A 57,465-nucleotide genomic window follows, 5' to 3' on the forward strand; every position below is an offset into this window, starting at 1 on the left:
TTCGAAGTATCTGGCGCTTCGGCTGGCTGCCCTGGAATTCGGCTTGGTGAGCTGACAGTGAGGAGGTGAGACGACCATCTCCCGGGCCGGGCGCCGTGGACGGACCGACTCGTGTCTGGTTCGGGATCAGGCGGCTTTCCTCGGGAGGTGCTCGGCTGTATTCACCGGAACCAGCGTTGTCATCCATCGGGGCCGCGGCCAGAGGTCCTGCCTCTGTTCTTGGCCACTTGCCCGGCTCGAGCGGCTCGTACGGCAACCGAGCTGGCACGTGAGTGTGGGTCGTCGAGGTCGACCGGCCGCGCCGCCGGTACACCGTTCCAGACCAAGTTCTAGCCTTCGACGCCATCGTCGCGGTCAGTACCGCTGTGGCCGAAGACCGCACCTGCACACCTGAACGCCGTGACGGCCCCATCGAACCCGTCACCACCACTGACGATCTGCGCACGCAGGGCACCCAAATGCGCCCGGTGGGGCCATGTGACACGGATCCCACCGGGCGCTGGGCTTCATACCGTCACGCCGCGAATCGCCGGTCAGACGGCACTGGTCAGTGCACCGTCGACCACGATCGTCGTCCCCGACACGTAGCTGGCGTCGTCGCTCAACAACCACGCCGCGACCGCTGCGACTTCCTCGGGCCGCGCGAGGCGGCCCAGCGGTACCCGCGCCTCGATCCCCTTGCGGCGTTCCGCGCCACCACCGTCGAAGTCGAGGTCGTCGCGCAGTAGCTGAGTGTCGACGAAACCCGGGCAGAGGGCGTTGACCCTGATTCCTTGCCGGCCGTACTCGGCCGCGGCGGTCTTGGCGAGTCCGACCACACCGTGCTTAGCAGCCGTATATGGCGCGGCACCGACGCCGCCGTTTACCCCGGCGAGCGACGAGGTGAGTACGATCGCACCACCGCCACCCTGCGTGATGAACTGGCGAACCACCGCACGCAGGCCGAGAAAGTTGCCGCGGAGCGAGATACCGAGCACTCGGTCGTAGTCGGCCACATCGATGTCACCGGTGAAGCCGGGACTGTTCCCCACACCGACGTTGAGGTGGGCCAGGTCGATCCGCCCGAATCGGTCCAGGGCGACCTGGATGTAGTTCTCGACGCCTTCGGGGGTAGTCGCATCGGCGACCACCGCGACCCCTTCGCCGGGCAGGTCGCCGACGGTTTTGGCGGCCGCGTCGGCATTGATGTCGACGACGACCACCTTCGCCCCCGCGTCGCTGAGGCGCCGGGCGGTGGCGCCGCCGATGCCGGTGCCCCCGGCGGTCACGATGGCGATCTTGGTGTTCAAGCTGGACAGCATGTGTCTGTTTTCCTCTCCGTGAACCGAATGAGATGTCGGAGTGTCGGGATTGGAGCCCGGATGCGCCGATAGACAGGGCTCTCGGTCGGACGCGGGTAGGTCGCAGCGGTGGGATTCGAGTCGAGGCGTTCTCCTGGCAGGACATCGCCGGTGTCAGAACCTGCAGTCCTGCATCCGTCGCACAATGAAGTGGCCGGTGCCGCGACGGCTGTTCGCTTGATCGTGGCGCGATGCGAACGATTCATGGTGTCTCCGATCCGATTTCGGCGACGATCGCTCCAGCGCCGCACGCCCGCAAAGTCGCATCGTTGACCCGGGCTCCGCAAGGAGGCTAGGGCAGCGGGTTCACGGCGGGGACCGTGTCTTCTGACGCGCTTGTTGGCGCCTCCAAGAACGCCGGCGGCAAATCGGGCGGCTGAACGTGTTCGACGATTCGGAGCGCCCGGAGATTTGGCGGTTCGGGTAAGTGGTGACGCCCGGCGTGGGATTCACCGATACCGGTCGGCGGCGTCGCTCCGAGGATCTACCCGCCGGGGCTCAGGTTGGAGATTCTCCCAAGCCAGAGGCTCGAGGGTGATGTCCGCTGCTACGGCGTGATGTTGGCTCAAGTGCGATCAGCGTACTCGGCAATGTGACCGGCTGTGGCCGGAGAAGGAGTCTGTATGTCCATCGAAAAGTCATTTGCCGACACTGCCGCTTTCGTGACCGGGGCAGCATCCGGGCTCGGCCGAGCCTGCGCTGTTGCGTTCGCCGCGGCGGGCGCCTCGGTGAAGGTAGCGGACATCGATGCCGACGGCGGCCGGATCACGGTTGACCAGATCGCCGAGGCCGGTGGCGTAGCCTCGTTCGTGCGATGCGACGTCAGCTGTGAAGAGGATGTCGCGGCTGCCGTGGCCTCATGCGTCGCGGACTACGGCCGTATAGACGCAGCCGTGAACAGCGCCGGGATCGTCGACCCCGAACCCGCTCCTATGGCTGAATCCATAGTCGCCGGGTTCGACCGGGTCATCGCGATCAACTTGAGAGGTGTCTATCTGAGTCTCCGTTATCAACTGGCGGCCATGGTCGCACAAGGGGGCGGAGCGATCGTCAATATCTCCTCCGGCGCGGGTCTGGTGGGCGTTTATGACATGGCGGGTTACTCCGCGTCCAAACATGGAGTCATCGGCCTGACGAAGGCTGCGGCACTGGACTACGCCCAGAAGGGAATTCGGATCAATGCGATATGTCCCGGGGTGATCGAGACACCGATAAACCGGGAATTGAGCCCCGAGCTGATGGAACCGGTCATCGCCGGTCATCCCATGGGCCGGATCGGCCATCCGCACGAGATCGCCGCCGCCGCGCTGTGGCTGTGCTCGTCGGAGGCATCATTCGCTACCGGAGTGTCGCTGCCGATCGATGGTGGCTATGTCGTCCGGTAATTCTCTGGTGTCCTTCACGAGTTAGCGACAGCTGCCGGTTCCGTCAGGTGTTTTCGTCGCGCTTGTGCTCGACTACCCAGGCCGGATCTGTGCCCGCGAGGTGAACCCGAGTTCGGCGCTCTCGGCCATCGACTACTTTCTGTGCACGGCAGGCATCAGCCATGATATCGCCTGCCCGCCAGATCAGGGCTGGTGTGCTTGCCCAGGCGAGCTCCGGGAGGTCGCGAAGGCGCTGGTGCGCCTGGCCGATCAGCCCGACTGGGCCAAGGGACGCTGTCAGTCCCGGCAATCGTCGACGCGTCGGGACGCGGACACCGGGATGACCAGCCGCACCTTTCGTCGGCCCCTTCGACAGTGGCGATTGAAGTTAATTGTAGATATACCTATAGAATTCAGGATTCAGCCCTCGAGGCGCAGCGGCATGGACTCATCGCCGCGGCGTACAGTGCCGAAACCTTCGCCGCCGAGTTCGACGCGATTGTCGCCACCCTCCGCGATGGTTCGCTCGAGGCCTTTGTCCAGACGAAGCGCGCCGTCGATGCTTCCACGCTCGGTCATCTGGATTCGGCGTTGGCACGTGAACGCCAAGGACAGCTGATTCTCACGGGGGAACTGGACTTCCACGGGGCGCTGACAGCGTTCGCCGCGAAGCGACCGCCCGTGTTCAACCGTATACCATCGGCCGATGCGCCCGGGCAATCGGTGCGCGGCGTTGTCAACGGCGATCCTGCTGTGTGATAGCGGTTTTCGCTCGCATTGTCTGGGCGCCGAGGTCCGGTTGTTTCGGGCAGACGTTTGGGCGGGCAACCAACGCGAGCAACTCCTCACGCGACATCGCCTCCGGACCCGACACTCCGTTCAACTGGTTGGTGGCTGGTGACGGGGTTTGATCGACACGCGGATCGCCCGTCGATGAGATCCAGATCGAATGACACCGAGACCTCGATATCTCGGCAATTTAACCATTATTTCGTAGAGTTGCGCAAGGGTGCGCGCGAGGCGAGGCGTCATGGCTCAGGTGGTGATGGAACGACGTGTACGAATCGGTGCGAGCGCGACGAGCCTTGTGCCGTACGTGGAAAGCACTTTCGCGCGCCGGACGATCACCCGCTCGTGCGCAGCTCGAGGCTGAGACCGATTGCCCGAACGCGGCTGGTGTGACGTTGACCACTATGACGAAATCCCGTAATGTACCGCGGCAAGTCGAGACATGTGGAGACGCCGGTATGAGCGTGAAGATCAAGGTACTGCAAGCACTTCGGCTGAAGGGCCGCGTCGCCGCCGCGCACGTTGCGTCGGCGACGGGTCTCGAGGAGGCGTATGTCGCCCGGATGTTGACGGAGCTGCAAGATGCCGGCCACTGCGCGGAAGTGAACGGCCACTTCAAGATCACCAAGGACGGCAAGGGGGAACTTGAACGTCGAATCGCCAAAGAGCGCGCCACTCTGGATCAGGTTGCGCTGGGCGACGCGTACCGGGAGTTCGACGCTTTCAACTCCGAGTTAAAGCAGTTGATGACGGATTGGCAAATGAAGGACGGTTCGATGCCAAATGATCACTCCGACCCGGAATACGACCGCGAGATCGTCGCGCGGCTCAGTGAATTGCATGATCGGTTTGTCCGGCTGCTGGATCGCATCGTCGGCATCGTGCCGAGGCTCGGTCATTATCCGCGCCGGTTTGCGGCGGCGCTGGATCGCATCAAGGCAGGCGATCACGGTTGGGTGGCTCACCCCTTGGTCGACAGCTACCACACGGTGTGGTTCGAGTTGCATGAGGATCTGATAGGAACCGCAGGTTTGTCCCGGATTGAAGAAGCGGCTGCGGGGCGGGCGTAATGACTGTTGTTGGCGAGCCGTCGGTGCTGCAACTCGACGGCACAACCGGGATGGGCAGCGAGAAGCTGGGTGGCAAGGCGTGGAGTATCGAGCGGATGCGCGCGCTCGGTATTCCGGTGCCGCCGGCCTTTGCGTTGACAACCGACGTATGCCGGAGATTCTACCGGGCCGACGACGGCGCAGGGCAGATCCCGGGCGACGTATGGTCCCAGATTCCGGGTGCGCTCGAAGAATTGGAGCGTGCCACCGGGAGACGTTTCGGTGGGGGTGATCGGCCCCTGCTGGTGTCGGTACGATCGGGTGCGGCCACCAGTATGCCGGGAATGATGGACACCGTGCTGAACCTCGGCATGACCAACGGGGCGGAATACGCTCTCGCAGAAGTTGTCGGCGACCCGATTTTCGCGGCCGACATCAGGCGTCGTTTCCTCGAGCAGTTCACGAAGATTGTCGGCCGGTCGGCTCCGGATGATCCGTGGGAGCAGTTGAGGCTGGCCATTGTCGCTGTGTTCAATTCCTGGCAGTCGAAGCGGGCGATCGGCTACCGGCGTGATCACGGTATTCCGGACGACCTGGGGACCGCCGTCACTGTGCAGGCGATGGTTTTCGGCAATCTCGATGAGCGTTCTGGAACCGGCGTGCTGTTCACCCGCAATCCGCTCACCGGCAGCTCGGAACCCTATGGCGAATGGTTGCCGCGCGGGCAGGGCGAGGACGTCGTCTCGGGACGGTCGGACGCCCTGCCGCTCGATGAGCTCGCCCGGAGCATGCCGGAAGCGCACCGTGCCTTGATGGCGGCGGCAGCCCGGCTGGAGAAGCACGCACACGACGTGCAGGACATCGAGTTCACCGTGGAAGGCGGAACGCTGTGGCTGCTTCAGACCCGATCGGCCAAGCGCTCGCCTGAGGCGGCGGTGCGGCACGCGGTCGCGTTGTACCGCGAAGGACTGATCACGGCCACTGAGGTACTGGATCGGGTGACCGCTGAACATGTGCAGGCGATGCTGCTACCACGTGTCCACAGGGAGGTCCTCGCCCGGGCCCCGGTCCTCGCGACCGGGAAACCCGCTTGCCCTGGCGTAGCGACGGGCATCGTCGTCACCGACCCGCAGGAGGCGGAGGATTGTGGGGACGGGACCGACATCGTCCTGGTGCGGCCGACCACGGATCCGGAGGATGTCGGCGCGATGGCGGTTTCGCGTGCGGTGGTGACGGAACTCGGAGGGGCGACCTCGCACGCCGCTGTCGTCTGCCGGGAGATGGGCGTTCCCTGCGTAGTGGGTTGTGGCGAGGAGACGCTGGTCCTACTGGCCGGCCGTACCGTGACCGTGGACGGTTTCACCGGGACCGTGTACGAAGGTGCGCTTGATGCCGTTGAACCGTCCACAAAGGATGATCCTGATCTTGCCGCACTGGCTTCTCTGGCGCATGAGGAGGCCGGCCGCCCGGGGGATCTGCTGGAACTGCTACGTACCCGGCGCAACGACGACCAGGCGCGAAGCCGGTGACGAGCGTGATGGCAAATCGGGTCGACCATCAGGATTGCGACCCGAAAGTCGCGTGGACGTCGGAAAATGTCGCGGAGGCATTTCCCGGTGTGATTCCCCACCCGGTTGCTCGTTCATATGGATGAGTGCGGGGTACTCGCCGGTCTCACTCCCGGTATTTCGGCGGCGTCCGTCGGACAGCAGTTGTTCGGCTATGTGCGTGCGGACGGTCGACAACAACTGACGCGTTACCCTGCCATTATGTTCAAGGCTATCCAGTTTGCGCTGCGACTGGCCGGAGACCGCGGCCGCTATTTCATCGAACGCTGCAACGGCGTTCGCATTTGAGTGGCAGCGTGTCCCGGGTTTCCTCAATGGCGAACGTCGGACATCGTGCTAAATCTGCCAGACACCTCGAAACGGCGAAGTTGTAGATTTTTTTGTACGAGCCGTAAATTTTTAGGATTTGCCACGTACTTCTCGTTGGAGTGCTGGAGATTGGAGAGAACATCATGATGACTCGGGCAATGGAAACCTGGGGTCTACTCGCGACACCTATTCACAATGACGAAAAACCACACGACTTGAATGGAATGACCTGGCGCGATTACGCCCTCTTCTGCTGGTGGGACCCTGCAGCCGAGGTTTACGTGATGACGCATCACATGAGTTCTCCGGATCCGGATACCCCGGGCCGGACTCGTGTCTCAGCGACTGTTGGCGACCGTTCCTTTGAGGTCATAGAACAGAATCCGACCGGTGTGTATGACAGTGAGTCGATCACACTCGACCTTGGTGGTCACTTGACCGTCGACCATCCACAGCTGAGCCTGGACGTTGCGTTCTCGCCAATGTACCAGCCGGTTGACTATCACAAGACCGGAGGTCAGCCCACGTTGACCCCGGAAACGCCGCTGCACCATTACGAGCAGCCGCTGACCGCGCGTGGCTCCGTGACACTCAAAGGCGACACTCGCAAGTTCGATGGCGTAGGGCTTCGCGATCGCTCGTGGGGTTACCGTAGCGAGTCGGCGCAATGGACCGAGTACCAGTACCTCATGGTCGACCTCGAGGACTGCTTCCTCACCCTGGTAAAGATGAAGGGCAACGTCGATCCCCAGCTCGATCTCGGGGTAGTGCAAACGGACGGCAACCAGGAGAACGTCACCTTCAGCTGGGCGTTCAATGGCGCCGGGCTGTTCAACGACGTGACCGTGCAACTGCCCTCCGGTGAGTTGAAGCTCGAAATCGTCGAGCGTCCGGCTGGATTCTGGGTGCCGATGGGGTGGCGGCAGACAGGCAAAGTCTTGTCCGCCTTCGACGACTTCGTTCTCATGAAAACCTCGGACGGTCGCGATGTTGCCGGTCTGGCAACGTACGGCGTCCTGCGTCAGCTGGACTGAGGATTTGCCGAGCCAGCGGGGGCCTGGCAAGAAAAATTACAGCAACATTGCGGAGATGCCGTCGGTCAGCGAGACGATAATGTCCGGCATCTCGGTATCTCGAGCATTTTAAGGCCGTGCTCAGTACGGTCAACACGGACAAAAGGTGAACTAATCGCCGCATGGAGAAAGAATTCGACGCGAGGCTAATAACCGGACGGAACCTCGCCGGAGATTGCGCTAGCCCATTTGTGTGTCAGCGATATTAAATTAGGAATTGGAGCAATTATGACCACTTTGCGGCCGTCCGATGCGACGCGTCTGTCGGATCCAACGCATCTGTCGTACTCACCGCCTGCGTTGTGGACGACGATCAATAGCAGGGAAGGGCTCCCCGGTGTCAGCACTCCTCTTAATTGGACGTTCTATAAGAACGCAATCGAGACCGGCACACGTGGCACATGGGTAGATCTAGGGGCGCTCCCGCGCGGTCAAGAGGCCGTACCTGAGGATCCCGGTGGCTGGTTCAACGCGATGTTCTTCGGGCGTCCGGCTACGAACCTCGATCAGTGGCGCTATGTCGCGGACCGGATGCCGGGCATGAGCGGCGATGCGATTGAGCAACAGTTCTTCGGCACAGTGCGCCCGGGAGTCTCGAGCAAGCCGGTTCGTCGCCGGTATCCCATCGTGGCTGTGAAGGCGCCGGTGGCGGCGATTCGATTTATGCGAGATATTCGTCGTCTGCGTGCGGGCATCGACGAGTGGTGGCGCGGTTGCCTGACGCGCGTAGAGAGCGGCGAGGCGCGCGAGGTGTTGCTCGAGGCCGAGGCGATGCTGGTGCGGACAACCCGTCCTCATATCGGCGCGTCGATGCTCGCGTCCGGGTTCTACGAGCAGGTAGTCGCCGCCGCGGCGGATGCCGGACTGCCCGGGGCGGAGCTGTCGCTGATGACGGGCATGGGATCCTTCGAAGAGACCCGGATGATGTCGGATATCTGGGATGCGTCTCGCGGACGGCTCAGCCTGGACGAGCTTATCCGAGCGCACGGATTCCACGGCCCGGCCGAAGGTGTGATTTCGAGCCTCTCGTGGCGGGAGGATCCGGCGCCCGTCATCGCCTTGGTCGAGCGGTACCGCGATATGGCGGAAGACCGTGATCCGCGCGAGCGCGAGCGCGAGCAGATCGCCTCCCGCAAGGTCGCCGAGCAGGAGTTGATGGCGGCAACGCCTTGGTCACGCCGGGCTGGCCTGGCACTCGTTCTTCGCCTTGCGCGTGCGTATCTGCCGCTGCGTGAAGTGGGACGAGCGGTGCTCCTACGTACCACCGATGCCGGCCGTGCCGCGGCACGTCGACTCGGCCACGATCTCGCCGACGACGGCGTTGTTGCAGAACCCGGAGATGTTTTCTTCCTCACTATGGAGGAGCTCGCTCGCCCGGCTAGCAGCGACTTCCGTGAACTTGTCGCATTGCGTCGCGATCGGTACACGCACAACCTGACGATCACACTTCCGGATGCCTTCTCCGGTGTACCCGAACCAGTCGCCGTGACTGCGCCGGCCGCGAGCGGCGCCACATTGATCGAAGGGACCGGAGTCAGCCCGGGCGTCGTCGAGGCCACGGCTCGGGTGATCCAAGATCAGGCGGACGCCGCTGAGCTCGAGGACGGCGATGTCCTGGTCTGCCACACAACGGATCCGAGCTGGTCGAGCCTCTTCCTGTCTGCTGCGGCAGTCGTCATCGACATCGGGAGCGCAATGAGCCACGGCGCTATCGTCGCTCGCGAGCTCGGAGTCCCCTGCGTGATCAACACCACCGACGGGACGCGACGGATCCCATCTGGCGTCCGTGTCCGGGTCGACGGCAGTTCTGGAACCGTTTCGATCCTGGACGGCGAGTAGCCGTGAATCAGGAACGAATCGAACGCATCGGGCTCGTCAACTTCCGTGACCTCGGCGGCCTGCCGCTCGAGGGTGGGGGCCGGACGCGTTGCGATCAGGTCTTTCGCAGTGACGCCCCTTTCGACCGTTCCGACCTGCCAGCCGACGCGCAGGCGATGACCTGGGCAACAGTCGTCGACCTGCGCTCGGAACACGAGTTCGGCGCGAGGGTCGCCTGGGAGCACGGCGGCAGCTACCACCGGGTGGCGCTGATGGACCGAGCCGCACCGGAGTCGCTGGCCGGCAACTTGCCCGCCCTGTACGCCGACCTGGCCACGCGCGGCGGCCGCGGATTCGTCAGAGTCGTGGAGTTGGTAGCCAGGGCCGACGGCCCGACGCTGGTCCACTGCAGCCTAGGCAAAGATCGGACCGGCGTCGCCGTCGCGCTGCTGCTTCTCGTTGCGGGCGTCGAGCGGCAAGCTGTCGTCGCCGACTACATGCAGTCCGGCTCCAGCGCACGCCAGGTCCTGCGCCGGTTCAGGGCACGCGGCTTCCAACCACGTCAACCTGTGCCGGCGTACCTGTTCGACGCGAGGGCAGAAGCACTCGAAGCGGCACTCGCCGTGATCGAGCAATGGCCGGGCAGACTCCGCGGTTACCTGCTGGACCACGGCGCCACCGACTGCACGCTCGACGCCGTCGTACGACGACTCGCGTCGAAAAAACAGGACCGAAAACTGGTCTGTGACCGAGGAGGCGAAGTAGCGCCGTGTTGTGCAGAAAGCGTGTGATTGCGGCGTTGGCGGTGCTGCCCCTGGCGTTCGGTGCTGCGTGCTCGTCGGCCGATGCCAGGAGTCACCTCGTCGGCGTTACGGCTACCTCGGCGTCGAGGATGGTTGTCGCGTCGACGCCGAGACTCAGTTCGGTCGACAACTTTCGTGACCTCGCCGGCCCGGCGGGCGGTTACCAGACCGGCAGCGGTAGGCGTGTCCGGCTCGGTGTTGTTTACCGCTCGAACGCGTTGTCTCCCAACGCCTCCGATCTCGCTACGCTGAGCGCGCTCGGCATCCGTGCGGTGTACGACCTCAGAACGACCAAGGAGGTCGCGGCCAAGCCGGACACGGTTCCCTCGGGTGCGAAATACGTGAGGGTCGACATTCTCGGTGATGGCTCCTCGGCGGCTACGGTCGACCTGACCGCGATCACTCCCGATTCGGCACGAGCGATATTGATCGCCGCGAACCGGGACTTTGTCGCGGACGAGAGCCAGCGCCGCGAGTTCGCCGCGCTGCTCACCGGTATCGCCGAGGCCGACGGCCCGGTCGTGGTGCATTGCACGGCGGGTAAGGACCGCACGGGTTGGGCATCGGCGTTGTTGCTGACGGTGGCGGGTGCCTCGCAGAAGGACATCATGAGCGACTACCTGCTGACCAACCGATATTCTGCTGCATCGATCGACGCGGCGGCGCGCGCGGCCGCGGACAAGTACGGCACCGTGAACGGTGAAGGCGTGCGCATCGCGATGGGTGTCTTCCCGGAAGCCCTGCAGGCCGGATTCGATCAGGCGGCACGACAGTTCGGCGGCATGGACGGGTATCTGAAGGACGGGCTGGGCCTGAGTGGGCAGACGCTCGAGTTGCTCGAGCGCAAACTGACTTCGTGACATCTGGCGCCGGTTCGGCGTTGATGTTCCGCTCCACCCGTGCGTTCGGCGAGGCATATGCGCTCGATCATCGATAGCGGTGGCTTGGCATCGATGCCATCGAAACTGGTTGCGGCGGAATGTATCTGCCACGCCGCTCCTATCGATGGCCTGTCCGAGGCCAGCGATGATGGCTGTTATCGGGCGATGGCCCGGCTGCGCGAGTTAGCCGGTCATCCGGCGTCGTCGGTTGGGCGGAGGGTGCGGAGTTGTTCTTTGTGGAGGCGGTCTCCGCCGGGCGCCTCGGGGTCCATCCGCCAGCGACTCCGCAGTACCATCTGTACGAAATTTCGATGCCTATAGCGATGGGTCGTAGTTTGAGGTAGATTGCCAGGGAGCCCAACGCCCGTTCGACCGCTTACCGGTCGCGGGATTAGATCAAGTCGAGCGGCGAACGATGCGGCTGGCTGCTGCTGCTCCTGAAAGAGGTGTCTACGTGTCGGAGTCGACGTTCGACTACATCGTCGTGGGATTGGGGTCCGCTGGAGCCGTTCTGGGCGCAAAGCTTTCGGACAAGGGGCACCGCGTTCTTGCGATCGACGCCGGCGGTAGCGACATCCAGCCGCAGGTACTGCTTCCCGTGGGCATGATGAAGATGCCCAAGAAGAACTATTGGATGTACCAGACCGAGCCGGACCTTACCCGCAACGGCCGGCGCGATCTGTGGGCGTCCGGCAAGGTCTTGGGTGGCGGCAGCGCCGTCAACGCGATGTTGTGGGTTCGCGGACATCGCGACGACTTCGACGAATGGGCCAAGCTCGGCGCTGACGGCTGGGACTACGAGGCGCTGCTCCCGCTCATGCGTGAGATCGAGACGAGTCCGGACTTCCATGGGCCGCTGCGCGGAACGAACGGCCCCCAGTACGTTTCCCGGGTTCGACTCGACCATGCCGTGGCCGCGAAATTCGTCGCGGGTGCGCAACAGACGGGCTACCCGTACAACGACGATTACAACGCGGACGAATCGCTCGGCGTCGCGTGGTCGCAGCTCTCGCAGCGCAACGGACTGCGGCAGACCAGCGCGCGCGCCTTCCTTCACCCCGCCGCGCGGCGGAACAAGAATCTGACGATCCTCAAGAACGCCACCGTACTGAAGGTGATCACCGAGGGTGATCGCGCCACTGGCATCGAGTACCGCAGGCGCGGGGTGGTTGAACGCGCCCACGTCAAGCGGGAGGTGATCGTCTCGGCCGGGGCTGTCGGCACACCCGCACTGCTTCTCCGGTCGGGGATCGGTGCGCCCGAGGCAGTGCGGTCGCTCGGCGTGCCGCTGGTCGCCGACGTTCCCGGTGTGGGGCGAAACCTTCAGGAGCACACCAGTATTCGTCTCCAGTACCAGGTGACGCAGCGGACGCTCAACCAGGAGGCGACGCCACTCGGCATGGTGCGTGGTGCATACCAGTTCGTCGCGCATCGCCGAGGGCCAGCGGTCGCGCCGCTGGCCAACGCTGTGCTCTTCGGCCGTCTCGACGGTGCGACCCGTGGCCGGCCGGACTATCAGGTCATGTTCGCTCCGTTGTCGCTCGCGCTTCGGCCCGACGGGAGTACGGGCAAGCAGAACGTGCAGCTATCCAAGGCGTCCGTTGTTTCGGCGCTGCTGTCGTTGTTGCACCCACGGGCCCGTGGAACCGTCACTGTGACGTCGACCGACCCCGACGTGCTGCCGATCATCGACCTGCAGTACCTCTCTGTTCGGCAGGACGTCACCGACACCATCGAATCCTGTCGGCAGGTCCGTCGGATCTTCACCGACGGCGGCCCGATGAGCTCGATCGTCAAGGACGAGGACTATCCCGGGACCGAGGTGCAGACCGACGACGATTGGCGTGCCTTCCTGGCGGACAAGATTCAGAACTGTGCGCACTGGGCGGGCACCGCCCGGATGGGCAGCCTGGACGACGCTGAAGTCGTGGTCGACGCCGAACTCCGTGTGCGCGGCATGAAGGGAATGCGGGTGGCCGACGCGTCGGTCATGCCGACCCTGCCCTCGGGCAACACGAACGCTCCGGCGCTCCTGATCGGCGCGAAGGCGGCGGACCTCGTGCTGGGCGGACGCGACTGACGGCGCTCGTTGCCGCCGTAACGAGCGAGCAGTAAGGGCCGGCCCGGTGATGAGCTGGTTCGTGGGATCAAGGCGAGAGGTGATTGGATTGAGCGGCACCAGCGATATGGCGATGGATCGTTGGCCGGCAGCGGGCGGCGCCCCGCCGCCGGGAACAGTTGCATGGATCGTCGGAGTGGGTGCCGTAGAGGGCACAGGGGGTGCGCTCGCCCGAAGGTTCGCCCGGGAAGGGCTTCACGTTGTGGTGACGGGCCGCACGCAGGAGAAGCTGCAGGGGGTTGTCGAGCGGATCGAAGCCGATGGCGCAGTGGCGACCGCGGTCGTGGCCGACGCCTCGTCGGAGGCGAGCCTGCTCGAGTGTGTGAACCGCGTCGACAGCCTCGGAAGGCTCGGCGTCGCCGTCTACAACGCCGGCGGCGCCCAGTCGAAGAAGAGCATCCTGGATATGGATGCCGATTTTGTCGAGTCGGTGTGGCGGATCAACTGCCTCGGAGGCTTGGTCGTGGGGCGTGAGGCCGCGCGCAGGATGGCGGGCCGTGGGGGCGTCATCCTGCTGACAGGTAGCAAGTCCAGCGAGGTCGCTCGTCCGAAACAGACGGCCTACGCCGTTGCGAAGTTCGGGCTCATGGCGGTCACGCAAGCGCTCGCGCACGAATTCAGTTCCCAAGGGGTCCATGTGGCGACGGTTGTTCCCGATGGGCCGATCGGGGGAGAGCGGATGCGGCGGGCTTTTCCTGACGCGGAGGCTGCACGCGGGCCGGACAGCATGATCAGTATCGACGCGATCGCCGAGGCCTACTGGCAGCTGACCGTCCAGCCCCGCTCGGCATGGACGCATCGGATGGACCTGCGGCCGTGGAACGAGGCGTGGCAGTGACGACGTTCGCCGGCCAACATGAGCTGGATCGGCTCGTCGCCAGGGTGGCCATCCAGGAGCAGATCCAGAACTATTGCCGGGCGGCCGACCGCCAGGACGAAGCGGCCTTTCGTGCTGTGTTCCATCCCGACGCCCGATGTGTGCTCGGGCAATTCGAGGGCAGCATCGACGATTTCGTCGCGCGCGGATTTCGATTCCTGCGTGGGTGCGTGCTGACTGAGCACTTCGTCGTCAATCAGACGGTCGACGTCCGGGGGCATGAGGCTCGCGCGGTGAGCTATCTGCTCGCCTTCCATCGCATTGCCGCGCAGACCCCGGGCGACGGGCCGTGGAGCGGTCATACCCATGGCTGCGAGGAGGTCTTGTGGACCGGTGGGCGGTACCTGGACGACTTCGAGTTGCGTGACGGCAGCTGGCGGATCGTCCGCCGCGAGCTCGGCGTGGACTGGGAGCAATGGCAGCGTTCGGACGTGCGCTCGTTCGTGAACCGTGACGCGCCCGGACGCGGGCCGCGGTAACGACGGGTCCGGATGGCCCGGGCCGCAAAGTGGCTATTGTCACATCGCGACTTGTCGTTTAATATCACGAAATACCGTGATTTAGGAGTGTCATGCGACTCGAAGACTTGCCAGAGCTCGACATCATGAATCCCGAGCACTTCGACGAGCTACCGGGGTCGATCGACTGGAACCTCTACCCCGACGGTCTCGCCCGCAGCTCCCGTGGGCTCGAGATCTTGAGTTATCCACTGGTTGCCGAGGCCTTCCGCTCGAAGGACCTGCGGAATTCGACCGAGGCCAAGATGGCGGCGATCGGCTTCAGTGAGGGCCCGGTCTACGATGCCCTGGCCGGCATGACCACCTCGACCGAAGGGTCTGAGCACCGGCAGATGCGCCGGGCGTTTCAGCCGTGGTTCATCGCTGAGAACGTCGAGAAATTCCGTTCTGACATCCGTGCGTCCGTGGATCAGTGGCTCCGCGACAACTCCAGCGGTACAGTCGATTTCGCCAATGAGCTCGGAGCCGAGCTGCCGTCGGTGGTGTTCACGCAGCTCGTCGGCGCCGATCCGGAATACGCGCCGTTCATCTCGCGGATGTCCGGCGACATCCTCAAGTTCCCGTCGTACGACCCCACCGTCCACGACACCGTGGAAGGTGCGGTCCTGGAGACGCTGACGTGGCTCGAGGACCTCATCGACCGCAAGCTGAGCACCCCGGGGGCGGATGTCACCTCGGCGCTGTTGCAAGCGGAGCGTGAGGGAACGATCACGCGGAACCATACGGTCCGCATCCTGATGACGCTGATCATCGCCAGCGTGGACAGCACGCGTGCACAGATGGCGTGCAACCTGGTCGCCCTCGCTAAGAACAAGGACCAGTGGAGGCGGCTGCAGCAGCGCCCGGAAGCGGTCCCGATCGCTGTGCCCGAGCTGTATCGATACAACCCGGCCGTGCAGACGAGCAGCCGCTACTCGGAGCGGGATCTCGAGTTCCACGGCGTTCATGTCGACGCGTACGTGCCGGTATTCCTCGGGGTCTTCGCTGCGAACAACGACCCGGCCGTCTATGAGCGGCCACGAGAACTAGACGTCCTGGCGGAGCGCGCGCGCCCGTCGTTCTCCTTCGGTAACGGGCGTCATTCGTGCGTGGGACGAATGATCTCGACCATCGAGCAGGAAGAGTTGCTCAACGGAATCCTGGAGTTCTGGGACGACTTCGATATCGCGGAGTCCGAGTTCTACGGTGCGCCGTTCCAGCAAGCTCCGACGACGCTGAGGTTCGCGGTCGCCGGGCGCCTCTAGTTCTGTGTGGGCCTCTCCTACGAGGCCTGTTTTCCACGAGTCGACGTGTAATTCGAAATATCGGGGTTATTGGCTCGTGTCATGTACCTCCGAGTTGCGTGAGAGAGAGATGGTATGAGCACGACGACTTCCCCCTTGCAGGACAAGGTCGCCATCGTCACGGGCGGTGGCTCGGGAATGGGCGCGGCCAGCGTGCGCAGATTCGCCGAGGCCGGAGCACGCGTCTACGCCGTCGATTACAACGGGTCCGAGAAGGCGATCGCCGACGAGCTGGGCGAGAAGGTGATTCCGTTCCGCGCGGACGTCTCCAAGATCGAGGACCTCGAGGCCCTGTTCGCGGCGGTGAACAAGGGCTTCGGCAAGGTTGATGTGCTGTTCAACAATGCGGGTACGGCGGGACCGACGGATCAGCGGCACATCGAACTCGACCGGATGTCGGTGGAGCAGATGGACCTCATGTGGACGGTGAATCTGCGCGCGGTCATCGCTGCGACGAAACTTGCCGTGCCGCTGATGAAGAACGCGGGCGGCGGCTCGGTTATCAACACCGCATCGGTCGCGGCCATCCACGCTCACCCGGAGATGAGCGCCTATGCGGCGTCCAAGGCCGGCGTCGTGGGCTTCACTCGAAGCGCCGCGGCCGAACTCGGTGTCCATCACATTCGGGTCAATGCCATCCTGCCCGGCCCCATCGAGACCCCGTTGCTGGTGGAGCACGTCAGCGAAGAGAGCCTGAACCGGATCGCCACCGGCACCGCTCTGCGTCGTCGCGGCGCCGCCGACGAAATCGCCACAGTCGCGGTCTTTCTCGCCGGCGACGCGTCGTCTTACGTTACGGGCGTGGCTATTCCGGTCGACGGCGGCCTGAGCCTCTGAACCGGGCGGCAGAAACAGAAGGAGATACCCGACATGTCGACACAGATCGCCCCCGCGGTACGGATCGTCGCCCTCATCCGGCGCAAACCCGGCACCACACGCGAAGAATTCATCGAACACTACGAGAACCACCACGCCCGGCTGATTGCCGGCCACAAGTACAAGTGGCTGGCCGACTACACGCGCAACTACGTCATTCCGGGCACCGAGATCCAGAAGTTGGACGGGGACGACGGGTCGCTGCCCGACTGCGACGTCATCACGATTGCCTCGTTCAACACGGTCGAGGACTACGAGGCCTTTACGAGGGCATCGAGCGATCCTGAATTCCAGCGTGCCGTCGTCGCCGACGAGGAGTCCTTCATGGACCGGGACTCGATCAGGTTCTTCCGGGTGGACGCGCGTGTCACGGACCTCGACGAGTTCGGCGCGCCAGCCCTCGGATCGAACGGATAAGGGCAATGGGCGGCCTCGGTTCGGCCGAGTCCGCGCAGACGCGGTACCCGGCCGATGGCGGATGGACGAGAAGGGATTTACAGCGTATGAGCGCGAAGTTGGTCGCGGATAAGGCGCGCTGCATCGGTGCGGCCGCGTGTCTGGGCAGCAGCATCTTGGATCTCGACGACAACGGGAAGATCGAGGTGCTCAACGACGGTGTCGTGCCGGAGGAAGAACGATCGGACATCGAAGACGCCGTCGCATTCTGTCCGGTCACGGCGCTGCGCCTGGAGGAGCAGTAGTGCTCCCGGGATTCGAGTACACGCGCGAGGAAGTCCTCACGCTCGCCCGACAGTAATACGAGGAATACGATGCCGAATCAGGACATCAGCACGGTCGTCATCGTAGGCGCAGGCATGGCCGGCCTGCGGACGGCCGAAGGTCTGCGCGCGGAGGGGTACGGCGGTCGCATCGTTCTGCTGAGCGAGGAAACCCATCTCGCCTACGATCGCCCGCCCCTGTCGAAGGGCTTCATCAGGGGAGAGGTCGACCAGAGCGCGATCACCTTCGCCTCGCAGGCACAACTCGCCGCGCAGGACATCGTGTTCGAGACCGGTCGTGCGGTCTGCCTGCGTCCAGCGGATCACGAGATCGTGACCGGGGATGACGTGCTCACCTACGACCGTGCGGTGATCGCCACCGGGGCGACCGCTCGATGCGTGCCGGGAATCGATGCGCAGCGGCAGCCGCCGGTTCTCCGGACGATCGACGACGCCGTCGATCTGCGTGATCGCCTGGCGAACTCGCGCAGTGTCACCGTGATCGGCGGCGGATTGATCGGGTGTGAGATCGCAGCTACCAGCCGGTCTCTCGGGCTCGACGTGACGCTGATCGAAGCGGGCCCGACACTGATGCTGCGATCGCTCGGCGCTCACCTCGGCGGCCTGTCGGAAACACTGCATCGCGCGCAGGACGTTCGCGTCCTCACGGGTGTGAGCGCGGCCGACATCGTGCCGCCCGCAGCGGATCGGCAAGCGTGGCGGGTCGTCCTGAGTACCGGCGAGGTCCTGGTCTCCGACGTCGTGGTCGCCGGCATCGGCGCCTCCCCGGTCGTCGGCTGGCTGGACGGGTCCGGACTCGCCGTTGCGGACGGGGTTGTCTGCGACGAAACCCTGACCACCTCCGACCCGGACGTCATGGCCGCCGGAGACGTGGCGCGGTTCCGGCTCGCCGATGGCACGCTCGTGCGAAACGAGCAGTGGCTCAACGCTCTCGATCAGGCCCGGCACATCAGCCGGAACATCCTGCTTCCGCACGCGCACCGCGCACCGTTCGCGGCCTCCGACTACTTCTGGACCGACCAGTATGGGCTCAAGATCCAAGGCGTCGGAACTCACAGGGACGCCGAACTGGTTTTCGAGCACTCGGACCCCGCGGCGCACACATTCCTGGCGAAGGCCATGCGAGACGGCTCCGTCGTCGGCCTCTACGCGGCCGGCTTCGCGCGTGAATTCGGCCGGATGCGCCGGACCGTCGTGCCACTGGCCGGTTGAAACAGTGCGCGGGCCGCGGTCTCTCGCGGTTTCGCGTGCGTAGAGATATCGCGGAATCGGCAGCGGTTCGACTCTGCGGATGACGGACTTCCCGGCAGCGGGGCATGAACCCCGCGGCGGGCGAGCACGAACGGTGCTGTCGACCCTGGGCGCCTTGCCGAGGTCGACCGTCGCCGGCGCGACAAGCGCGGCGGACAACCAATGAAGACCGACGAGAAGGCTGGGCTGCAACTCTCATGACCATATACGAGACAATCGAATTCACGTCCAAGGGCCGTCTGGCGTATCTGAAGCTCAATCGTCCCGAGCATCACAACGCGCTGACCGACACCATGGAATCCGAGGTGCGCAACGCTCTGCTCGAGTTCGACCTGGACGACGAACTCTGGGTACTGATCATCCACGGAGCCGGACGGTCCTTCTGTGCGGGCATCGACGTGAAAGAGCACAGCTCACTCGGGTTCGGCATGGACGATCAGGCCCGGCGCAAGCACGCGCTCGAAGCGATGCGCCAAGGGCACGTGGGTGGTGCGCAGCACCTGCGGGGGACCGGTGGTGAGGGCTGGTTGGGCAGGACGGCCAACTACAAGCCGGTCATCGCCGCCGTGCACGGATACGCCCTGGGCGGCGGTGCGCACCTGGCCGCCGAATGCGACCTGCTCGTCGTCGCGGAGAGCACCCGCATGGCGATCACCGAGACGACGATCGGCATGTCGGGATCTCGCACGTGGGCGAAGATCAAGACCTTCATGCCGGGCAAACTCGCCTCCGAGATGCTCATCACCGGCCGGCGAATCGAGGGTGCGGAGCTGCACCGGCTCGGCCTGGCCAATCGCCTGGCCGCGGACGGTGAGCACCTCGAGGTCGCCGAGGCCCTCGCGGAGCAGGTGCTGGCCGCACCGCCGCTGGCGACCCGGGACGCGGTCCGCGTCACCCGCAAGCAGTGGGTGCCGATCGCGACGCAGCTCGACGAGCAGATGCAGTTGTCACGGCTCGATCTGACCGACGACTTCGCCGAGGCCGGGCGGGCCTTCGCGGAGAAGCGCCCGCCCGTCTTCAAGGCCCGCTGAGGCCTGGGCGGAACGGGCCGGCGCCGGGCGCCGCTGGGACTCCGTGAGCGCGTTGCCGCGAGGCGTGTCCCGTGCGCGGCCTATCATCAGCGACCCTTCGTGTTTAACAGCGAAACTGTGGAAGGAGTGATCCTCTTGGCGCGTTGGAAAAGCCCACTTCTCGAGGGGTCTACAACTGTCGAGGGCTGTGTGCACTGCCGGACCGTGACATGGGCCGGAAACGCCGCCTGTGGCTGCGTGTTTGGACAATTGGCCGTCGATGCCCCGGCGGTCGGCGCGCTGCTCGTGCGTGACCCGGAGGCCGCGCTGCTAGCGGTTGACAGAAAAACAGTATTTCGTAAGATTAATCGAAATATCGTGCATGGCACGTGATGGAGGAGTCAGCGTGACAGTCGATCTGAAGGCACTGGTGGACCCCGGGAGCATTGCGATCATCGGAGCCTCCGACCGCCCGGGCAGCCTGGGCGCTCGAAGCGTGGAGAACGTCTTGGTCCACTCGAAGTTCGACGGCGACACCCACCTGATCAGCAAGTCGAAGCCGGAGATCGCCGGTCGGACAACCTTCGGCTCGATCGCGGACGTCCCCGGAGAGATCGATGTCGCGATGCTCGTCGTACCGGCTGCCGCCACCCTCGGTGTCCTGCGCGAGTGTGCCGAGGCGCGCGTCAAGTTCGCGATCGTGTTCACCTCCGGCTTCGGCGAGATGGGAGCCGCGGGAAAGGCCGCCGAACGCGAGATGCTCGCCATCGGCCGCGACAGCGGTATGCGGATATATGGGCCGAACTCGCCCGGACTGTGCAATCTGAACAAGCCCCTGGGCATGATGTTCTCCCCGTCCTTCCAGGTCGACCAACATCCCGGGGCAATCGGGCTCGCGACACAGGGCGGCGGAATCGGCCGCTGCTTCCTGCAGGGCATGGAACGTGGCGTCGGCGTGGGACTGTGGGCCTCCACGGGTAACGAGGTCGATCTGACTGTCGCGGACTTCATCCGGTACATGGCGGACGCCGACGACCTCACGACGATCGCGACCGCGATGGAGGGGATCAAGAACGGGCCGGACTTCATGGACGCGGTGATGTACGCGGCCGAGCGGAACAAGCCCGTCATCGCACTCAAGGTCGGACGAAGCGAGTACGGTGCACGCGCGGTCGCGTCGCACACGGGCTCCTTGTCGGGCGCGGTCGAGGTCAACCGGGCAGCGCTGAAGCAGGCCGGGGTCGTCGAAGTCGACGACATCGACCAGCTGATCGACACCGCATCGCTCTTCGCTCGCCGCAGGCCGACCGGCACCGGATCGGTGGCGGTGTACGGCTTCTCCGGCGGTGGCTGCGCGATGACCGCGGACGCCGTCGGCGCCGCCGGTCTGGATCTGGCCGTCTTCGGCGAGCAGACGCTGGCGGCGCTTGGTGACGCGCTGCCCGAGTACGCGGCGATCAAAAATCCGGTCGATGCCACCTCCGACATTCTCACCCGGCCCGAGATCGGCGCGGCGAGCCTGCTCGCGACGGCCGAGGACTCGAACGTCGGCGTGGTCGTGTACCCGTTCCCGTGTGATTACGACCAGCTCACCGGCGGTATCGCGGCAGCAATCGTCGAGACGCAACAGCAGACGCGAACCCCGATCGTCCCGATCTGGATGAGTGATCGGCTGGGCCCCGGATTTCGCGAACTGGTCGCTGGGGGGATGACCCCGATCGGCAGCATCGAGCGAGGGATCGCGGCGGTGCGGCGCTGGGCGGACTGGCCCGGTTCACGTCCGGCCGAGGGGTGGCGCCCGATCGGACCGGGCCCCCGCAAGCACGCCCGCACCTCGACCGAGGTGCGGGGTAAGGAACTTCTTGCCGCACACGGCATCACGGTTCCCAGGGGACGGCTGGCCCGCACGCCCGAGGAAGCCGCCGATATCGCGCGTGACCTCGGCGGATCCGTGGTCCTCAAGGTGGTCAGCGCTCAGATCACACACAAGTCGGACGTCGGCGGCGTTGTCGTCGGGCTGACCCAGGACGCGGTCGCGCAGGGCTACAAGTCGATCATCACCGCCGTCGCCGAAGCCGCACCGTCCGCGGTCGTCGAAGGCGTCCTCGTGGAGGCGGTCGCCGACGACGGTGTGGACGTCCTGATCGGTGTCACGCAGGACCCCACCTTCGGCCCGGTTGTGACCTTCGGGCTCGGCGGGATCTACGTGGAGCTGTTCGCTGACATCTCCCGGCGCCTGCTTCCGCTGACCCGAGAGTCGGCGTTGCGGATGGTCGGCGAAACCAGATGCTCGGCGATCCTCGACGGTCTGCGCGGCGGAGCCCGCGCCGATGTGGAGGCGCTCGTCGACCTGCTGATCGCGATCTCCGACCTGGTGGTCGCCGATCACGATATTCAGGAGCTCGAAATGAACCCGGTGCGAGTCCATCCGGACGGACAAGGCGTCACCGTCCTGGACGTGGTGCTGGTCCGCGGAGAGGGCGAGGAGGTCGCCGCATGATTTCCACCGAGATCGGGACCACGACGGTCGACCGCATCACAGTACGCGGACACGATCTGGCCCATGAGCTGATCGGACAGATCGACTTCGTCGATATGATCCTTCTCGTCACACTCGGCCGGATGCCGGTCGGCAACGAGAAGGAAATGATCAACACCATTCTCGTGACCGTCACCGACCATGGGCTCACGCCCAGCGCGACCGCCGCCCGGCTGACGTACATGGGAGCGCCCGAGGCGCCGCAAGCAGCGGTCGCGGCCGGGTTGCTGGGCGCCGGGAGCGTATTCCTCGGCGCCATGCAGAACGCGGCCGAGATGCTGCAGGACGCGGCCGGGGGATTGACCGACGAGTCCAGCGAGGAGCAGATCGCACAGGCCGCACTGGCCTTCGCCCGCAAGCGGCGGGAGCAGCGACGTCCGATGTACGGGCTCGGCCACAACATCCACGTCCATGGGGATCCCCGCATCCCCGCACTGCGGGCGGTCAGTGAACGCAATGGGTATTTCGGCCTGTGGTGGCGGCTGCTGCTCGCTCTCGAGGCGGCAACCGACTCCGTCTACAGCAGGCGGCTGGTCGTGAACACTGCGGGCGCGGTCGGCGCGATGGTCCTGAGCATGGATCTGCCCACCCATATGGCCCGGGGACTCGCCCTGATCGGCCGCTGCGCCGGGCTGCTGGGCCACATCCTCGAGGAACAGGAGCATCCGACCGGGCAGGAGCTCTGGGACCTGATCCTTCGACAGGATCCCCGCAACGAAGTCCCCGGGAAGTTCGGCGCCTGAGTAGGCAACGGCACTGGTCAGGAGGCAAGGAAGATGCTGCGCGCTTCGGCGAATGAATCATTGTCACGGGTTGGACCGGGCTCCGCGATGGGTGAGCTGTTCCGGCGGTTCTGGCTGCCCGCAGTGACGTCGGCGGAACTGAGCGAGCCGGACGGCCCACCGGTTCGCTTGAAGATCCTCGGTGAGCACCTGGTAGCGTTCCGCGATTCCAGCGGCAAGGTCGGCATCGTCTCCGCGTACTGCTCGCACCGGCTGGCGCCGCTGTTCTTCGGCCGGAACGAGGAATGCGGACTCCGCTGCGCATACCACGGCTGGAAGTTCGACGTGGACGGCAACTGCCTCGAGACACCCAACGTCGAGGTCGGTGCGCCCGATATCCGCTCCCGCGTCGGCATCACGGCCTACCCCACAGAAGAGCGGGCCGGGGTGGTGTGGATCTATATGGGTCCGGCGGACAAGCGCCCGCCACTGCCGGGGATGGAGTACGCGAACCTGCCCGGTGAACAGGTCTACGCCGCGCGCTGGTTGCAGCGTACGAACTGGTCGCAGGGGCTGGAAGGCGAGATCGATTCGTCGCATATCAGCTGGCTGCACCGCGACTTCGACCGCGGGAACTCGCGGCAGAAGGCCGCCGGATCCCAGATGTCCGCCGACGCCGCTCCCTACATCGAACTCCGGGAGACCGAATACGGTCTGGTGTACGGCGCCCGGCGATCCCTGGACGACGGCACGTACCAGTGGCGGGTCACACAGTTCATCGCCCCGATGTTCAGCCTCATTCCGCGGGCGCCCGGCGAGTTCACCCAGGGTGGCGGTCGCGCATGGGTTCCGATCGACGACAACCTGACCACGGTGTTCACCTTCGGCTACCACGTCGACGGGCCCATTCCCGAGAGCGAGCATCGGGACTACTACGGAAGCGGCGCCCTCTTCCCGCCACGGATGATCAAGGGCGCCTTCGTCTGCCCCGACGACTACATCATCGATACTTTCGTGCCGCTGGCCACGAAGGAGAACGACTACCTCGTCGACCGCGAGATGCAGCGAACCCAGAACTTCACCGGGATCTGGGGCGTCCACGACCAGGACCGCGCGCTCGCCGAGAACTCGAGGGCGCTGGCCGGCAACCCCGGCATCGCCGACCGTACGCACGAGCACCTCGTCAGCTCGGATCGCGCGGTCGTCGCGGCGCGTAGGTTTCTGCTCAACATGGCGGACAAGCTCGCGGGGGGCGAGGAGCCCGAGATCATCCGCCGCGGAGACGAACTCTTCCGCGTCCGGGCCATCAGCAGGGTGACCTCGATCGACAACTTCGACGAGTTCGTGGACGCCTTCGGCGGCGAACTGACCCCCGGCCTGGCCGGGGCACAGGTCGGCCGATGAGCCGGCCGATCGGAATCGCGGTCGTCGGCCTGGGGCTGGCCGGCGGCGCGATGGTCCCTGTGATCAAGGCCCACCCAGGCTTCCGGTTGGTCGCGGCCGTCGACCCGGCGGCGGAGCTGCGCTCGTCCTTCGAGACCAATGAGGCTCTACCGGCCGTCGCCGACATCGCCGACCTGTGGAAGCTATCCGATATCGAGGCCGTCTACATTGCCTCTCCGCACCGATTTCATCGCGACCAGACCGTTGCCGCCGCCGCGACGGGCCGGCACGTGATCGTCGAGAAGCCGATGGCGCTGACACTCGCCGATTGCGACGACATGATCCGCGCGGCGGCATCCGCGGGCGTGACCCTGGTCGTCGGGCACACCCACGGCTTCGACCCGGCGATCTCGTGGATCGCTGATGCTGTGAGGTCCGGACGATACGGCGCGCTGGGGATGATCGGCTGCTGGACCTTCACCGACTTTCTCTATCGGCCGCGCCTGGCCGCGGAACTGGACGAGCAGCGCGGCGGCGGGATCTGGTTCAACCAGGTCCCGCACCAGGTGGACTGCCTGCGCACGATCGTCGATGCCCCCGTGCGGTCGGTGCGGGCCATCGCCAGCCGGCTCGATCCCAGGCGGGGCGCCGCCGGCTCCTGCGCGGCGCTCATCGAGTTCGACGGCGGTATCGCGGGCTCACTCGTGTACAGCGGCTACGACCAGTTCGACACCGACGAGTTGTACGGCTGGGTGGGCGAGGGCGGTAGCACCAAGGCCGCGTCGCACGGCGTCGCACGGCGCCGGCTGGCGGGACTGTCGACAGCGGAGGAACAGTCGGCCAGACGGCGCCAGTACGCCTACGGGCACCGCCGGGTACAGCAGCCGGCTCGGCACCCGCACTTCGGTGAGCTCGTGGTCACCTGCGCCGAAGCCGACCTTCGGCCGACGCCGGAAGGCGTCGTGGTGTACGGCGCCGTAGGCGCGCAGCCGGTGCGCGTACCGCTGGGCGTGTGGGCAGGCCGCGGAGACGTCCTCGACGAACTCTTCGGCGACGTGCGGCTGGGCCGTCCGGCATGCCATGACGGCGCATTCGCGAAGGAGACCGTGCGGGTATCCACGGCACTGCTTCGGTCGGCCCGCGAGGGCCATGAAGTGACTATGAACGAAAGTGGGTGTGGACGGACATGACTGCCGCGACGAACACTCGAAGGTTACGAGTTGACGCTGTCCGCTTCGAGGCGCACGGCATCCTGTCCTACGAGTTGGTCGATCCTGATCGAGGCGAGCTCCTGCCGTTCGACGCGGGCTCCCACGTGGATCTCGCGCTACCGAACGGGCTGATGCGTAGCTACTCCCTGGCCGGTTCCCCATCGGACCGTCGGCGCTACATCCTTGGCGTCCACCGCACCCCGGGCAGCCGGGGCGGGTCGTCGTGGATCCACGACAACCTCCGGCCGGGCATGCTGGTCGAGGTTTCCGAGCCGTCGAACAACTTCGAGCTGGACGAGTCCGCACAGACCTCGATCCTCGTCGCCGGCGGCATCGGGATCACGCCGATGCTGGCCATGGCGCACCGGCTGGAAGAACTACAGCGCAAGTGGCACCTCTACTACGCGGTCCGCGAGCGCTCCCTGATCGCGTTCGGCCGGGAGCTGGAGGGCCTGGCCACCGGGAGCTGCGGTGAGATCACGCTCCACGTCGACGCCGAGGACGGCGGGGTTCTGGACATCGACGCGATCGTTCGCAGCGCGGGGCCCGGTACACATGTCTACTGCTGTGGACCGGCGCCGATGCTCGCCGCGTTCGAGAACGCCACGTCCCACCTCGACGCGAAGTCGGTGCATGTCGAGTACTTCACCAGCGACGTCGAGGCGGACACGACTGGTGGATTCGAGATCGTTCTGAGCCGGTCCGACCTCGTTCTGGAGGTGCGGCCCGGGCAAACGATCCTGGAAACGATGCAGGACGCGGGGGTCGAGGTCCCCTTCTCGTGCACCGAGGGGATTTGCGGTACGTGCGAGACCGGCGTGCTCGAGGGGATCCCGGATCACCGTGACCTCGTCCTGACCGAGTCCGAGAAGGCAGCGAACGACGTCATCTTCGTCTGCTGTTCGGGCAGCAAGTCGCCGCGCTTGGTACTCGACGCTTGATCAACCCAGGAGATGGAGTAAGCCATGGCCGAGATCGTGCTCGGAATCGGCACGTCGCACAGCCCACTGCTGGCGATAGATGCCGCGATGTGGGCGGAACGAGCGCAAGACGACTTGCGCAAGACCGAGCTCCATCTGCGGGATGGGCGGGTCATCACCTACGACGAGCTGCTGACCGAGTCCGCCGGTCGGTACGCCGCCGAGGCGGCGCCCGGAAACTTCGAGAAGCAGGCGCAACAGGCACAGGAATCGCTCGACCGGCTCGCCGCGGCCGTCACGGAGGCTGAGCTGGACGCCCTGATCGTCATCGGTGACGACCAGGAGGAACTCTTCAGCAAGGCCCATATGCCGGCCATCGCGGTGTTCAACGGCCCGGAGGTCGTGACGCATCCGAAGAACGAGGTCAACCCGAACCTGCCCGGCTGGTACCGCCAGGCGAACCGGGGCTATCTCATGGACGCTGTGCACACGTACCCCGTGCGGCAGGATGTCGCCGACGCGGTGATCGGTGGGCTGATCGAGCAGGGCGTGGACGTTGCGGTCGCCTCCGACGTACTCGATCCGCACCGGGCAGGGTTCGGTCATGCCTACGGATTCGTCATCGACCGGCTCGTGCGAGACGTCGCGGTACCGCTCGTGCCGGTCATGCTGAACACCTACTTCCCGCCCAACGTTCCGCGTCCGTCGCGCTGTTACGACATCGGTCTGCAGATCAAGAGGGCGGTCGAGGCCATGCCGGCGCAACTGCGTGTCGGTGTCGTCGCGTCCGGCGGTCTCACCCACTTCGTCGTCGACGAGGGGCTGGATCGCGCGATTATCGACGGCCTGCGGGACAAGGACGAGCAGGCGTTGCGCACTGTGCCGCACTACTCCCTGACCTCGGGTAACTCCGAGATCCTCAACTGGATCATGACCGGCGCCGCCGTCAACCACCTCACCCTCGTCCAGGACGACTACATCCCGGTTCGCCGCACGCCGGCCGGTACCGGAATCGGTCTGGCCTTCCTGATCTGGCGATGACGGAAAGAAGAGAGCAGAGATAACCGATGATCATCGATGCCCACGGCCACCTCATCACACCGGCGTCCGTATTCGGGATCCGAACCGTGCTTCAAGCCTCCAACGGTCAGCACTCCAAGCAGTGGTACATCGACCGCTACGTCGACGACGACGAGCTCACAGCCTGCGCGGCCAAGGGCGTGAAGCTGATGGACCAGGTCGGCACCGACGTGCAGCTCATCTCGCCCAGGCCGTTCGTGCTCATGCACTCGCACCCCGTTGCCGAGGACGTCGCACTGTGGATCGGACTCCAGAACGACCTCATCCACCGGGCCGTGTCCCAGCACCCCACGCGGCTGCGTGGTGTCGCCGGGCTCCCGCAGGTCAGCGGAGAGCCGATCGAGATCGTGTTCGATGAGCTCGATCGAGCCGTGGGTGAGCTGGGTTTCGTCGGAGTCCTGCTCAATCCGGACCCGGACGAGGGAGGCGGGCGGTCCCCACGCCTTTCCGACCCCTACTGGTACCCGCTGTGGGACAAGCTGGTGGAGCTGAAGGTTCCCGCGCATATCCACAGCGCTGGTTGCCGGGGCCGGGAGACCTACGACGAGCACTTCTCCAGCGAGGAGAGCCTCGCGGTGACCTCGCTCGTGCATTCGGAGGTATTCGATCGTTTTCCCGATCTGAAGGTAATGGTCAGCCACGGTGGCGGTGCGATTCCGTACCAGATCGGCCGATGGCGTGCGCACTGGTGGCTCGACCTCGCCACGAAGAAGAAGCACATCAAAGAGTACTTCGTCGAGCTGGAGAAGGCGGGGACGGCCGGCCTGCCGCTGCCCGATGCGCCGGCTGATCTGACTTCTTTCGACGATGCGTTGCGTCAGCTGTACTTCGACACCGACGTTCACGCTGCGGAGTCGCTCGAGCTCCTGTTCAAGACGGTCGGGACCGATCGCACCCTGTTCGGCACGGAGCGGCCGGGCAGTGGGGGAGCGATCGATCCCCGAACGGGCCGGTCGTTCGAGGACTTCAAGTACACGATCGATCGCATCGACTTCCTTACCGATAAGGACCGCGAGCACATCTACGAAACCAACGCTCTGGAAGTGTTCCCGCGTCTGAAGGAGGCCTTCGGCGATGCCTGATCCGATTCCGGACGCCCTGCTGAAGGAGGCCGCGCGATTCCCGTCCGCAACCCTGCACGAGGCGGCGGGCCGGGCTGGGGCATTGCCCGGATACATCGGCCCGGTCCGACCCGGCATGTCGGTCGCGGGGCGGGCCTACCCGGTCTCGGGCCCCGGTGGCGACAACCTCTGGCTGCACCGTGCCATCTACGAGTGCGCGCCCGGTGACGTGATCGTGGCAAGCGTCGGGCCGGAGCGTGACTTCGGTTATTGGGGCGAGGTCATGGCGGTCGCGGCGATCGCACGCGGCATCGCGGGCCTGGTGATCGACGGCTGTGTCCGAGACGCCGTCCAGCTCGAGCAGCGGGGCTTTCCGGTGTTCTCGTCGGGACTGTGCATCCGCGGCACGGTCAAGAATCCGATCGGCTACGGCACCCTCGGCACACCGATCACCGTCGGTGAAGTCACCGTGCGCCGAGGCGACCTCGTCGTCGGCGATGCGGACGGTGTCGTCGTCCTTGCCGGGGACTCGGTTGCGGACGTGGTGGGGGCGAGCGCTCGGCGCGAGGAGAAGGAAACGCATGTCTTCGCTCGCCTCGGGGCCGGCGAACGTTCGCTCGACATCTACGACATGCCGAGGCTCACGCGGTGACTCGTCGAAGTTTTCAGGTCGCCGGTCTCGACCACGGGACGAACCCGACGCCGGTCGCAAGTCGCGTCGGACCTCTCGTGGCGACCGCGGCGATCCAGGGATGGGACCGCGAGACCAAGCAACTCCCGGCCGATCTGGGCGATGAAGTGAGGCTGGCCTTCGAGAACCTTCGTGTCGCGCTCGAAGCCGCAGGGGCCGGACTAGACGATGTAGTCCACATCAACGTCTTCGCCGCGTCCGGTGCGGTACGCCCCCACCTGAACGATGTGTGGTCCCGTCACTTCCCGGACGAGTCATCGCGCCCCGCGAGACATTTTGTGCAACTGGAGTTGCCGGCGGGCATGCGCGTACAGCTGGAAGCGACGGCTTACATATCGGAGGACACAGATGAGTAGTACGTCAACGGTGCTCGCACGACTCGAGGGGGTCGACGCGTGCGCGGTCTCCGACGCCCTGGATCTGCTCGGCGCGTCCGGCGTAGCGCTGGGCCTGCAGCGGCTCACCACTCTCGATGCCGTCCGCGGTCGCGTCATCACGGTGAAGCTGGTTCCGGCCCAGTTCGGGCAGAAGTCGGCCCGCCACCTGGGCGCAAGCGCGATCGAGGCGGCCCGGCCCGGCGACGTGATCGTGATCGACCACGGCGGCCGTGCCGATGTCTCTGGCTGGGGTGGCAATCTCTCGCTCGCGGCGGTTGCGGCGGGAGTTCGAGGGGTCATCATCGATGGCGCTTGTCGTGATGTGGACGAGAGTCGCGAGGTGGGCCTGCCCATTTTCGGGCTCAACGGAGTGCCGCTCACCGCGCGGGGGCGTGTGGTCGAGCAGGCGTGGAACGTTCCGGTGACGATCCGTGGCGTCCGCGTCGATCCCGGCGATTTCGTCGTGGCCGACGGGAGCGGCGTGGTGTTCATCGCCGCCGCCGATGCGGATCGGGTTCTCGGGGCAGCCGAACAGATCGTCGGCAAGGAAAAGCAGATGGCGGAGCGAATTCGCAACGGAGACCCCATCTCCGAGGTGATGGGCGCACAGTACGAAACGATGCTGGAGGCACGGGCATGACGATGTCGGTCGAGGACGTCTCGGCGGCGCTCGCGGACCTGAGTTGCACCGATCTGAGTGACGCCATGGACAAGCTGGCGATTCCGGGGCAGTGCCTGGGGATCATGCCACTGGATCGGAGTTTCCGGCTGGTCGGTCAGGCGTGGACGCTGCGATACGGCCCGGTCGGCGAGGATCCCGGAACGGTTGGCGACTACATCGACGACATCGGGCCGGGCAGGGTCGTCGTGCTCGACAACCAGGGTCGGCTCGACGCCACGGTGTGGGGGGATCTCCTCACTATGACGGCCAGTAAGCGCGGCGTCGAGGGAACGGTGATCGACGGGATCTGTCGCGATATCGACAGAGCACTCGAGCTGTCGTATCCGATCTTCTCCCGGGGAAACTGGATGCGGACGGGGAAGGATCGAGTCCAGGTGGAGGCCACGGGCGAACCGGTCACTATCGGGGGTGTGCGGGTCGAAGCGGGCGACTGGCTCGTCGGCGACGGGGACGGTGTGGTGAGCGTTCCGATGGCCCGGGTCGAGGAGGTCGTCGCCGTGGCGAACAACGTCCGTGATGCCGAGGAACGAATCCGCCGGGAGGTGGACTCCGGGTCGTCGCTGCGGGCTGCCAGGGGGGTGGTCGGCTACCATTCTCTGCAGACGCACGCGTCGGGCTGAGAGTGACGAGGAGAATTGGTGGCGAGAACTACGCAGCGGGTCAGCCCTACCGAGCAACGCCGACCCTCGCCTACCGTTCCCGCCGCGGCACGCGCCATGTCGCTTTTCGAAACCTTCGCCATCGAGCGGCGTGCCATGTCCAAGTCCGAGCTCGCTCGTCTGCTGGATCTACCCGAGAGCAGTACGTCCGATCTTCTCAATACCCTGCTCGAACTCGGTTACGTGACACGGACGGTCGCGACTCGCCGCTTCTATCCGACCGGCCGTCTGTTCACTGTCGCGCGGTCGATCGTCGAGAACGACCAGATCGGCGCGTTCGCGGAGGAGGCCGTCGGGCACCTCGCGGCCCGTACCTCCGAGACGGCGGTCTTCGCCGTCGTCGACGGGGACCGGATCCGGGTGGTGGGCGCCGCGCAGGGAAAACATCGACTGCGCTATATGGTGCACGTCGGCGACACCTTCTCGATCCACGGCACCGGGGTGGGCAAAGCGCTTCTCGCGACGATGGAACCCGCGGAGCGAGGCCGGCTCCTGCGCCTGAAGCCATTGGCGAAGCTGACTCCGAACACGTTGACCGATCCCAGGGAGATCGAGGCCGACATCCAGAAGGCGTCGCCGAGAGGCTGGTTCGGTACACGTGATGAGGGAACCGTCGGCGTGAGTTCGATCGCGGTGTGGGGTCGGATGGGCCTGGAGTTCGCTGCGCTGGGCATCATCGGTCCCACCGACCGGATCGTCGGCAGCGAACAAGCATTGATCGACCAGGTGCTGGAGACCCGGGCCACTGTGTTCGGCTCCGAGGAGTAAACCGGGCTGTCCGCTCGCTGTCGATCAGGTGCGGTCAGTGGAGTAATCGCGTTGACGACGCACTGATCGGGAAGGACCTGATGAGTGCGGCGGCGTCAGGACTCGGTCCCGTCCAGCCCGGCCAGGCGAACCGGGAAGCGCGCCACGGTGGTGTCGCCCCGCTCCTCGAACAGGCCACGCACGCGTGAGTTCTCGGCTGCGGCTACCGTCACCGGTGATTCGACGAGCGAGACCGGGACGTCCCGGTCGCGCAGTCGGCGCAGCACCTCCGCGGTCCCGAGAAGTGCGACCGCGGCGCCGATCATGTCGTTGATCTCGCTGCTCGCCGCAGTCCGCTCCGTGCGCGTCGCGGTCAGCAGGTCGGCGTCGAGACCGAGTTCGTCGGCGAGCGCGCGCCAGAACTTGTCCTCCAGCGCCGCGATGGCGATCCAGTCGCCCTCGGCGGTCTCGAAGGCGCCATAGGCCGGTTTGGCCAGCGTCAGCGCGCGGCTCTCGCTCACAGTGGCCCTGCCCCGCGCGCGCAGGTTCGGTGCCACCGTGTTCATCCAGTGCGTCAGGCAGTCGGCGATCGACACATCCAGGTGCTGGCCACGGCCAGTCGTCTGGCGCTGAACGTAGGCTGCGAGCGTCGCCGTCACCGCGTACATGGAACTGGCGAGATCACCGATCGGGGCTCCGACAGCATTAGCGGGTACCCGATCGCCGGAGATGGCGAGCAGACCCGATGCCGCGAGGTAGTTCAGGTCGTGGCCCGGTACGTGGGCGTACGGCCCTTCCTGCCCGAAGCCCGAGAGCGACACATAGATGAGGTCCGGCCGGCGGTCTGCGAGTTCGGCGTACCCGAGGCCGAGACGATCCATGACTCCGGGACGGAAGCCCTCCACCATCACGTCGGCCTCCTCGATCAGCTCGAGGGCTGTGTTCTTATCGTCTTCGTTCTTGAGGTCGAGGATGTGCACCGACTTGGCTCCGTTGAGCGCGTGCCATACGGCCGGCTGGAGGTTGAAGGTGACATCACGCAGCGGCCGCTCGACTTTGGTGACGTCGGCGCCGAGGTCGGCGAGGCAGTGGGTGAAGAAGGGGCCGGGCACCGCCTCGGAGAAGTCGACGACCCTGAGTCCTGCCAGCGGGGGCGTTGTCATACCGCATCCCTCCTCGCCTGTCCATCTGCTCATGGCCAAGTGGCGAGCAGTGCAATATCACGATATGACGTAAAGATACACGGATTTTCGTATACAAAAAGCCTTGTTTTTGGGTGATGCTTGCATTGTAATGCCGGTGAATCGTGCGTCCTCAATCTCGCAGAATCATAGATCAATGACGATGTTTCGGTGTATAGTTCGATATCTCGTGAGTATGGCGCAGGTCACCGGCTGCCACAGCGAGAGATCGACAATATTTCGCGCCGTACCCGGCGCTCGAATCGGTCAGAGGCCCGCAGTGGGCCGGCCGAGTGACGACAAGGAAGTCTTCATGCCGATCATTCAAGCCGCGGTTGCGGTGGCCAAGAACGCCCCGCTCGAACTCCGGGAACTCCGCCTGGACGATCCCAGGCCGGATGAGGTCCTGGTACGGATGCGGGCAGTGGGGGTTTGCCACACCGATGCCACGGTGCTCGAAAGCCCGGAGTTCCCGCCGCCCTTCCCTGCGGTTCTCGGCCACGAGGGCGCCGGCGTAGTCGAAGCCGTCGGAGCGGACGTCGACCACGTGAAGCCGGGTGACAAGGTTGTTCTCTCCTTCGGCTCCTGCGGTCGGTGCCGCAAGTGCGTGCAACGTCACCCCGCCTACTGCGACGACTTCAATTCGTACAACTTCTTCGGCGTCCGTCTCGATGGTTCACCCACCCTCTTCGACGGCGACGAGCCGCTCAGCGGGCACTACTTCGCGCAGTCGTCGTTCGCCACCCATGCGCTCGGTCACCGAAGCAACGTGGTGAAGGTGGACGACGATATGGACCTCGACATCGCGGGCCCGCTCGGCTGCGGACTGCTCACCGGAGCGAGCAGCGTGCGCAATATTCTGCGGCCCGACGAGGGTGACTCCTTTGTCGTCTACGGTGCCGGCGGGGTCGGATACGGGGCCCTCATGATGGCCAAGGTGATGGGCTGCGACCCGATCATCGCGGTGGACATCAATGATCAACGGCTGGCACTAGCCGAGGAACTCGGCGCCACCCACACCATCAACGGTAAGGACGCGGATCTGGCCGATCGGATCCGCGAAATCACCGAGGCGAACCAGGGTGTCGACTGTGCGATCGACACCACCGGGCTCAGCACGATATGCAAAGTGGGCGTCGAAACCCTGCGCCGCGGCGGCCGTCTCGGTCTCATCGCCTCCCACCGGCAGGACGGGGTGGGCCTCGACGTCGCGGCGATCCCATTGGGCGCGTACGTCTATGGCGCTGTGATGGGTGATGCGATCCCAGGCGAAATGGTGCCCTTGCTCGTCGATCTGCACAGGAAGGGGCAGTTCCCCGTGGACCGCCTCATCAAATTCTACGACCTCGAAGACATCAACCAGGCGTTCGCCGACTCCGCCGATGGTTCCACCATCAAGCCTGTCATCCGCTTCCCCCGATGATCTGCATCCCGTCACCAGAAAGACCGAAACGATGATCCGCCCCAGTTACACCCAGACGATCAACGGCAAGCCTGCTGACAACACCGCATTCTTCGACGTGATCAACCCGGCCACGGAGGATCTGGCCGGCCAGGCTCCCGAGTGCACGGACGCCCAGATCGAAGAGGCCATGGCGGCCGCCGTCGCCGCCCACCGAGGGACATGGCTCCGGGACAGGGCTCGAGTCGGCGAAGCGCTCGGCACGGCCGCGCAGATCCTATCGGCCAATGCGGAGGACCTCGCCGGAATCCTTGTCGCCGAGCAGGGCAAGCCCTTCGGAGCCGCGGTCGGCGAGGTGCTGGGCTCGGCGGCTTTCGTCCAATTCTATGCCGGGTTCGAACCGACGCAGGCCCAGCTCGGAGACGGTACGACGACCAGGGGGCGGGTGAGCACGCAGCCCATCGGCCCGACCCTGGGGATCACCGCCTGGAACATCCCACTGCTGCTGGCTTTCGCGAAGATCGCTCCTGCCATCGCGGCCGGCAACCCGATCATCGTCAAGCCCTCGCCGTACACGCCGCTGTCCACGCTGCGCGTCGGTGAACTGCTGCGGGAGGTGTTCCCTCCGGGCGTCCTGCAGATATTGACCGGCACCGATGCACTGGGGCCGAAGCTCACCACCCGTCCCGAGATCCGCAAGATCAGCATGACCGGATCGATGGCGACCGGAGCGAAGGTCTATGCGGCCGGTGCGAAAGACTTCAAGAGGATCACGCTGGAACTCGGCGGCAACGACGCCGCGATTCTGCTGGAGGACTTCGACACAGCGGCTATGAGCGAGCGACTGTTCGCAGCCACGTTCGACAATGCCGGGCAGTTGTGTATCTGCGCGAAGCGGATCTTCGTCCCGCGGGACCGGGTGGACGAGATCGCCGCGAGTTTCGCCGAGCTGGCGGCGAAAGTGGAGTTGGGGCCGGGCGCCCAGGCGAACGTCACCATGGGTCCACTCCAGAACAAGGCGCAGTACGACAAGGTCACCGGACTCATCGAGGACGCCGTCGCGCAGGGCGCCACCATCGTCAGCGGTGGCAGGCGGCTGTCCGGCCCAGGCTATTTCATCGAGCCGACCATTCTGAAGGGCTGCACGCCCGGCATGCGGGTAGTGGACGAGGAGCAGTTCGGCCCGGTCATGCCGTTGATCGCCTACAGCGATCTGGACGAGGCCCTGGCGCAGGCCAACGGGACCGAATTCGGTCTGGGCGGCTCGGTCTGGGGCGCCGATGTGCCGCGCGCCGAGGGGGTCGCCGCTCGCATGTACTCCGGCATGGTCTGGGTCAACTGCCACGGGGCCGGCCAGTACCCCGACCAGCCGTTCGTCGGTGTGAAGTCCTCCGGACTCGGGGCCGAACTCGGTTCGTGGGGGTACAGCGGGGCGAGTGACCTGCGAGTCGACTACACGACTCTCGGATAGGAGTGAAACCCGAAGGGGGATTCGGCGGCGGGATACCCTGGCAAATGCACGACATGGCGTCATTAGCTACGATATCGCGTGGAAGAGCTTCGCATGACGCACAGGTGACTGGGGAGGAATTATGGCGAGGGCGGCGTCCAACGGATCCTCGGGCCGGGCCATGCGTGCGGCGCGTGGCGCCACGCCCTCCAGCGGCATTCCGGTCCCGGCGGCCGCACGCACCATGGCGCTGTTCGAGATTTTCGCCAGGGAGCGCCGGGAATTGACGAAATCCGAGGTCGCCAGGCTGCTGGACCTGCCGGAGAGCAGCTCCTCCGATCTGCTCAACACCCTGCGCGACCTCGGCTATGTCAGCCGGACGGTCACGACGCGGCGGTTCTACCCGACCGGCCGGCTGCTGGCGATCGCGAATACGATCGGCGAGCAGGGCCTCTTCACGGCCTTCGGTGTCGAGGCGACGAGTCTGCTGGCCCAGCGGTCGGGTGAAACCGCCGTCTGCGCGGTGATCGACAGTGCGCGGATCAAGGTCGTCGCAGTTTCCGAGGGCAGGCACCGACTGCGGTACGTCATCGACATCGGCGACACCTTCACGATCCATGCCACGGCCATCGGAAAAGCGCTGCTCGGGGTGCTCGAGGACGACGATATGGCCCGCACCTTGCGGCTGCAGGCGCTGAGTCCCCGGACGCCGTACACCAAGGTCGATCCGCGAGAGGTCGAGGAACAGGTGCGGGCTCAGCGCGAGCTCGGATGGTACGGCGCGGTCGACGAGGGCACTGTCGGAGTCAGTTCGCTCGCGGTCTCGGGACGGGTGGGTGGTCATGCTGTCGGGTTAGGCATCATCGGCCCCAGTGAGCGGATCGCGGCCGAGATGGACGAACTTCGCGTGGGTCTTCTGGATGTGCACGCGAGCGTGTTCGGCGACGGCTGACACCGAATGATTCGTGGTGCCAAGCACTTGGTTATCTACGAAATGCTGTTTAGTATTCCGATGTAACGAGGCTTTGGGGTTGGCCGGGTCGGACAGCTGCCGCCGATTTGCGTGCGCGGTTGGACGCGGCGGCGGGAGCCGCATACGGAGATGAGGCCGGCGGGATGAACAGCATGACCAGTCCGCGGATCAGTCGCTTGCGCGCCGTGGACCTGGGTTCGGGGCTGCCGGCGGCCATCGTGGCCAAGGTCCTCGGCGAGCTCGGCGTCCGAGTGACCCGTGTGATGTGGCCGGGCGACAGTCTCGCGGCCCACGCCCCCGCGTTGCGCACGTCGACCGCCCCGTGGACCGCGTGCGGATCCGCCGACGTGGAATCGGTACTCGCGGAGTCGGATATCTGTGTCTGCGGTCCGTCCGGGGAGGCCGCGGCACGCGGCCTGACCGCCGAGATGCTGCGCGACCGATTCCCGAAACTCGTGGTACTGGACATCGTCGCCGAGGAGGTCCACGACGGGCCCGAGGTTCCGGCTGCGGAATTACTCGTCCAAGCCCGCAACGGGATGTGTTTCGAGCAGTTCGGCGACCGGCCCACCCAGCTCGCCTTTTCCCCCGGGACTTTCGGCGCGGCACTGTCCGGCCTGCTCGGGCTCTGGGCCGCTCTTCTCGAACGGACGGCCACCGGGCAGGGCTGCCTCGTGCGGACCTCCCTTCAGCGAGGGATGACGCTGATGTGGCCGCACCTGCTTCTCACGACGCAGCGGCCCGACCCGGTGTTCGATCGAGTCCCACCGAAAGACGTGCGGCACTTGATCTTCCGCTGCGCCGACGGCGGGTTCGTCCAGATCGTGCTCGGGGCGCCCGGTGCGCTGGCCGCGCTCTACCGACTGCTGGGCGTCCCCATCGAGGTGGACCCGGGCGATCCGGGTGCGCCCGATCCGTCGCGCGGCCCCGGCAACTTCTTCGCCGATCGCATGTTGCTGGAGCCATTCTTCGCCGCCATTCCGCACCGGGAACTTCTCGACCGGCTGGCTGCGGCCGGGCTGCCCGCGGCACCGGCACTCGAGCCGGGTGCGTGCTTCGACGACGAACAGGTCGCCGCCACCGGCTACCTGCGCGAAGATGGTTCAGGACGGCGTTTCGTCGGCAACGTACTCGAGTTGAAGGCACTCGAGACCGGTCGGCCCGCACCGACCCGGAACCTGGGTCCGGGCGAAGGCCCGCTGCGTGGGATACGAGTGGTGGACATCGGAAATTTCGTCGCCGGGCCCTTCGCTTCCCGGTTGCTGTCCGATCTGGGCGCCGACGTCATCCAAGTGGAGCCACCTACCGGGATAGCCAACTTGACCGGTGCGCGGAACGTGTGGGTCTGCACCCGTGGCAAGCGCAGCGTCCGGATCGACCTCAAGGCCGCCGAGGGGCGGGCCGTCCTCGGCGATCTGCTCAGCGACGCGGACGTTTTCCTGCACAATTTCCGGCCCGGTGTGGCGGAGCGGCTCGGTCTCGACGCCGCTACCTTACGCACCGACTACCCCGACCTCGTCCACCTGCACACGACGGCGTTCGGGGAGACCGGCCCGCGGGCCGGCCAGCCCGGGTTCGACATGGTCATGCAGGCGCTCGCCGGGCACGAAGTGCGCGCCGGCGGGGTCGGCAACGACCCGCTCTGGTACCGGTCGCCCTTCGTCGACTACGGCACAGGCGCACTCGGCGCGGTGGCGATATTGGCGGCGCTGTACGAGCGTGCCGCTGGCGGCGGCGCGGCGGAAGTGAAAAACAGCTTGCTAGGTACGGCCCTGTTCTTCGCCGCGGGGGCCGTTCGAGATTCGGACGGTACAGTCACCGGCGCCCCACTGCTGGCTGCGGACCGCACCGGCTTCCATCCGGCCGAGTCTCTCTACCAGACTCTCGACGGCTGGATCGCCGTATGGGCACCCGATGCCCCGGGGGCGCGGGCTCTTGCCGAAGTGCTGAACCTGACGGACCTGGGCCCCCGGGGAGCATGGAACCAGAGCAGTAGGGAAAGGATCGCCGGGCGGTTCCGCTCGATGAACACCGTCGAGGCTCTCGCGTCCCTGGCACGGCATCGAGTCCCGGCGGTGCGGTGTGAGCGGGATCCAGTTGTGCGGCTGTCCGGCATGCGTGCGGCCTGGGATGCCGGGCTCGTCGCCGAGACCTACGACCCCCGGTATGGCCGTGTGTGGGGTTGCTTCGGCCCGCCGGTCGTGTTCGAGGATCGGCAGCCGCGGCGTGACGGTTTCGCGCCGGCCCCGGTGAGCGGGTCGAACACGTGTGGGGTGCTGGCCGAACTCGGTTACGACCGGGTACGGATCGACGAGCTGGTCGCCGGCGGCGTGTGCCGCGTAGCGGACCCACGCGTGGAATCGCCCTCGCCTGAGCCCACTATCATCCGCTGAATCTTCGCGCCGGCTTCGGCCGACCACGGGATCGATCCCGAATATTGCATCCGTTGATCCTGTTGTATCAATCACTCGAATGTTCGATGATGTTTACGATATATCGCGGTTGCGCTTGTCCTTCCAGGTCGGCCGCAACACATCAGGCAGAGCGGAAGTGTGGTGGAAGAGATGAATGCGATCGAGATGGGCCTGGTTACCCCAACGGCATTCGAAGCGAATGGTGTCATCGAGGTGCGTAACCCCGCTCGCACCGATGAGGTCGTCGGCACACTGCCGCGTATCCGGCCGGAGCACATCGACACGATCGTGACCGCGGCGCACGAGGTGCAGCGGGGATGGGCGGCCGTTCCCGTGCGGGAGCGCTTCGAGCTGGTGGCGCGCGCCCTACAGAATGTGGATGTCGAAGGTCTGGATGTGCTCCTGACGAGGGAGCAGGGAAAGGTGCTGTCGGAGTCCACGCGTGAGCTGAAGTACCTCTCGTTCCCGGTCGCCTTTCTCGAGCAGCATCTCGACTGGCTGGACAACGGCGAGGACCTCGGACGGGCCGGTGCGAATCGCACGCTCGTCTTCCGCGATCCGGTCGGCGTCGTCGGCATCATCTCGCCGTGGAACGTCCCGGTCTCGATGGCCGTCGTCTCTGTGACGCCCGCTCTGGTGGCCGGCAACAGCGCCGTGGTTCACGTTCCGGTGACCGCGCCGCTGGCCGCGCTCTCGGTCTTCGGCAAGCTCGCGGCCAGCCTTCCGCCGGGTGTGCTCTCGCTCATCACGTCCGATGAGACGAAGGTCGCTCAGGCATTGGTGGAGCACCCGCTGGTTCGGCATGTGCACTTCACCGGTAGCACAGGCGTCGGCAAGATCGTCGCCTCGGAGGGCGCTCCGAAGCTGACGGGGCTCACGCTGGAACTGGGGGGCAACGACGCGGCGATCATGCTCGATGACGCCTTCGAGGACGAGTCCGTCTTCGAGCGCATCGTCGCCGGCGCCTTCGCCATGGGAGGCCAGGCGTGTATCGCGATCAAGCGTCTGTATGTTCCCGAAGGCCGGGTGGACGAGGTGCTGGGGAGGCTCGGGAGCATCCTGTCGTCCTGGGGTGTGGGAGACGGCCTCGATCCGAAGGTTCAGCTGGGGCCGATGCATACCGCCGCGGGTCGCGCGCGGATCGAACGCCTGCTTGCCGCTTCGCGGAGCGAGGGCGCCGAGGTGCACACCTTCGGGACGTTGAGGTCGGATCCTGCCGAGGGGCATTTCGTGCAGCCCGCGCTCGTGACCGGCCTGTCCGAGGCGGCCCCGCTGGTCAGGGAGGAACAGTTCGGACCCGTCCTGCCCATCCTCGGTTACTCCGGGGTCGATGAGGCGGTGGCCCGAGCCAACAACAGCGAACTGGGACTCGGAGCCTCGGTGTGGTCCAAGGACATCGACCGCGCGGTGTCCCTCGCGCGGCGGATCGAGGCCGGGATGAGCTGGATCAACGCTCACGGCGGCGCGGCCATCGACGGCCGGGCGCCGTGGGGCGGGGTGAAGGACAGCGGCATGGGCCGAGGTGGCGCCAATCGTGCCGGGCTCGAGGCGTTCACGCACGCCCACTCGATCACGCTGCCGATCTAACTCCATACGAGAGAAGGACCGCGGCTCGGCCTCTCGAGTCGCGGTCGGCGCCTTCTCGGTCGAGCGCCGAGGGCATCGGCTTCGGATGAATCATGGGTCCGAACCGCACGAAGGCGTCGATCGGGTCACTGCCCGGCACGTGCCCGATTCCGCGGTGATGTGCGATCCGGGCGTTTCGTGCTGATTTTACGACTTACCGGCGATAATCACGAAATAACGGATACTGTGCGTCCGGGACCTCCGTGGGCTCCCGCGATACAGCCTCCATGGGCGCTTGTCGGCCGCGTGGCCCGCCGCCTTCACTGACACCGATTACCGGGCGCGGGTCAGAGCCTGATCGACCGGGCTTCGCCGTGAGGTTCCCGCCGGATCTGCGAGTATTCGCCGATAGGGCCGAAAACCTTTTGAAACCACGACAAGTCGTGTAATTTAACGGTATATCGTTATGTGGGGTGTCTGGGAGCTTGGATGGCTGGACGAGTACACGCGGCGCGGCGAGTGGGTCACTGCTCACGCCCTCGGGTGGGGATCACTGTTGGCGTGCCGACGCACAGGCATCGATGGCGTTCACCGAGGCGTCCGGCCTGGCGCATGCCCTGTCGCACGGTCGTTCCGGGGCCGCAGCCGCGGGGGCCCGCTTCGTCGTCCGGCAGTCCGGTCCTGTCTGTGCGGAGTGAGGAGGCGGTTTTGCGGAAGTTGGCTGGTGTGGGCGCGCTCGAGGTGGTCAACCTCGGCTACGGAATGTCCGCCGCGCTGGTGGGTAAGCACTTCGCCGAGCTGGGCGCCACGGTGCATCGGATCGGCGATCCGGCGGACGACCCGTTCGAGAATGTCTACCCGGCCTACCGACACTGGCGATCACTCGAACAGCAGGCCCAGCCCGAGCATCTTCAGGACCTGCTGTCGGGCGCCGATCTGTGCATCGTCGGCGGTGAAGACTTCCCGGGCTTGGCGCACGAGTGGGTGGCCGCGGAACTCGCGGCGCGGCACCCGAGACTGGTGGTGCTGCATCTGACCGGTTACATCGAGGGTTCCGCGGTGTCGGGCCCCGCGGTCGACCTGCTGGTCCAGGCATCTACCGGGATGAGCTGGGAACATTATACCGAGCGGCCCATCGCTTTCGGGGTGCCGCTTCCGACCTACGGCCAGGTGCTGATGGGCATTCTCGGCGTGTGGGCCGCGTTGGTCGAGCGCCAGAACAGCGGTCAGGGCCAGGTCGTGACCGCGACGCTGCAACAAGGCGCCGGTATGTTCATGGCGCCGTTCTGGATGGCAGCCACCGAAGCGGATGCCGAGTTCGACAAGATCGCCCCCAAGGACGCCAACCACCTTGTCTTCGAATGCGCCGATGGAACCTACGTCCAGATGGTTCTCGGCGTCCCGCAGGCGATCGTGAAGCTGTATCGGGCACTGGGCATCGACCTCGAGGCGGACCCGGCGGACAGGGGATTGCCGAAAGCCGGTGCGGGACCGGGCAAATACTTCGGCGACATGGAGTTGTACGCGCCGTACGTCAAGAAGCTCACCCGGGAGCAGGTGATCGCGAATTGTGTGCGAGAGGGTATCCCCGTCGCCCCCGTCCTCCAGCCCGGCGAGATCTGGTCCCATGAGCAGGCTCAGGTCAGCGACATGCTCGTCGAACACGACGGATACCGGACGGCGGGCGTTCCCCTCATGGTCGGCCACGCTCACCCGGGGACGACCGGAGCCCGGCCCGCGATCGACCCGACCGGGCCCCCGTTGGCCGGGCTGCGGATCCTCGACGCCGGTGCGTTCTTCGCCGGTCCGTACGTCTCCAAACTGCTGTCGGATCTCGGGGCGACGGCGGTCAAGATCGAGGCACTCGGCGGGGAGCCGCTGCGGGCGCTTCCGCGGACGTTCCTGATCCTCTGCGCTGGAAAACGCACGATCGCCCTGGATGCCAAGAGTGCGCTGGGACGCGACGTCGTGGGCAGGCTCGTGCGGGGATTCGACGCGGTCAACTACAACTTCCGGCCCGGTGTCGCGGAGCGGATGGGACTGGACCCGGCGACGTTGCGTCGGTCCAATCCTGATGTGATCACCCTCAATACCACCGGCTTCGGCCCGACCGGGCCGATGGCCCTGGACCCGGCCTTCGACATGGTCGTCCAGGCGCTCACCGGTTTGGAAGTGCGCGGGGGCGGCGCAGGGAACGTGCCACAGTGGTACCGGCTTCCCTACATCGACTTCGTCAGCGGGGCTTTCGGGGCGATGGCCGTTCTGATGGCCTATTACGAGCGACGGGAGACCGGACTGTCACTCGATCTCTGGACGAGCCTGCTCGACGCCGCGTTGTTCATGGTTTCCGACCTCGTGTGCACACCGGACGGCACATTCCTGGCATCACCCACGCTGGACCGCGAACAGCTGGGTTTCCATGCGGCAGAACGCATCTACCGGGTAAGCGATGGTTGGGTGGCGGTGTCGGCACGCGGTGAGGAGGCGGCACAGCGCCTCGCGGAGGTTGTCGGCCTGCACAGCGAACTCGGTCCTCGCGCGCAGTGGGGCGAGTCGGCAGTGGGCAAAATCGCGAGCAAGGTGTCCGGGCTGACAACCGCGAACCTCGTCGAGGCGCTGGCCGCACGCGGCGTCTGGGCCGCGGAGTGCCGGCACGACGGGCTGGCTCTGTTGGACACCGACAGCGCCACACGCAAGGCAGGACTTCTGGTCGACCGGGACGACACGACATACGGCACGGTCTCCAGCGTCACCGGCCCGCTCGTGACCTTCTCGCGATCACAGCCCGCCCTACATGGTCTCGAGGGAGCGCACCGGATCGGTGCGCACACCAGAGAGATCCTCACCGAACTCGGCTATTCCGACGACGAAATCGACCAGGCGTACCGGTCGAGAGCCGTGCGCTAGCAGCCACCATCGAGGAGAGCACAACTGATGTCCACGGAGCACGACGAGGTGCGGCAGTATGAGCTGCTTTACCACCAGCCTTTCAGCGACGAGGAGCTGGCCTACGGTGAAACGATCCGTGCCTTTCTCCGACGTGAGGTCGAGCCCGGATACGACGAGATCGGCACCGACTCGGCGGCACGGCACGATTTGTGGAAGCGCGCGGGGGCGGCCGGGATTCTGGGCGTGTCGGTCCCGGAGCGGTTCGGCGGCGCAGGCGGTGGCCCGCTGCTGAGCGTGATCCTGTCCTACGAGTTGGCTCGATCGGTCGCCTACGCAACGCTGGGAAGTTCGCTTACCACAGACCTGGCGACGGGGCTGTTGGTGGCTGGCGGTTCCGATGAGCTGATCGCACGGTGGGCGCCGGGGATTATGTCGGGCGAGGTCATTCAGAGCACCGGGATTTCCGAGGCCGAGGCCGGTAGCGACGTGGTCGCGATCAGGACCACCGCGGTGCGCGACGGCGCCGACTACGTCATCAACGGCGGCAAGATCTTCATCACCAACGGCGACATCGCCGATATCTGCTATGTCGTGGCGAAGACCGACAAGGAGGCCAGAGGCCGCGGTCTGAGCCTGTTCCTGATGGATCTTCGTTCAGACGGAGTCACCAGGCGAAAGCTCGCGACGATGGGCTTTCCCGGCGGCAACACCGCGGAGCTGAACTTCGACCACGTCCGGATCCCGGCGGGCAACCTGCTCGGCGCGGAGGGCGGTGCGATGCGCCAGCTGGTGGCAACGCTTGCCGAGGACCGCATCCAAGTCGGTGCCCGCGCGCTCGGCCAAGCCGAACTCGCGTTCGGCCTCACCCTGGACTACGTCCGCCAGCGCCATGCCTTCGGGAAAGCCATCGTCGACTTCCAGAACACCCAGTTCCAGCTCGCGTCCATGAAGACCGAGATCTCGGTGGGCCGGGCGTTCCTGTACGAGCAGGTGCGCAAAGCTCGCTCCGGCATCGCCACCGCGTCCGAGAGCGCGATGTGCAAGCTCTTCCTGTCCGAGGCTTCCAGCCGGGTGATCGACGGCTGCCTGCAACTGTTCGGCGGCATGGGCTTCATGGACGAGACGCCGATCTCGCGCATCTACGCGGCCAACCGCGTGCTGCGTATCTATGCCGGTACGTCGGAGATTCTGCGACGGTCCATCGCGAAAGACCTTTAACAGGTGCCAGAGATGTCACAAGGAGGAACGATGACCGAGGAACTGACGCCCGAGGAGGTCGGCCGTCTGCGCGAGCTTCTGGACAAGCAGGCGATCCGCGATGTGCTCGCTGTGGCCTCGCGCGGCGTCGACAGGGTCGCGCCGGAGGTTCTGCGCGCGGCGTACCACGAGGAATCCATCGACTACCACGGCGCTTTTGTCGGCTCGGGCCCGGAGTTCGCGGCGCTTCCCGGACGGAACTCGCCGGACAATCTGATGGCTCACCACGCACTCGGCCAGAGCCTGATCCAGATCGAGGGCACGACGGCCTTCGCGGAAACGTACTTCCTGATGAACTTCGAGCGGTTCGCCCGTAAGCGCGCGGAAGTGCGAATCGGCACGATGATCGGTCGCTACATCGATCGCCTGGACAAGGTCGACGGCGAATGGCGGATCAGCGTTCGCAAGGTGGTCATCGACAGTTCCCGCGAGTCGAGCAAGGCCGACGAGTCGCCCGGCGCCTCGGCTTTCCCGACCGGCCAGCGCTGGCCCGACGACGAGGTGTTCCGTATCTCCGAACTCGGGCTCCCGGAACCGACGGCGAGGTGAACTGATGGATCTCGACCCCTCCGACGAGGATCTCGCCTTCGCAGTGCGGCTGGGGGCCTGGCTCGAGGAGAACGCAGACCCGGACTGGCTGGACAGGTGCACGGGTTATGACGACTACGTCGCCGAGCAGAACCGCTGGGAGCGATTGCTGACGAGCAGTGGCTGGGCGTGCCGCGAAACTTGCGGCGAGCAGGCTGCTCGCGTTCGCCGGGATGCGGGCGACGAGGCGCTCGTGGAATTCGCGATCGGGATGTGGGCGAACGCCCTGACGACCCGGCGCTGCCAGCGTGGGTACACGCCACCGCAGGTCTGGGACCGGAACGGCTTGCACGCGCTCTCGGAGCATTCACGTTTCACAGTGGCATCGCGATGACGGCCAAGCTGTGGGTCCACCGCTGGCACCGTCGTGCGGTGCGCGTCGCGAGTTTCCAGGGCGACGCGTCCGCGCACCTCGCACAGGTCGGCGATGTTCTGACGGATGGGATCCGGTTGACGGTGCCGATCTCCCGTCCGCTATCGAAGAAAGGAAGCTGATGGCCGACATCGAACCAGCAGTTGTCGTCGAAGACGACGGGCACGTCCGAACCCTCACCATAAACCGCCCCGACCGACGGAATGCGTTGAGTGACGAGGTTCTCGACGGCCTGACCAGCAGCCTCGAGGAGGCCGAGGGCGAGGCCGATGTCCGGGTCGTGATCCTCACCGGCGCGGGACCTGCGTTCTGTGCCGGCGGTGACATCAGCGGCCACAAGCGCCGCGCGGACGAAGGGCGCTCGATCACGGGAATTCGTAGCTATTACGTTACTCGCGGTGCGCGGGTGGCCGAGCGGATCCTCGCGTTCCAGAAGCCGATCGTAGCGGCCGTGAACGGAGCCGCTGCCGGCGCGGGAGTTCAGCTGTCGCTGATGTGCGATCTGCGGGTCGCCAGCGAGAACGCGTTCCTGGTCACGCCGTTTGCGGACCGTGGCATGTCACCCGACTGGTTCTCCACCCAGTTGCTTCCGCAGTACGTCGGTTTGGGACGTGCGATGGACCTGCTCCTGACCGGTCGCCGACTGGAGGCTCGGGAAGCGTTGGAATGGGGCCTGTTCACAAAAGTGTCTCCGGCCGAGGCGTTCATGGACGACGTACGGGCGCTGGCCCGGTTGCTGGCGGCGAAGCCACCGGTCTCGCTGTCGGTCACCAAGCGCATGCTGCGCAGTTGGTCGAACGCGAACCAAACCGTCGCTGCCGAGTTCGAGGCCCTCGCGCTGGCTTTCTGCCAGATGACCGACGACCACGCTGAGGCCGTCCGTGCATTCATGGACAAGCGCGAGGGCGATTACTCGGGTCGATGAGGTGCCGGAGAGAGTTGAGAACTTTGACTCCTCGCAGGACCTGACATCGCCGCTCTGAGGAGACCGTGGAGAAATGTGAAATCTTGTGACGCTGGCCTCGAGGCCGAGCAACGAATATCGGCGGGGCCAGTGAAAGGTGGCGACTTGACCGACCCGTGTGGAGCACCCGTTTCGGGTACTTCAGGTTGGCTCCGTGCACCATACGGCGGCAGATGGAGTGTCTGCGCTCGCGGCGCGGGACGGCGTCCGGGTGACCCGCAAGCAGTGGGTTCCGCTCGCCCGCCAGCTCGACGAAATGATGTAACTGTTCAGTCTGGAACGTACTGACGACTTCCGTAAGCCGGCCGCGCGTTTGTGGAGAACGCAGGCCGATTCTCGACCCGCTATTAGATTGGTCTGTATCGCTATGAACAAATGCCCGTTCAATCTCAAAGAAATCAACTCCACCTTCGACGCGGCAGATTCCTATGCGAAAGCGCGCGCGCACTACGGCCCGGTATTCGAGGCCGGCGATCTCGGCGAATACGTGGCGGTCATCGGCTATGACGAAGTGCGGCAGGCGGCGAGCGACGACGCAGGGCTGTGCTCCGCTCAGGGCGCGACCATCCCCGCCCTCGGCGTGAATCGCGCACTCCCCACCGAAAGCGATGATCCCGAGCACCGCGACTACCGGCGGCTATTGCAGCCCGAGTTTCAGCCTGGCCGAGTCAAGCAGTGGTCGGAGCGCATCGCGGAGATTGCCGATGAAGCGATCGACGAGTTCATCGAGACAGGCAAGGGTGACCTGCGCGAAGTCGCCGAGCGGATTCCTACCGTGCTCATCGCCGAGATACTCGGCGCGCCTGGCCGCTCGGCCGACATGGTGCGGCTGACCAACGAACTCAATTTCGCCGCCGCGGGCGCGACGGAGGAGGCTTATAACGTTCGCCTGCGTTTCAGTGCCTTCATCGAAGACCTCGTCTCCGCCGCGGAAGCGGATCCGGACTACCCGGGCACGCTCGGCTTCATTGTGCGCGCGGAGCTCGGAGGCAGGAGACTGACTCATCAGGAGGCGCTCTCGCTGGTGACCACCCTCGTGATTGCGGGGCAGGAGACCACGGTCAACGGGATCGCCAGCCTACTGTGGCTGGTAGGCACGCACCCCGAGGTCAGGAGGCGTCTGCTCGAAGACCATTCGCTGATTCCGCAGACAGTGAAGGAGGCCCTTCGTCTCGAGTCACCGGTCACGATGATGGGCCGCACTGCGACGCGTCCCATGAAGGTGGGCGGAGTGACCGTCGCGCCGGGGACGAAGGTCGGCCTCTTCTTCGGAGCAGCCAACCTTGACGCGACACAATTCGACAATCCCAATGTCTTCGACATCGACCGGAATGGACAGCCGCACCTCAGCTTTGGACACGGCATTCACCGGTGCCTGGGCGAGCACCTGGCCCGCCTCGAGATGTGCATCGCGCTCGAGCGGGTGCTCGACCGCATTCCTGACTACGAGGTCGACGGCGAAGTTGCGGTGGGAGCAAGTTTCCCGATGAATCGTGGCCTGCTCGCACTGCCCGTCAAGTTCGCACCTCGCTCGAAGCTGGGCAGCGGGGGAGCGGCACCGACGGGACTCGAGCAGTAGGCGGCCCCGATGATCGCGACTGAATTTCTGGGACCGCGGTCCCACTATCGGCGGCGGCGGTGGGGTGCGAAGGCCAGCAGGTAGGTTCGGTGTCGAAGTGAGTGGAGGGGTGGCACCGCTGTTGAACTGTCCCCGATTGTTGGACTGGCGAAGTAAAAGCCTACGGCCTCGCGAACAAAGTCGTGCGCGCGGGATCGAGGAGTTCTCCCTGGACGCGGCGATGACGTGGGTCGACGATGCCTGCGGTTTCTTCGCCAAGGAACGCGCCGGGACTCTGTCCCAGACCGACGTCCACCTGTTTCGGGTCGCTCAGATGCTCGAGGAGTATGCCATTCACAGTGCGGTGCTGCCCGCTCCTATGTCCTGCCTGGCGGGGTGTTGCCCCGCCCGCCCCGCAATGGCTGAACGCAGGTTCGAGGGTTTACACCGGCCCTCGCCGGCTCGAACGTTGCCCTGCCGGAGCAGATGCAGGACATACCAACATGGCTTACAGCGCCGCGGCGGCCGCCGACGGCTACCTCGAATCGCTGGGAACGACACGGGTGGTCGACAATCGGGATTTGTGGGCGGCCTGGCTGCCGAGTTTCATCTCCGCCATGGGACCGGACCATCGCGTCACCCTGCTGGTTCGTAACCATCTCGCGAACTGCCGTGACCGCGGCGGCGAATTCGCCACCGCCGTTACGGAATTGGAAGAGCTGGCCCGCGATCAGACGCGCGTTCTCGGCGCGGGTGACTCTCGATACCGTTACCGCCCGCTACGACATCGCCGATTGGCGCGGTCGTATGGGCCAGCTCGAGCGGACGATCGCGGACTTCGAACGACTCGTCATCGATCACATCCGCATCCTCGGTTCCGACCACCCGTGGACGCTGCGCGCGCGGAACAGCCTGGCCTACTGGTGCAGTGAACGTGGTAGTGCGGTGGCCGAAATGCTGGCGCGATTCGGGGTGTTCGGGCCGGTGCAGCTGTCGAGCGATGGCGTCGCGCTGCGCCGGTCGGTGGGCTGAAGCAGCGTGCGGTGCTGGCGCATCTGATGATCAATGCCAATCATCCGGTCTCGGTAGACGCGCTGGCGCAGGCGGTGTGGGAGGAGAGTCCACCCTCGGATGTGCGGGTGAGCTTGCCCGCTGTCGCCTGGAATGCGGGCGAATCAGCAGTGGTATAGCGAGCGGTAGGCGGCGAGCGTGGCCACGCAGTGGTCGATGACCTGCTCGCGGGTGGCGCGCAGCGATCCGTTCAACCAGGCCGAGAACATGCCCGCATTACCGCTGGCCATGGTGAGCGCGGCCAGTCGGCGCCGCACCGGATCATCGATATGGACGAACAAGTGGTCCTGCAGGACCTTGGTGAAGATTGGCATGACCGCGATGGTCGTCTGGCCGAGGCCGGTGCTCGAATACGGTTCGACCAGGAACAGGCGGGACTTGCGTGGATCGGCGAGCACCTTGTCGACCAGGATCTCCGATAGCACGCGGTCGCGGGCGGGATCGGCGGCGGCGAAGGCCGTCATCGGTTCCAGGAATTCATCCGCGACCTGCCGGTAGAGCACATCCAGCAGTTCGTCGCGGCTGGCGAAGCTCTCGTAGAAGTACCGGTCCGTCAGATTGGCGCCCCGACATACCGCGCGCATGGTGACACCGCTCGCGCCCGATTCCCCGATCAGGTCTAGTGCTGCCTCGAGCAGTGCGGCGCGGCGCGCCTCCCGACGCTCGGTAAGCGTCGTACCGCCCCAGATCCGCGGACCGGCAGCGTCAGGTGATTCCTGGCCTTTCTGCACCCGCCCACACTAATGCCTGGGGGTTCGGCCGCCGCGCTCGAGCGTGAATCCGGCATCGCGCCAGCCGAGGATGCCCCCGTCGAGACTGCTGGCGTCGAAACCGTCCTGGCGGGCGATCGCGGCGAAGCGCCGGGATAGTTCGCCGACCGGACAGACGAACACCAGCGGGCGCGATCGCGAGAACGGGACGCCGTGACTGAACATATCGTCGAGCTGGTCGTCGCGGATATTGATCGCTCCGGGCACGTGACCGATGCGATACGCCATCGCGCCGCGCGTGTCAACGATGGTGGGCCGGGCGGTGCGCTCCAGCTCGGCCAATTCGTGCGGGGACATCGCTGGGGTCGCGGCGAGCTCGCCTGGAGTGGGCGCGCGGCGGCGATCGGCCCGGTCGAACAGCTCCGGCCTGCGCTTCTTGATATAGGACAAGTACGGCTCGAGTCGATCGCAGACGATGAAGACCGCGACCACCGGCTCGGTCGATGAAGCGGCCTGCTCGCCGAGGGTATCCAGTGCTGCGGCATAGCTCGCGCCGCTGGTGGGACCGGCGAGTATGCCATACCTGGTGGCCAATGCGAGGGTGGCCTCCACCGCGCGGGTGGAATCGATGGTGACGATACGGTCGTAGAAATCGGGTTGGAACAGCCCCACATCCCACATCTCGCTCTCCGAGCGAATACCCGGTATGAAATCGGACCGATCGGAGACCACCGCGACGCAGCGCAATTCGGAATTATGTTTGCGCAGGTAGGTGGCGGTGCCGCGGGTGGAACCGGTGGTGCCGAGCCCACCGATCAGGTAGTCGACGCGGGTGATGCCGTCGGCGGCCAGATCCTCGTGGATCTCGCGGCCCGTGCCGTGGTGATGTGCCTCGATATTCTTCTCGTTGGTGTACTGCGAGGCGTGATAGTAGGCGCCCGGCTCTTTGCCCATAGTCGCTTCGATCACCGAATACACATCGTTCGGTGTGGTCGGGTCCGGACATTCGGACAGCCCGGGCAGCTCCACGATCTCGGTGCCGAAGAGCTGCAGCAGCTCCCGGACCTCGGCGACCTTGATCCGATTGGTCACCGCCCGCAGGCCGATGCCATGCACGGCGCCGAGAATGCGCAGTGCCTTGGCGGTATTGCCGCTGGACGCCTCGATGAGCGTCTGCCCGGCTGCGCGGATCCCGTCCAGATCGTCGCGGATCATGCCCCACGCCACCCGGTCCTTGACCGATCCGAAGGGATTGTGCGACTCCAGTTTCGCGTACAGCTCGACATTGGCCAGGCCGTGCACCGCGGGATCCAGTCGCAGCAGCGGCGTATTGCCGATCAGCTCGGTGATGTTGTGGTAGCGCATTACGGCGCCCCGGAGGGCCGGCGCGGCCGCGGTGGTCGGCGTAGGCCGCGCGCAGGTGTGCGGCGTGGTGGCGGCACACCGACGGGTATGAGCGGTTCGTAATCGGTATCGCGGTAGACCTGGAAACTGTCCGCGCGGTGCACGACAGCGAGTTTCGCGGGCAGTGCGTGCATCGACGCCGAAGCTGCGGACAGATCCATGTGATAGGCGCCGGTATTCGGGAACACCACCAGATCACCCGGGCGCGGACATTCGGGTAACCACACCTTGTGATTGGTGATCAGATCGCGCTCCAGGCATAGTCGTCCGGCGAAATACACACCGACCGGCCCGGATTCGACCATCGGAGGCAATGTCGGCGCGGTGCCCGGCTTCTGCGCGATACTCGGCAGGATCACCGGATCGACCATGACCTCCTGATCCGCCGGGGTCACCTGATCCCGGCTCAGATCTAGATTCACCAGCATCGTGCCATCGGCGAGCTCCTTCACGAACTCCACCCGCGACACCGTCACCCCCGCATGATCGACCAGCGCCTTACCCGGCTCCAACCAGATGTCGAGCATATTGTCTCCGGTGACTTGCGCCACGGTCCGGCCACCGTGGCGCTCCAGCGGCGCGCCGAGCAGATCGTCCAGCATCCGCGTCGCGGGCACGGTATTCGCGTACTTGTGAAAGACCGGAATCCCGTGCACCGCACCGTCATCGATGTGATAACCGAAGGTGTTGTTCGACCAGCTCATTGATTCGCCGCGGCCGAGCAGCGCTTCCCGCAGTGCCCGCACGTACCCGTCGAAGCGGTCTGCGTCGGCGGTGAATACCTGCCGGAAGCCGCCGCCGATATTCAGCACCGACGGGCCGAGTCCGCGGTCGTAGGCGCGCTCGACCAGATCGAGGCAGGCGTCGACGGCTCGGACGCGTTCTGCGGCATCACCGGAGTCGATGTGAAAGGCGAAGCCCAGGAACGTGATTCGTCGGCGATTGGCTGATAGCAGATCCAGCGCCCGGTCCACATGGGCCAGCGGTACACCGAACCGGCTCACGGCCGTCTCGTCGAATCCGGAAACCCGCAGTAGCACCGGAACTCGTGCGTGATCACCGGCCAATTCGGTGATCCGCCGCAGCTCCCACAGATTGTCAACATTGATGGTGACGCCGCAATCGATCAGATCACGCAGGAACGCTTCACCTTTCGGTCCGGTCACCTCGATGCGCATCGGGCTGAATCCGGACACGATCGCATTGGCCAACTCCTGCGGCGAGGCGACATCGATGGCGATACCGGCATGTTCGGCGGTGCGTACCAAGGCACGGGACTGATTCACCTTGTGCGCGTAGTAGATTCGGTAGCGCGTACCCTTGCTGTCGAGTACGGCGCGCATCCGCTTCAGGTTTTCCGCGTAGACCTGCGGAAACACCAGGTGGTTCGGGGATCCGAAGCGAATCACCGTCTCCTCGACGGCATCGCGGGCATCGAGAAAGGCGCGCACCAGCGGATGGATTTTCGCGGGTAGCGCCGGTAGCGGCGCCGTCATACGGCGGTTTCCGTGGGCTGGGACCGGGTGGGCGCCACCGTCGTTCGCGCCGGTTTCTCGGTCACCGGGTTGTAGCCGCCGTCGCGGATGGACTCGAAGGCGCGGGCTCGATTGCGCGGACTGCGGAATTCGGCGACCACCCGTTTGCTGGGCAGATCGATCTCGAGCACCTTGATGCCCATCGTCTCCAGCACTCCGGTTATCGTGCGGACACAGTGCTGACAGCTCATATCGGGCACATAGAAGATCCGATCCTCGGCGCTGGCAGGCGCGTCCGCGGTCAGTTCGTCCAGCTCGGCGCTGACCTCGGTGATCCGGACTCGCTCGGCGAGCTGTTCGAAGATCTCGACGAACTTGTCGACGACCACTGGCAACAGCGTGTAATGCCCACCGCCGAGATGGTGTGGCATGGCGGCCAGACATGCGGGCCGGGTATTGGCTGGCACCAGCGCGTACTGGCGGGAGATGAGATCGAGATCGTCGTGGTACTTGGCAATCGCCGCCTCGATGCTCAGCCCCTCGACGCGGGTCGCGCGCCGCATCACCGTGTGCGCCTGCTCGATGGTCGCATCCTTCATCGCGCGCAGCGTAGCCGCCGTATCGGCGGTGTAGCGCACCGTGCCGTCGGGCTGGGTGGCCAGCGTCACCGGGATCATGCCGCGCCGGTATGTGGAGGCCTGTAACTCCCAGTACCAGCGGGTGGCGACCGCGGAGAAGATCCCGGAATCGTGGATGCCCCTGGCGAATTCGGCCGCACTGCGATAATGCGTCTGCCGCGCCAGCAGTGCGTGCTGGGCGAGTGCGCGCCCGGTGGCCTCGATGCCGACGCGGAAGATTTCGATCGGATCGTGATCGGTGGTAGTGCCGTCGAGCACCGCGTGCTCGCGCGGACCGAGGCGGTAGACCCGTTGTGTCAGCGCGGAATTCGAGGCAAGGGCATGCCACAGCGCCAGTACGGTTTCGCGCATGGCGATGGGGACCAGTGGGCCGAGGCCGTCGGCGCGGAAGTGTCCGGTATTGGGAACACCGTCGCTATCGGTCCAGGCGATGCGGTGCGTCGCGCTGGTGACCTGTGCGGGCTGGCACGGTCGCATGAACTGCTGCAGGTACAGCCGCTGCGAATAGGTGAGGTGACTGCCGGGCTCGGGACGCAGTGCGGCACAGGTGTATTCGATATGTCGACTCGACGGGACCGCGATGGGAGTGGCGAACAATCCGGGTTGGGCCAAGCCCGCCAGTACCCGGGACGCCGCGCGCCGGTCATAGCGCGGGGTGTCGTCCATTCTCATGTGACCTCCTCGGCAATCGTCTTGACGCAAGTCGCGAACCGGTCGATCTCGTCGACGGTGTTGTAGATGTGCGTGCTGACCCGTACCGAGTCCATGGCATCGTCGCCACGCCGGGGTGAGCAGTGTAAGCCGGTACGGACCAGAAAACCCAACTCGCTCAATACGAATCCGAGATCGGTCGCGGAAATACCGGCGAGGGTGAAGGACACGATGCCGTAGCCGATGGCGCAGGGCGCGTGCGCCGGACCGGGGAGGAATTCCAGCCCGGGTACTGGACGGAGATTGTCGATGAGCCGCAGCGTCAATGCGCGATTGTGGGCGGCGATCACACCGAGATCCATCGATTCCAGTACCTCCAGCGCGCTGCCGAGGGCCAGGATTCCCGGAATGTTCTGAGTGCCGCCCTCGAGCAGTTCCGGCATGCCGGACGAAGTCAATCCGGCGTCGGTGAGGTCGACGCCGGTATTCCCACCGGGCAGGAACGGCAGCAGTCGATCGTGAACTCTGCGATGGCAGTAGAGGATTCCGGTACCGGGCGCGCCGAACATCTTGTGCGCTGCGAAGACCGCGAAGTCCGCGCCGAGTTCGGTCACGTCCAGCGGCATGTGCCCACCGCTCTGACTGCAGTCGAAGCACAGCAGAATCCGCGGATCGAGTTTCCCTCGCAACTCCTCGAGCGTGGTGAGCCCGCCGAAGACGTGGTGCAGATGGCTGGTGGTGATCAGCCGGGTGCGTGGGCCGACCTTGGCCAGAATATCGGCGGTATCGGCTTCGCCGAGCTCGGTCATCCGGTAGGCGACCAGATCGATGCGCCGGCCGAACCGGGCCAGCACCTGTTGCAGATAGTGCCACGGATGCACATTCGAGGCGTGATCGCGTGGGTTGTAGAGGATTTCGTCGCCGTCATCGAGTTCGGCCAACCCCCACGACAGTGCGACGGCATTGAGTGCCGCGGTCGCGCCGCCGGTGAAGACCACCTCGGCCGATGATTCGGCGCCGATGAAGCTGGCCGTGCGATCACGGATCCGGGCCAGGCGGGCGGTCAGATCGGTGGCCCACGGGTACGTGCCGCGACCCGCATTCGCGGTTCGCGAGGTGTGGTAGTGGTGGATGGTCTCGATGACCGGCCGCGGCTTCTGCGTGGTGGCCGCGCTGTCCAGATAGACTTCCGTGGATTCGCCCAGCGCCGGAAAAAGTCCACGCACGGCGGCGAGGGGTGATGATGCCGGCGTCCGTGCGGCGGACTGGGTGGTCGCTGGTCGAGCTGAGTGCGTGCCGGACACAGGTGAGGGCAACGTACCGCTCCATTCCGAGAACGCGCTGGACGCCACCAACGATACGCACTTTTCCGAGCGACTTCGAAGGTTCTCTCGGCCAACGTCTTTCGACAAGTCGTAGGTACCTGGGGCTCGGTCGCGGTTATCCGTGGTCGTTCAGTACTGCCCCTGTACGTACTCGACGAGATGCTGGCGTTCGGTGGCCAGTTCGGAGATCGCGCTCTTGACCACATCGCCGATACTGACGATGCCGATCAGGCGGCCGTCATGGACTACGGGTAGATGTCGGATGCGGTGCTCGGTCATGGTGCCGCGCAGCCCGTCCACCCGGTCATCGGGGTGGCAGGTGCGCACATCGACGGTCATGATCTCCGCGACAGGTGTATCCAGCAGCGCGGCGCCGCGCGCATGCAGACTGCGCACCACGTCGCGCTCGGAGACGATGCCGAAGATCCGGTTGCCGTCCGGCGATACCACCACCGCCCCGATATTGTGCTCGGCGAGCGTGCCGAGCAGGGTCCGTACCGTGGTCTCGGGTACGACGGTCGCTACGTCGCTACCCTTCCTGTGCAAGATCTCCGCTATTCGCATGATCCACCATCCCGACGTTGTGGCACTACCAGGATGACGCCTTTGTGATCTCGTGACCAGCACAAATCCGCATCAGGCTGCGTTTTACAGCCGTCGGGCCACGCTACGGTCCACACCGCGGGCGAGCCGGGCGATGGCGGCCCGCGAGATGCCTGCCGAGGCGGCCAGATCGATCGAACTCAGCCACGTCAGTCGGCGCAGCCGGTAGTCGGGTGTACATCCTCATGATAGGCGCGCAGGATGACCGCGGGCCCATTGCGCCGCCGCCCTGACTTCGCCGAACTGTTCCTCGCCGGGAACCATTCGCTAGTCGAACATTTCGGCGGCCAGCGCGAGGCAGCTGCGGGTCAGCTCGGTGACACCGCCGCGCGACTGCTCGCCGGGCAGCGTGCGGCACGGCGCCATACAGGTCGCGAAGTATCCGATCATGCGCGAGGCGACGCGGTCGGTATCGAGTAGGGGAATCGATGCAGGCTGGCCGCCGATCTCTAGGACGGTTCCGTCGGCTCGACGGATAGATCCAGCGCGGAGAAGGTCATCAGCGTCGGGCCAATGCCACCTCGGATGTGATAGATCTGCGTCCGAATCGTTGCATCACTATGCGAAAAGGTTATGAAACCAGCGAAAGGCTACGCGAGATCTATTGCGCTGCCGCGACGTTGTGCCTTGTCCACCTGCGAGCCGTGTGTCGTGGTGGGAACCTCCAGCGCGGTGTGAGTTGTGGCAATCGGTGACCAGCCGTCTTGACGTTGGCCTCGGTGTCGGCGTTTGTATGTGGTTCGCCCGTTCTAGGCCGCGCCTGGCTGATTCCGCAGATCTGAATCGAATACTACTGCGCCGCTGCGAATTTCACTTTCGATCGCGATGGCGGCGTAGTGCTGACCGCTGGCGCGTAGTTCGGCGATGCGCCGCTGTAGTGCCTCGGTGCCATATGCCGCGGCGATATCGGCGATCCCGAGTCGACGGGCAGCGTGTGGTGGATTCATGCGAACGCCCCTGTGGCTCTGGCGCCGAGAGATCCCGGTGGCGACAGCGGCACGGGCTCCCGGTTGCGAAACTCCCTTGTCGCGCATGAGTTTAGAGCGACGTGCCGTGCAGATGCAAGTACATTTGCACGAACATGGCTGCGGGTGAAGCGATTTGGAAGCTATTTCGATAGAGCGGTTGGCGTGGATCGCTATTCGTCGTCCAGTCCAGCTGAGAGGTAAGCCGCGGCGGCGAGCCACTGGCGGCACTGCGGGCCGTGTACTTCATGCAGGCGCAGGGTCTCGC

54 protein-coding genes (2 of these 54 cut by a window edge) are annotated in these 57,465 nt (G+C 65.5%); 43 read left to right on the forward strand and 11 right to left on the reverse strand.

The features are described from left to right. On the forward strand, positions 1–55 hold the 3' end of the coding sequence (locus ACW2Q0_RS07495; protein WP_457187540.1) for a flavin-containing monooxygenase. The gene continues 1,748 nt to the left of window position 1, outside the view; the window shows 55 of its 1,803 coding nt (coding positions 1,749–1,803); the start codon falls outside the window, past its left edge; its stop codon occupies positions 53–55. A 478-nt stretch (positions 56–533) separates the two neighbouring features. Here the strand turns inward: ACW2Q0_RS07495 and ACW2Q0_RS07500 are convergent, their stop codons facing one another. Then, a complete protein-coding gene (locus tag ACW2Q0_RS07500; RefSeq protein WP_457187542.1) occupies positions 534–1,301 on the reverse strand; it encodes an SDR family NAD(P)-dependent oxidoreductase in 768 nt (255 codons plus the stop codon). Between the two features lie 662 nt (positions 1,302–1,963). Here ACW2Q0_RS07500 and ACW2Q0_RS07505 point away from each other — a divergent pair. Continuing rightward, positions 1,964–2,725 (forward strand): glucose 1-dehydrogenase, encoded by a 762-nt coding sequence (locus ACW2Q0_RS07505; protein WP_457187544.1) that lies wholly within the window; start codon positions 1,964–1,966, stop codon positions 2,723–2,725. Between the two features lie 399 nt (positions 2,726–3,124). On the opposite strand, the gene ACW2Q0_RS07510 is transcribed toward ACW2Q0_RS07505, so the two are convergent. Beyond that, positions 3,125–3,283 (reverse strand): hypothetical protein, encoded by a 159-nt coding sequence (locus tag ACW2Q0_RS07510; protein ID WP_457187546.1) that lies wholly within the window; start codon positions 3,281–3,283, stop codon positions 3,125–3,127. A 668-nt stretch (positions 3,284–3,951) separates the two neighbouring features. On the opposite strand from ACW2Q0_RS07510, the gene ACW2Q0_RS07515 reads away from it, so the two are divergent. The 27 genes from ACW2Q0_RS07515 to ACW2Q0_RS07645 all read left to right on the forward strand — a co-directional run bounded on the left by ACW2Q0_RS07515 (position 3,952) and on the right by ACW2Q0_RS07645 (position 31,761). Continuing rightward, positions 3,952–4,563 carry a hypothetical protein gene (locus tag ACW2Q0_RS07515; RefSeq protein WP_457187548.1) on the forward strand — a complete coding sequence of 204 codons (612 nt, stop codon included), beginning with the start codon at positions 3,952–3,954 and terminating at the stop codon, positions 4,561–4,563. Next, positions 4,563–6,071, forward strand: a complete 1,509-nt coding sequence (locus ACW2Q0_RS07520; RefSeq protein ID WP_457187550.1) for a pyruvate, phosphate dikinase — start codon at positions 4,563–4,565, stop codon at positions 6,069–6,071. Before ACW2Q0_RS07515 ends, ACW2Q0_RS07520 begins: the two co-directional genes overlap by 1 nt. A gap of 506 nt (positions 6,072–6,577) precedes the next feature. After that, on the forward strand, positions 6,578–7,453 hold the full coding sequence (locus tag ACW2Q0_RS07525) for a DUF7065 domain-containing protein (protein ID WP_457187552.1): 876 nt from the start codon (positions 6,578–6,580) through the stop codon (positions 7,451–7,453). A 267-nt stretch (positions 7,454–7,720) separates the two neighbouring features. Continuing rightward, positions 7,721–9,331: a PEP-utilizing enzyme gene (locus ACW2Q0_RS07530; RefSeq protein ID WP_457187554.1), complete on the forward strand. Its 1,611-nt coding sequence runs from the start codon at positions 7,721–7,723 to the stop codon at positions 9,329–9,331. Positions 9,332–9,333: 2 nt separating this feature from the next. Next, on the forward strand, positions 9,334–10,101 hold the full coding sequence (locus tag ACW2Q0_RS07535; RefSeq protein WP_457187556.1) for a tyrosine-protein phosphatase: 768 nt from the start codon (positions 9,334–9,336) through the stop codon (positions 10,099–10,101). A 101-nt stretch (positions 10,102–10,202) separates the two neighbouring features. Next, positions 10,203–10,973, forward strand: coding sequence for a tyrosine-protein phosphatase (locus ACW2Q0_RS07540; protein ID WP_457187558.1), 771 nt, complete (start codon positions 10,203–10,205; stop codon positions 10,971–10,973). A gap of 475 nt (positions 10,974–11,448) precedes the next feature. Continuing rightward, complete coding sequence (locus ACW2Q0_RS07545) at positions 11,449–13,074, forward strand: GMC family oxidoreductase (protein WP_457187560.1); 1,626 nt, start codon at positions 11,449–11,451, stop codon at positions 13,072–13,074. Positions 13,075–13,162: 88 nt separating this feature from the next. Beyond that, the gene (locus ACW2Q0_RS07550; RefSeq protein ID WP_457187562.1) at positions 13,163–13,951 is read left to right on the forward strand and encodes an SDR family NAD(P)-dependent oxidoreductase; all 789 of its coding nucleotides are present in this window, start codon (positions 13,163–13,165) and stop codon (positions 13,949–13,951) included. Next, a complete protein-coding gene (locus ACW2Q0_RS07555) occupies positions 13,948–14,469 on the forward strand; it encodes a nuclear transport factor 2 family protein (RefSeq protein ID WP_457187564.1) in 522 nt (173 codons plus the stop codon). The genes ACW2Q0_RS07550 and ACW2Q0_RS07555 overlap by 4 nt, the downstream gene beginning before the upstream one ends. Before the next feature lie 284 nt (positions 14,470–14,753). Next, positions 14,754–15,752 (forward strand): cytochrome P450, encoded by a 999-nt coding sequence (locus ACW2Q0_RS07560; RefSeq protein WP_457187566.1) that lies wholly within the window; start codon positions 14,754–14,756, stop codon positions 15,750–15,752. Positions 15,753–15,866: 114 nt separating this feature from the next. Further along, positions 15,867–16,628 (forward strand): SDR family NAD(P)-dependent oxidoreductase, encoded by a 762-nt coding sequence (locus ACW2Q0_RS07565; protein WP_457187568.1) that lies wholly within the window; start codon positions 15,867–15,869, stop codon positions 16,626–16,628. 33 nt (positions 16,629–16,661) lie between these two features. Then, positions 16,662–17,084 carry an EthD domain-containing protein gene (locus ACW2Q0_RS07570; RefSeq protein WP_457187570.1) on the forward strand — a complete coding sequence of 141 codons (423 nt, stop codon included), beginning with the start codon at positions 16,662–16,664 and terminating at the stop codon, positions 17,082–17,084. Between the two features lie 86 nt (positions 17,085–17,170). Beyond that, positions 17,171–17,368, forward strand: coding sequence for a ferredoxin (locus ACW2Q0_RS07575; RefSeq protein ID WP_457187572.1), 198 nt, complete (start codon positions 17,171–17,173; stop codon positions 17,366–17,368). A gap of 69 nt (positions 17,369–17,437) precedes the next feature. Next, positions 17,438–18,619 (forward strand): NAD(P)/FAD-dependent oxidoreductase, encoded by a 1,182-nt coding sequence (locus ACW2Q0_RS07580; protein ID WP_457187574.1) that lies wholly within the window; start codon positions 17,438–17,440, stop codon positions 18,617–18,619. A 236-nt stretch (positions 18,620–18,855) separates the two neighbouring features. Continuing rightward, positions 18,856–19,689 (forward strand): enoyl-CoA hydratase/isomerase family protein, encoded by an 834-nt coding sequence (locus ACW2Q0_RS07585; protein WP_457187576.1) that lies wholly within the window; start codon positions 18,856–18,858, stop codon positions 19,687–19,689. 385 nt (positions 19,690–20,074) lie between these two features. Next, complete coding sequence (locus tag ACW2Q0_RS07590) at positions 20,075–22,168, forward strand: acetate--CoA ligase family protein (RefSeq protein WP_457187578.1); 2,094 nt, start codon at positions 20,075–20,077, stop codon at positions 22,166–22,168. Beyond that, entirely contained in the window at positions 22,165–22,950 is a 786-nt protein-coding gene (locus ACW2Q0_RS07595) for a citryl-CoA lyase (RefSeq protein WP_457187580.1), read from the forward strand. The genes ACW2Q0_RS07590 and ACW2Q0_RS07595 overlap by 4 nt, the downstream gene beginning before the upstream one ends. Before the next feature lie 87 nt (positions 22,951–23,037). Next, the gene (locus ACW2Q0_RS07600) at positions 23,038–24,333 is read left to right on the forward strand and encodes a Rieske 2Fe-2S domain-containing protein (protein ID WP_457187582.1); all 1,296 of its coding nucleotides are present in this window, start codon (positions 23,038–23,040) and stop codon (positions 24,331–24,333) included. Continuing rightward, a complete protein-coding gene (locus ACW2Q0_RS07605; protein ID WP_457187584.1) occupies positions 24,330–25,502 on the forward strand; it encodes a Gfo/Idh/MocA family protein in 1,173 nt (390 codons plus the stop codon). Before ACW2Q0_RS07600 ends, ACW2Q0_RS07605 begins: the two co-directional genes overlap by 4 nt. Before the next feature lie 74 nt (positions 25,503–25,576). Then, entirely contained in the window at positions 25,577–26,464 is an 888-nt protein-coding gene (locus ACW2Q0_RS07610) for a PDR/VanB family oxidoreductase (RefSeq protein ID WP_457187586.1), read from the forward strand. Positions 26,465–26,488: 24 nt separating this feature from the next. Then, positions 26,489–27,484: a DODA-type extradiol aromatic ring-opening family dioxygenase gene (locus ACW2Q0_RS07615; protein ID WP_457187588.1), complete on the forward strand. Its 996-nt coding sequence runs from the start codon at positions 26,489–26,491 to the stop codon at positions 27,482–27,484. A gap of 26 nt (positions 27,485–27,510) precedes the next feature. Continuing rightward, positions 27,511–28,605, forward strand: a complete 1,095-nt coding sequence (locus ACW2Q0_RS07620; protein ID WP_457187590.1) for an amidohydrolase family protein — start codon at positions 27,511–27,513, stop codon at positions 28,603–28,605. Continuing rightward, a complete protein-coding gene (locus ACW2Q0_RS07625) occupies positions 28,598–29,236 on the forward strand; it encodes an RraA family protein (RefSeq protein WP_457187592.1) in 639 nt (212 codons plus the stop codon). Before ACW2Q0_RS07620 ends, ACW2Q0_RS07625 begins: the two co-directional genes overlap by 8 nt. Then, a complete protein-coding gene (locus tag ACW2Q0_RS07630) occupies positions 29,233–29,631 on the forward strand; it encodes a RidA family protein (RefSeq protein ID WP_457187594.1) in 399 nt (132 codons plus the stop codon). The genes ACW2Q0_RS07625 and ACW2Q0_RS07630 overlap by 4 nt, the downstream gene beginning before the upstream one ends. After that, positions 29,624–30,292: an RraA family protein gene (locus ACW2Q0_RS07635; protein WP_457187596.1), complete on the forward strand. Its 669-nt coding sequence runs from the start codon at positions 29,624–29,626 to the stop codon at positions 30,290–30,292. Before ACW2Q0_RS07630 ends, ACW2Q0_RS07635 begins: the two co-directional genes overlap by 8 nt. Further along, positions 30,289–30,954 carry an RraA family protein gene (locus tag ACW2Q0_RS07640; protein ID WP_457187598.1) on the forward strand — a complete coding sequence of 222 codons (666 nt, stop codon included), beginning with the start codon at positions 30,289–30,291 and terminating at the stop codon, positions 30,952–30,954. The genes ACW2Q0_RS07635 and ACW2Q0_RS07640 overlap by 4 nt, the downstream gene beginning before the upstream one ends. A gap of 18 nt (positions 30,955–30,972) precedes the next feature. Continuing rightward, entirely contained in the window at positions 30,973–31,761 is a 789-nt protein-coding gene (locus tag ACW2Q0_RS07645; RefSeq protein WP_457187600.1) for an IclR family transcriptional regulator, read from the forward strand. A 95-nt stretch (positions 31,762–31,856) separates the two neighbouring features. Here the strand turns inward: ACW2Q0_RS07645 and ACW2Q0_RS07650 are convergent, their stop codons facing one another. After that, positions 31,857–32,903 carry a CaiB/BaiF CoA transferase family protein gene (locus ACW2Q0_RS07650; RefSeq protein WP_457187602.1) on the reverse strand — a complete coding sequence of 349 codons (1,047 nt, stop codon included), beginning with the start codon at positions 32,901–32,903 and terminating at the stop codon, positions 31,857–31,859. A 331-nt stretch (positions 32,904–33,234) separates the two neighbouring features. Here ACW2Q0_RS07650 and ACW2Q0_RS07655 point away from each other — a divergent pair, with 331 nt between their 5' ends. The 13 genes from ACW2Q0_RS07655 (at position 33,235) to ACW2Q0_RS07715 (ending at position 49,545) form a co-directional block, all read left to right on the forward strand. Next, positions 33,235–34,344 carry an NAD(P)-dependent alcohol dehydrogenase gene (locus ACW2Q0_RS07655; protein WP_457187604.1) on the forward strand — a complete coding sequence of 370 codons (1,110 nt, stop codon included), beginning with the start codon at positions 33,235–33,237 and terminating at the stop codon, positions 34,342–34,344. Between the two features lie 31 nt (positions 34,345–34,375). Further along, complete coding sequence (locus ACW2Q0_RS07660; RefSeq protein ID WP_457187606.1) at positions 34,376–35,794, forward strand: aldehyde dehydrogenase family protein; 1,419 nt, start codon at positions 34,376–34,378, stop codon at positions 35,792–35,794. A 121-nt stretch (positions 35,795–35,915) separates the two neighbouring features. Further along, positions 35,916–36,725, forward strand: coding sequence for an IclR family transcriptional regulator (locus ACW2Q0_RS07665; RefSeq protein ID WP_457187608.1), 810 nt, complete (start codon positions 35,916–35,918; stop codon positions 36,723–36,725). A gap of 173 nt (positions 36,726–36,898) precedes the next feature. Then, entirely contained in the window at positions 36,899–39,139 is a 2,241-nt protein-coding gene (locus ACW2Q0_RS07670) for a CoA transferase (RefSeq protein WP_457187610.1), read from the forward strand. A gap of 171 nt (positions 39,140–39,310) precedes the next feature. Next, on the forward strand, positions 39,311–40,747 hold the full coding sequence (locus ACW2Q0_RS07675) for an aldehyde dehydrogenase family protein (RefSeq protein WP_457187612.1): 1,437 nt from the start codon (positions 39,311–39,313) through the stop codon (positions 40,745–40,747). A gap of 687 nt (positions 40,748–41,434) precedes the next feature. Continuing rightward, positions 41,435–43,633, forward strand: a complete 2,199-nt coding sequence (locus tag ACW2Q0_RS07680; RefSeq protein ID WP_457187614.1) for a CoA transferase — start codon at positions 41,435–41,437, stop codon at positions 43,631–43,633. A gap of 27 nt (positions 43,634–43,660) precedes the next feature. Next, positions 43,661–44,833: an acyl-CoA dehydrogenase family protein gene (locus tag ACW2Q0_RS07685; RefSeq protein WP_457187616.1), complete on the forward strand. Its 1,173-nt coding sequence runs from the start codon at positions 43,661–43,663 to the stop codon at positions 44,831–44,833. A gap of 30 nt (positions 44,834–44,863) precedes the next feature. Next, the gene (locus ACW2Q0_RS07690; RefSeq protein WP_457187618.1) at positions 44,864–45,421 is read left to right on the forward strand and encodes a nuclear transport factor 2 family protein; all 558 of its coding nucleotides are present in this window, start codon (positions 44,864–44,866) and stop codon (positions 45,419–45,421) included. A gap of 4 nt (positions 45,422–45,425) precedes the next feature. Continuing rightward, positions 45,426–45,794, forward strand: coding sequence for a hypothetical protein (locus ACW2Q0_RS07695; protein ID WP_457187620.1), 369 nt, complete (start codon positions 45,426–45,428; stop codon positions 45,792–45,794). A gap of 160 nt (positions 45,795–45,954) precedes the next feature. Next, a complete protein-coding gene (locus ACW2Q0_RS07700) occupies positions 45,955–46,758 on the forward strand; it encodes an enoyl-CoA hydratase/isomerase family protein (protein WP_457187622.1) in 804 nt (267 codons plus the stop codon). Between the two features lie 406 nt (positions 46,759–47,164). Next, entirely contained in the window at positions 47,165–48,376 is a 1,212-nt protein-coding gene (locus ACW2Q0_RS07705) for a cytochrome P450 (protein WP_457187624.1), read from the forward strand. A 732-nt stretch (positions 48,377–49,108) separates the two neighbouring features. Then, positions 49,109–49,387 carry a tetratricopeptide repeat protein gene (locus ACW2Q0_RS07710; RefSeq protein WP_457187626.1) on the forward strand — a complete coding sequence of 93 codons (279 nt, stop codon included), beginning with the start codon at positions 49,109–49,111 and terminating at the stop codon, positions 49,385–49,387. 11 nt (positions 49,388–49,398) lie between these two features. After that, the gene (locus tag ACW2Q0_RS07715; protein WP_457187628.1) at positions 49,399–49,545 is read left to right on the forward strand and encodes a hypothetical protein; all 147 of its coding nucleotides are present in this window, start codon (positions 49,399–49,401) and stop codon (positions 49,543–49,545) included. On the opposite strand, the gene ACW2Q0_RS07720 is transcribed toward ACW2Q0_RS07715, so the two are convergent. From ACW2Q0_RS07720 to ACW2Q0_RS07745, 6 genes are all read right to left on the reverse strand, one after another. Next, positions 49,531–50,157, reverse strand: coding sequence for a TetR/AcrR family transcriptional regulator (locus tag ACW2Q0_RS07720; RefSeq protein WP_457187630.1), 627 nt, complete (start codon positions 50,155–50,157; stop codon positions 49,531–49,533). The two genes, ACW2Q0_RS07715 and ACW2Q0_RS07720, sit on opposite strands and share 15 nt — an antisense overlap. 9 nt (positions 50,158–50,166) lie before the next feature. Continuing rightward, complete coding sequence (locus tag ACW2Q0_RS07725) at positions 50,167–51,501, reverse strand: pyridoxal-phosphate dependent enzyme (RefSeq protein WP_457187632.1); 1,335 nt, start codon at positions 51,499–51,501, stop codon at positions 50,167–50,169. Beyond that, a complete protein-coding gene (locus ACW2Q0_RS07730; RefSeq protein WP_457187634.1) occupies positions 51,501–53,036 on the reverse strand; it encodes a decarboxylase in 1,536 nt (511 codons plus the stop codon). Before ACW2Q0_RS07730 ends, ACW2Q0_RS07725 begins: the two co-directional genes overlap by 1 nt. Continuing rightward, positions 53,033–54,325 (reverse strand): heavy-metal-associated domain-containing protein, encoded by a 1,293-nt coding sequence (locus ACW2Q0_RS07735; RefSeq protein ID WP_457187636.1) that lies wholly within the window; start codon positions 54,323–54,325, stop codon positions 53,033–53,035. Before ACW2Q0_RS07735 ends, ACW2Q0_RS07730 begins: the two co-directional genes overlap by 4 nt. Further along, positions 54,322–55,530 carry an aminotransferase class V-fold PLP-dependent enzyme gene (locus ACW2Q0_RS07740; protein WP_457187638.1) on the reverse strand — a complete coding sequence of 403 codons (1,209 nt, stop codon included), beginning with the start codon at positions 55,528–55,530 and terminating at the stop codon, positions 54,322–54,324. The genes ACW2Q0_RS07735 and ACW2Q0_RS07740 overlap by 4 nt, the downstream gene beginning before the upstream one ends. 228 nt (positions 55,531–55,758) lie before the next feature. Then, the gene (locus tag ACW2Q0_RS07745; protein ID WP_457187640.1) at positions 55,759–56,193 is read right to left on the reverse strand and encodes a CBS domain-containing protein; all 435 of its coding nucleotides are present in this window, start codon (positions 56,191–56,193) and stop codon (positions 55,759–55,761) included. A 240-nt stretch (positions 56,194–56,433) separates the two neighbouring features. Between ACW2Q0_RS07745 and ACW2Q0_RS07750 the strand changes: the two genes are divergently transcribed. Continuing rightward, on the forward strand, positions 56,434–56,652 hold the full coding sequence (locus ACW2Q0_RS07750) for a hypothetical protein (RefSeq protein WP_457187642.1): 219 nt from the start codon (positions 56,434–56,436) through the stop codon (positions 56,650–56,652). A 329-nt stretch (positions 56,653–56,981) separates the two neighbouring features. Here the strand turns inward: ACW2Q0_RS07750 and ACW2Q0_RS07755 are convergent, their stop codons facing one another. Then, a complete protein-coding gene (locus ACW2Q0_RS07755) occupies positions 56,982–57,179 on the reverse strand; it encodes a hypothetical protein (RefSeq protein WP_457187644.1) in 198 nt (65 codons plus the stop codon). A 191-nt stretch (positions 57,180–57,370) separates the two neighbouring features. After that, positions 57,371–57,465: the end of a hypothetical protein gene (locus tag ACW2Q0_RS07760; protein ID WP_457187646.1), read on the reverse strand. Its footprint extends 142 nt past the window's final position; only the last 95 of its 237 coding nucleotides appear in the window; the start codon falls outside the window, past its right edge — the gene reads right to left on this strand; the stop codon is at positions 57,371–57,373.

Source organism: Nocardia citri (assembly GCF_054065835.1).

Excerpts from the sequence above, each read along its gene's own strand:
- ACW2Q0_RS07505 (WP_457187544.1), top strand. The coding sequence starts at position 1,964 with ATGTCCATCGAAAAGTCATTTGCCGACACTGCCGCTTTCGTGACCGGG.
- ACW2Q0_RS07755 (WP_457187644.1), bottom strand. The coding sequence starts at position 57,179 with ATGAATCCACCACACGCTGCCCGTCGACTCGGGATCGCCGATATCGCC.
- ACW2Q0_RS07515 (WP_457187548.1), top strand. The coding sequence starts at position 3,952 with ATGAGCGTGAAGATCAAGGTACTGCAAGCACTTCGGCTGAAGGGCCGC.
- ACW2Q0_RS07565 (WP_457187568.1), top strand. The coding sequence starts at position 15,867 with ATGAGCACGACGACTTCCCCCTTGCAGGACAAGGTCGCCATCGTCACG.
- ACW2Q0_RS07735 (WP_457187636.1), bottom strand. The coding sequence starts at position 54,325 with ATGAGAATGGACGACACCCCGCGCTATGACCGGCGCGCGGCGTCCCGG.
- ACW2Q0_RS07585 (WP_457187576.1), top strand. The coding sequence starts at position 18,856 with ATGACCATATACGAGACAATCGAATTCACGTCCAAGGGCCGTCTGGCG.
- ACW2Q0_RS07675 (WP_457187612.1), top strand. The coding sequence starts at position 39,311 with ATGAATGCGATCGAGATGGGCCTGGTTACCCCAACGGCATTCGAAGCG.
- ACW2Q0_RS07690 (WP_457187618.1), top strand. The coding sequence starts at position 44,864 with ATGACCGAGGAACTGACGCCCGAGGAGGTCGGCCGTCTGCGCGAGCTT.
- ACW2Q0_RS07655 (WP_457187604.1), top strand. The coding sequence starts at position 33,235 with ATGCCGATCATTCAAGCCGCGGTTGCGGTGGCCAAGAACGCCCCGCTC.
- ACW2Q0_RS07660 (WP_457187606.1), top strand. The coding sequence starts at position 34,376 with ATGATCCGCCCCAGTTACACCCAGACGATCAACGGCAAGCCTGCTGAC.
- ACW2Q0_RS07560 (WP_457187566.1), top strand. The coding sequence starts at position 14,754 with ATGGCGGCGATCGGCTTCAGTGAGGGCCCGGTCTACGATGCCCTGGCC.
- ACW2Q0_RS07670 (WP_457187610.1), top strand. The coding sequence starts at position 36,899 with ATGACCAGTCCGCGGATCAGTCGCTTGCGCGCCGTGGACCTGGGTTCG.
- ACW2Q0_RS07530 (WP_457187554.1), top strand. The coding sequence starts at position 7,721 with ATGACCACTTTGCGGCCGTCCGATGCGACGCGTCTGTCGGATCCAACG.
- ACW2Q0_RS07685 (WP_457187616.1), top strand. The coding sequence starts at position 43,661 with ATGTCCACGGAGCACGACGAGGTGCGGCAGTATGAGCTGCTTTACCAC.
- ACW2Q0_RS07615 (WP_457187588.1), top strand. The coding sequence starts at position 26,489 with ATGGCCGAGATCGTGCTCGGAATCGGCACGTCGCACAGCCCACTGCTG.
- ACW2Q0_RS07510 (WP_457187546.1), bottom strand. The coding sequence starts at position 3,283 with ATGACCGAGCGTGGAAGCATCGACGGCGCGCTTCGTCTGGACAAAGGC.
- ACW2Q0_RS07580 (WP_457187574.1), top strand. The coding sequence starts at position 17,438 with ATGCCGAATCAGGACATCAGCACGGTCGTCATCGTAGGCGCAGGCATG.
- ACW2Q0_RS07620 (WP_457187590.1), top strand. The coding sequence starts at position 27,511 with ATGATCATCGATGCCCACGGCCACCTCATCACACCGGCGTCCGTATTC.
- ACW2Q0_RS07745 (WP_457187640.1), bottom strand. The coding sequence starts at position 56,193 with ATGCGAATAGCGGAGATCTTGCACAGGAAGGGTAGCGACGTAGCGACC.
- ACW2Q0_RS07700 (WP_457187622.1), top strand. The coding sequence starts at position 45,955 with ATGGCCGACATCGAACCAGCAGTTGTCGTCGAAGACGACGGGCACGTC.
- ACW2Q0_RS07650 (WP_457187602.1), bottom strand. The coding sequence starts at position 32,903 with ATGACAACGCCCCCGCTGGCAGGACTCAGGGTCGTCGACTTCTCCGAG.
- ACW2Q0_RS07625 (WP_457187592.1), top strand. The coding sequence starts at position 28,598 with ATGCCTGATCCGATTCCGGACGCCCTGCTGAAGGAGGCCGCGCGATTC.
- ACW2Q0_RS07575 (WP_457187572.1), top strand. The coding sequence starts at position 17,171 with ATGAGCGCGAAGTTGGTCGCGGATAAGGCGCGCTGCATCGGTGCGGCC.
- ACW2Q0_RS07520 (WP_457187550.1), top strand. The coding sequence starts at position 4,563 with ATGACTGTTGTTGGCGAGCCGTCGGTGCTGCAACTCGACGGCACAACC.
- ACW2Q0_RS07570 (WP_457187570.1), top strand. The coding sequence starts at position 16,662 with ATGTCGACACAGATCGCCCCCGCGGTACGGATCGTCGCCCTCATCCGG.
- ACW2Q0_RS07730 (WP_457187634.1), bottom strand. The coding sequence starts at position 53,036 with ATGACGGCGCCGCTACCGGCGCTACCCGCGAAAATCCATCCGCTGGTG.
- ACW2Q0_RS07725 (WP_457187632.1), bottom strand. The coding sequence starts at position 51,501 with ATGCGCTACCACAACATCACCGAGCTGATCGGCAATACGCCGCTGCTG.
- ACW2Q0_RS07525 (WP_457187552.1), top strand. The coding sequence starts at position 6,578 with ATGGAAACCTGGGGTCTACTCGCGACACCTATTCACAATGACGAAAAA.
- ACW2Q0_RS07640 (WP_457187598.1), top strand. The coding sequence starts at position 30,289 with ATGACGATGTCGGTCGAGGACGTCTCGGCGGCGCTCGCGGACCTGAGT.
- ACW2Q0_RS07605 (WP_457187584.1), top strand. The coding sequence starts at position 24,330 with ATGAGCCGGCCGATCGGAATCGCGGTCGTCGGCCTGGGGCTGGCCGGC.
- ACW2Q0_RS07595 (WP_457187580.1), top strand. The coding sequence starts at position 22,165 with ATGATTTCCACCGAGATCGGGACCACGACGGTCGACCGCATCACAGTA.
- ACW2Q0_RS07665 (WP_457187608.1), top strand. The coding sequence starts at position 35,916 with ATGGCGAGGGCGGCGTCCAACGGATCCTCGGGCCGGGCCATGCGTGCG.
- ACW2Q0_RS07500 (WP_457187542.1), bottom strand. The coding sequence starts at position 1,301 with ATGCTGTCCAGCTTGAACACCAAGATCGCCATCGTGACCGCCGGGGGC.
- ACW2Q0_RS07695 (WP_457187620.1), top strand. The coding sequence starts at position 45,426 with ATGGATCTCGACCCCTCCGACGAGGATCTCGCCTTCGCAGTGCGGCTG.
- ACW2Q0_RS07540 (WP_457187558.1), top strand. The coding sequence starts at position 10,203 with ATGGTTGTCGCGTCGACGCCGAGACTCAGTTCGGTCGACAACTTTCGT.
- ACW2Q0_RS07705 (WP_457187624.1), top strand. The coding sequence starts at position 47,165 with ATGAACAAATGCCCGTTCAATCTCAAAGAAATCAACTCCACCTTCGAC.
- ACW2Q0_RS07600 (WP_457187582.1), top strand. The coding sequence starts at position 23,038 with ATGGGTGAGCTGTTCCGGCGGTTCTGGCTGCCCGCAGTGACGTCGGCG.
- ACW2Q0_RS07635 (WP_457187596.1), top strand. The coding sequence starts at position 29,624 with ATGAGTAGTACGTCAACGGTGCTCGCACGACTCGAGGGGGTCGACGCG.
- ACW2Q0_RS07750 (WP_457187642.1), top strand. The coding sequence starts at position 56,434 with ATGACCGCGGGCCCATTGCGCCGCCGCCCTGACTTCGCCGAACTGTTC.